General features: G+C 41.9%; 68 protein-coding genes, 4 tRNA genes and 1 rRNA gene (1 of these 73 only partly in view). 53 read left to right on the top strand and 20 right to left on the bottom strand.

Features of this window, described 5'->3' with window-relative positions; all coding sequences use genetic code 11:
- From rplC to FTU05_RS06470, 29 genes are all read left to right on the top strand, one after another.
- A protein-coding gene (rplC, locus tag FTU05_RS06610) for a 50S ribosomal protein L3 (RefSeq protein WP_078189280.1) crosses the window boundary here: on the top strand, positions 1 to 368 show its 3' portion. The gene continues 271 nt to the left of window position 1, outside the view; 368 of the gene's 639 nt are visible here — the last part of the coding sequence; the start codon falls outside the window, past its left edge; its stop codon occupies positions 366 to 368.
- An 11-nt stretch (positions 369 to 379) separates the two neighbouring features.
- The gene (gene rplD / locus FTU05_RS06605) at positions 380 to 982 is read left to right on the top strand and encodes a 50S ribosomal protein L4 (protein WP_078189279.1); all 603 of its coding nucleotides are present in this window, start codon (positions 380 to 382) and stop codon (positions 980 to 982) included.
- Entirely contained in the window at positions 979 to 1,299 is a 321-nt protein-coding gene (gene rplW, locus FTU05_RS06600) for a 50S ribosomal protein L23 (RefSeq protein WP_005012992.1), read from the top strand. The genes rplD and rplW overlap by 4 nt, the downstream gene beginning before the upstream one ends.
- 11 nt (positions 1,300 to 1,310) lie before the next feature.
- Entirely contained in the window at positions 1,311 to 2,135 is an 825-nt protein-coding gene (gene rplB / locus FTU05_RS06595; RefSeq protein ID WP_078189278.1) for a 50S ribosomal protein L2, read from the top strand.
- 19 nt (positions 2,136 to 2,154) lie between these two features.
- Positions 2,155 to 2,430 (top strand): 30S ribosomal protein S19, encoded by a 276-nt coding sequence (gene rpsS / locus FTU05_RS06590; protein ID WP_004281508.1) that lies wholly within the window; start codon positions 2,155 to 2,157, stop codon positions 2,428 to 2,430.
- An 11-nt stretch (positions 2,431 to 2,441) separates the two neighbouring features.
- Positions 2,442 to 2,771 (top strand): 50S ribosomal protein L22, encoded by a 330-nt coding sequence (rplV, locus tag FTU05_RS06585; protein WP_035265103.1) that lies wholly within the window; start codon positions 2,442 to 2,444, stop codon positions 2,769 to 2,771.
- A gap of 1 nt (position 2,772) precedes the next feature.
- Positions 2,773 to 3,525 (top strand): 30S ribosomal protein S3, encoded by a 753-nt coding sequence (rpsC, locus tag FTU05_RS06580; protein WP_078189277.1) that lies wholly within the window; start codon positions 2,773 to 2,775, stop codon positions 3,523 to 3,525.
- A gap of 3 nt (positions 3,526 to 3,528) precedes the next feature.
- The gene (rplP, locus tag FTU05_RS06575) at positions 3,529 to 3,942 is read left to right on the top strand and encodes a 50S ribosomal protein L16 (protein ID WP_078189276.1); all 414 of its coding nucleotides are present in this window, start codon (positions 3,529 to 3,531) and stop codon (positions 3,940 to 3,942) included.
- Positions 3,942 to 4,139, top strand: coding sequence for a 50S ribosomal protein L29 (gene rpmC / locus FTU05_RS06570; RefSeq protein WP_005012982.1), 198 nt, complete (start codon positions 3,942 to 3,944; stop codon positions 4,137 to 4,139). Before rplP ends, rpmC begins: the two co-directional genes overlap by 1 nt.
- Entirely contained in the window at positions 4,136 to 4,393 is a 258-nt protein-coding gene (gene rpsQ / locus FTU05_RS06565; RefSeq protein WP_078189275.1) for a 30S ribosomal protein S17, read from the top strand. The genes rpmC and rpsQ overlap by 4 nt, the downstream gene beginning before the upstream one ends.
- Before the next feature lie 89 nt (positions 4,394 to 4,482).
- The gene (gene rplN / locus FTU05_RS06560; RefSeq protein WP_005012978.1) at positions 4,483 to 4,851 is read left to right on the top strand and encodes a 50S ribosomal protein L14; all 369 of its coding nucleotides are present in this window, start codon (positions 4,483 to 4,485) and stop codon (positions 4,849 to 4,851) included.
- A gap of 9 nt (positions 4,852 to 4,860) precedes the next feature.
- Positions 4,861 to 5,178 (top strand): 50S ribosomal protein L24, encoded by a 318-nt coding sequence (gene rplX / locus FTU05_RS06555; RefSeq protein WP_078189274.1) that lies wholly within the window; start codon positions 4,861 to 4,863, stop codon positions 5,176 to 5,178.
- A 15-nt stretch (positions 5,179 to 5,193) separates the two neighbouring features.
- Positions 5,194 to 5,730 carry a 50S ribosomal protein L5 gene (rplE, locus tag FTU05_RS06550; protein WP_067762907.1) on the top strand — a complete coding sequence of 179 codons (537 nt, stop codon included), beginning with the start codon at positions 5,194 to 5,196 and terminating at the stop codon, positions 5,728 to 5,730.
- Between the two features lie 9 nt (positions 5,731 to 5,739).
- Entirely contained in the window at positions 5,740 to 6,045 is a 306-nt protein-coding gene (gene rpsN / locus FTU05_RS06545; RefSeq protein ID WP_067762906.1) for a 30S ribosomal protein S14, read from the top strand.
- Positions 6,046 to 6,057: 12 nt separating this feature from the next.
- The gene (gene rpsH, locus FTU05_RS06540; protein ID WP_078189273.1) at positions 6,058 to 6,453 is read left to right on the top strand and encodes a 30S ribosomal protein S8; all 396 of its coding nucleotides are present in this window, start codon (positions 6,058 to 6,060) and stop codon (positions 6,451 to 6,453) included.
- Between the two features lie 13 nt (positions 6,454 to 6,466).
- On the top strand, positions 6,467 to 7,000 hold the full coding sequence (rplF, locus tag FTU05_RS06535; RefSeq protein WP_078189272.1) for a 50S ribosomal protein L6: 534 nt from the start codon (positions 6,467 to 6,469) through the stop codon (positions 6,998 to 7,000).
- A 14-nt stretch (positions 7,001 to 7,014) separates the two neighbouring features.
- Positions 7,015 to 7,365 carry a 50S ribosomal protein L18 gene (gene rplR, locus FTU05_RS06530; protein WP_067762903.1) on the top strand — a complete coding sequence of 117 codons (351 nt, stop codon included), beginning with the start codon at positions 7,015 to 7,017 and terminating at the stop codon, positions 7,363 to 7,365.
- A gap of 2 nt (positions 7,366 to 7,367) precedes the next feature.
- Positions 7,368 to 7,865 carry a 30S ribosomal protein S5 gene (rpsE, locus tag FTU05_RS06525; RefSeq protein ID WP_067762902.1) on the top strand — a complete coding sequence of 166 codons (498 nt, stop codon included), beginning with the start codon at positions 7,368 to 7,370 and terminating at the stop codon, positions 7,863 to 7,865.
- A 6-nt stretch (positions 7,866 to 7,871) separates the two neighbouring features.
- Complete coding sequence (gene rpmD, locus FTU05_RS06520; protein WP_005012961.1) at positions 7,872 to 8,048, top strand: 50S ribosomal protein L30; 177 nt, start codon at positions 7,872 to 7,874, stop codon at positions 8,046 to 8,048.
- 3 nt (positions 8,049 to 8,051) lie between these two features.
- Positions 8,052 to 8,492: a 50S ribosomal protein L15 gene (gene rplO / locus FTU05_RS06515; RefSeq protein WP_078189271.1), complete on the top strand. Its 441-nt coding sequence runs from the start codon at positions 8,052 to 8,054 to the stop codon at positions 8,490 to 8,492.
- Between the two features lie 45 nt (positions 8,493 to 8,537).
- Entirely contained in the window at positions 8,538 to 9,857 is a 1,320-nt protein-coding gene (gene secY / locus FTU05_RS06510) for a preprotein translocase subunit SecY (RefSeq protein ID WP_180164712.1), read from the top strand.
- 20 nt (positions 9,858 to 9,877) lie between these two features.
- Positions 9,878 to 9,994, top strand: a complete 117-nt coding sequence (rpmJ, locus tag FTU05_RS06505) for a 50S ribosomal protein L36 (RefSeq protein ID WP_000867907.1) — start codon at positions 9,878 to 9,880, stop codon at positions 9,992 to 9,994.
- A gap of 107 nt (positions 9,995 to 10,101) precedes the next feature.
- On the top strand, positions 10,102 to 10,458 hold the full coding sequence (gene rpsM / locus FTU05_RS06500) for a 30S ribosomal protein S13 (protein ID WP_078189269.1): 357 nt from the start codon (positions 10,102 to 10,104) through the stop codon (positions 10,456 to 10,458).
- 19 nt (positions 10,459 to 10,477) lie between these two features.
- A complete protein-coding gene (gene rpsK, locus FTU05_RS06495) occupies positions 10,478 to 10,864 on the top strand; it encodes a 30S ribosomal protein S11 (protein ID WP_001040166.1) in 387 nt (128 codons plus the stop codon).
- Positions 10,865 to 10,876: 12 nt separating this feature from the next.
- Complete coding sequence (gene rpsD, locus FTU05_RS06490; protein ID WP_078192454.1) at positions 10,877 to 11,503, top strand: 30S ribosomal protein S4; 627 nt, start codon at positions 10,877 to 10,879, stop codon at positions 11,501 to 11,503.
- Positions 11,504 to 11,520: 17 nt separating this feature from the next.
- A complete protein-coding gene (locus FTU05_RS06485; RefSeq protein WP_004650465.1) occupies positions 11,521 to 12,528 on the top strand; it encodes a DNA-directed RNA polymerase subunit alpha in 1,008 nt (335 codons plus the stop codon).
- A gap of 18 nt (positions 12,529 to 12,546) precedes the next feature.
- Positions 12,547 to 12,912 carry a 50S ribosomal protein L17 gene (gene rplQ, locus FTU05_RS06480; RefSeq protein ID WP_005012953.1) on the top strand — a complete coding sequence of 122 codons (366 nt, stop codon included), beginning with the start codon at positions 12,547 to 12,549 and terminating at the stop codon, positions 12,910 to 12,912.
- Positions 12,913 to 13,128: 216 nt separating this feature from the next.
- Positions 13,129 to 14,619, top strand: a complete 1,491-nt coding sequence (locus FTU05_RS06475; protein WP_180164668.1) for an NAD(P)/FAD-dependent oxidoreductase — start codon at positions 13,129 to 13,131, stop codon at positions 14,617 to 14,619.
- Between the two features lie 133 nt (positions 14,620 to 14,752).
- Positions 14,753 to 15,550, top strand: coding sequence for an alpha/beta fold hydrolase (locus FTU05_RS06470; protein WP_373683914.1), 798 nt, complete (start codon positions 14,753 to 14,755; stop codon positions 15,548 to 15,550).
- A gap of 43 nt (positions 15,551 to 15,593) precedes the next feature.
- Here FTU05_RS06470 and FTU05_RS06465 read toward each other — a convergent pair whose 3' ends face one another.
- Positions 15,594 to 16,766 carry an acyl-CoA dehydrogenase family protein gene (locus FTU05_RS06465; protein WP_180055988.1) on the bottom strand — a complete coding sequence of 391 codons (1,173 nt, stop codon included), beginning with the start codon at positions 16,764 to 16,766 and terminating at the stop codon, positions 15,594 to 15,596.
- A 181-nt stretch (positions 16,767 to 16,947) separates the two neighbouring features.
- Here FTU05_RS06465 and FTU05_RS06460 point away from each other — a divergent pair, with 181 nt between their 5' ends.
- From FTU05_RS06460 to FTU05_RS06440, 5 genes are all read left to right on the top strand, one after another.
- Entirely contained in the window at positions 16,948 to 17,205 is a 258-nt protein-coding gene (locus tag FTU05_RS06460; RefSeq protein WP_078189264.1) for a succinate dehydrogenase assembly factor 2, read from the top strand.
- On the top strand, positions 17,198 to 17,584 hold the full coding sequence (locus FTU05_RS06455) for a hypothetical protein (protein WP_180164666.1): 387 nt from the start codon (positions 17,198 to 17,200) through the stop codon (positions 17,582 to 17,584). Before FTU05_RS06460 ends, FTU05_RS06455 begins: the two co-directional genes overlap by 8 nt.
- A 519-nt stretch (positions 17,585 to 18,103) precedes the next feature.
- The gene (locus FTU05_RS06450; RefSeq protein ID WP_180160143.1) at positions 18,104 to 19,168 is read left to right on the top strand and encodes a hypothetical protein; all 1,065 of its coding nucleotides are present in this window, start codon (positions 18,104 to 18,106) and stop codon (positions 19,166 to 19,168) included.
- 43 nt (positions 19,169 to 19,211) lie between these two features.
- Positions 19,212 to 19,784 (top strand): rhombosortase, encoded by a 573-nt coding sequence (rrtA, locus tag FTU05_RS06445; protein WP_168379122.1) that lies wholly within the window; start codon positions 19,212 to 19,214, stop codon positions 19,782 to 19,784.
- A 190-nt stretch (positions 19,785 to 19,974) separates the two neighbouring features.
- The gene (locus FTU05_RS06440; RefSeq protein ID WP_180164663.1) at positions 19,975 to 22,260 is read left to right on the top strand and encodes a TRAP transporter large permease subunit; all 2,286 of its coding nucleotides are present in this window, start codon (positions 19,975 to 19,977) and stop codon (positions 22,258 to 22,260) included.
- Between the two features lie 87 nt (positions 22,261 to 22,347).
- On the opposite strand, the gene FTU05_RS06435 is transcribed toward FTU05_RS06440, so the two are convergent.
- From FTU05_RS06435 to rnr, 5 genes are all read right to left on the bottom strand, one after another.
- Complete coding sequence (locus FTU05_RS06435; RefSeq protein WP_180164661.1) at positions 22,348 to 23,223, bottom strand: DMT family transporter; 876 nt, start codon at positions 23,221 to 23,223, stop codon at positions 22,348 to 22,350.
- Between the two features lie 66 nt (positions 23,224 to 23,289).
- Entirely contained in the window at positions 23,290 to 23,727 is a 438-nt protein-coding gene (locus FTU05_RS06430; protein WP_180133479.1) for a hypothetical protein, read from the bottom strand.
- 16 nt (positions 23,728 to 23,743) lie between these two features.
- On the bottom strand, positions 23,744 to 23,953 hold the full coding sequence (locus tag FTU05_RS06425) for a YheV family putative zinc ribbon protein (RefSeq protein WP_171256675.1): 210 nt from the start codon (positions 23,951 to 23,953) through the stop codon (positions 23,744 to 23,746).
- A 40-nt stretch (positions 23,954 to 23,993) separates the two neighbouring features.
- The gene (locus FTU05_RS06420) at positions 23,994 to 26,033 is read right to left on the bottom strand and encodes a M3 family metallopeptidase (RefSeq protein ID WP_180164660.1); all 2,040 of its coding nucleotides are present in this window, start codon (positions 26,031 to 26,033) and stop codon (positions 23,994 to 23,996) included.
- 160 nt (positions 26,034 to 26,193) lie between these two features.
- Positions 26,194 to 28,611, bottom strand: a complete 2,418-nt coding sequence (gene rnr / locus FTU05_RS06415) for a ribonuclease R (protein WP_180164658.1) — start codon at positions 28,609 to 28,611, stop codon at positions 26,194 to 26,196.
- Between the two features lie 268 nt (positions 28,612 to 28,879).
- Here rnr and FTU05_RS06410 point away from each other — a divergent pair.
- The 4 genes from FTU05_RS06410 (at position 28,880) to FTU05_RS06395 (ending at position 29,756) form a co-directional block, all read left to right on the top strand.
- Positions 28,880 to 28,969, top strand: a tRNA-Ser gene (locus FTU05_RS06410).
- A 15-nt stretch (positions 28,970 to 28,984) separates the two neighbouring features.
- Positions 28,985 to 29,061, top strand: a tRNA-Arg gene (locus FTU05_RS06405).
- 45 nt (positions 29,062 to 29,106) lie between these two features.
- Positions 29,107 to 29,183: transfer RNA gene (locus tag FTU05_RS06400), tRNA-Arg, on the top strand.
- A gap of 496 nt (positions 29,184 to 29,679) precedes the next feature.
- Positions 29,680 to 29,756: transfer RNA gene (locus FTU05_RS06395), tRNA-Arg, on the top strand.
- Between the two features lie 93 nt (positions 29,757 to 29,849).
- Here FTU05_RS06395 and FTU05_RS06390 read toward each other — a convergent pair.
- Positions 29,850 to 31,154 carry an SRPBCC family protein gene (locus tag FTU05_RS06390; RefSeq protein ID WP_180164656.1) on the bottom strand — a complete coding sequence of 435 codons (1,305 nt, stop codon included), beginning with the start codon at positions 31,152 to 31,154 and terminating at the stop codon, positions 29,850 to 29,852.
- Between the two features lie 163 nt (positions 31,155 to 31,317).
- On the opposite strand from FTU05_RS06390, the gene FTU05_RS06385 reads away from it, so the two are divergent.
- Together FTU05_RS06385 and FTU05_RS06380 are read left to right on the top strand one after the other, a co-directional pair.
- Positions 31,318 to 31,815: a YcxB family protein gene (locus FTU05_RS06385; protein WP_180008423.1), complete on the top strand. Its 498-nt coding sequence runs from the start codon at positions 31,318 to 31,320 to the stop codon at positions 31,813 to 31,815.
- A 32-nt stretch (positions 31,816 to 31,847) separates the two neighbouring features.
- Positions 31,848 to 32,489 carry a fumarylacetoacetate hydrolase family protein gene (locus FTU05_RS06380; RefSeq protein ID WP_180008422.1) on the top strand — a complete coding sequence of 214 codons (642 nt, stop codon included), beginning with the start codon at positions 31,848 to 31,850 and terminating at the stop codon, positions 32,487 to 32,489.
- 51 nt (positions 32,490 to 32,540) lie between these two features.
- Here the strand turns inward: FTU05_RS06380 and FTU05_RS06375 are convergent, their stop codons facing one another.
- Together FTU05_RS06375 and FTU05_RS06370 are read right to left on the bottom strand one after the other, a co-directional pair.
- The gene (locus tag FTU05_RS06375) at positions 32,541 to 33,314 is read right to left on the bottom strand and encodes a tetratricopeptide repeat protein (protein WP_180164653.1); all 774 of its coding nucleotides are present in this window, start codon (positions 33,312 to 33,314) and stop codon (positions 32,541 to 32,543) included.
- Between the two features lie 96 nt (positions 33,315 to 33,410).
- Positions 33,411 to 34,226 (bottom strand): helix-turn-helix domain-containing protein, encoded by an 816-nt coding sequence (locus FTU05_RS06370; protein ID WP_180164651.1) that lies wholly within the window; start codon positions 34,224 to 34,226, stop codon positions 33,411 to 33,413.
- Between the two features lie 103 nt (positions 34,227 to 34,329).
- On the opposite strand from FTU05_RS06370, the gene FTU05_RS06365 reads away from it, so the two are divergent.
- A complete protein-coding gene (locus tag FTU05_RS06365; protein WP_373685274.1) occupies positions 34,330 to 35,259 on the top strand; it encodes a DMT family transporter in 930 nt (309 codons plus the stop codon).
- Positions 35,260 to 35,310: 51 nt separating this feature from the next.
- Here FTU05_RS06365 and FTU05_RS06360 read toward each other — a convergent pair whose 3' ends face one another.
- Positions 35,311 to 36,558 (bottom strand): YihY family inner membrane protein, encoded by a 1,248-nt coding sequence (locus FTU05_RS06360; protein WP_168379130.1) that lies wholly within the window; start codon positions 36,556 to 36,558, stop codon positions 35,311 to 35,313.
- A gap of 112 nt (positions 36,559 to 36,670) precedes the next feature.
- On the opposite strand from FTU05_RS06360, the gene wrbA reads away from it, so the two are divergent.
- Positions 36,671 to 37,264, top strand: a complete 594-nt coding sequence (gene wrbA, locus FTU05_RS06355) for an NAD(P)H:quinone oxidoreductase (RefSeq protein WP_180010538.1) — start codon at positions 36,671 to 36,673, stop codon at positions 37,262 to 37,264.
- 349 nt (positions 37,265 to 37,613) lie between these two features.
- Positions 37,614 to 37,769 carry a hypothetical protein gene (locus FTU05_RS06350; protein WP_180110372.1) on the top strand — a complete coding sequence of 52 codons (156 nt, stop codon included), beginning with the start codon at positions 37,614 to 37,616 and terminating at the stop codon, positions 37,767 to 37,769.
- A gap of 109 nt (positions 37,770 to 37,878) precedes the next feature.
- Here the strand turns inward: FTU05_RS06350 and FTU05_RS06345 are convergent, their stop codons facing one another.
- The 4 genes from FTU05_RS06345 to FTU05_RS06330 all read right to left on the bottom strand — a co-directional run bounded on the left by FTU05_RS06345 (position 37,879) and on the right by FTU05_RS06330 (position 40,768).
- Entirely contained in the window at positions 37,879 to 38,277 is a 399-nt protein-coding gene (locus FTU05_RS06345) for a hypothetical protein (protein ID WP_143221668.1), read from the bottom strand.
- Between the two features lie 268 nt (positions 38,278 to 38,545).
- A complete protein-coding gene (locus FTU05_RS06340; RefSeq protein WP_078189246.1) occupies positions 38,546 to 39,121 on the bottom strand; it encodes a xanthine phosphoribosyltransferase in 576 nt (191 codons plus the stop codon).
- Between the two features lie 91 nt (positions 39,122 to 39,212).
- Positions 39,213 to 39,926, bottom strand: coding sequence for a DUF3108 domain-containing protein (locus FTU05_RS06335; protein WP_180010540.1), 714 nt, complete (start codon positions 39,924 to 39,926; stop codon positions 39,213 to 39,215).
- 158 nt (positions 39,927 to 40,084) lie between these two features.
- On the bottom strand, positions 40,085 to 40,768 hold the full coding sequence (locus FTU05_RS06330; RefSeq protein WP_111885941.1) for a hypothetical protein: 684 nt from the start codon (positions 40,766 to 40,768) through the stop codon (positions 40,085 to 40,087).
- 258 nt (positions 40,769 to 41,026) lie between these two features.
- On the opposite strand from FTU05_RS06330, the gene FTU05_RS06325 reads away from it, so the two are divergent.
- Positions 41,027 to 41,884: an energy transducer TonB gene (locus tag FTU05_RS06325; RefSeq protein ID WP_218953276.1), complete on the top strand. Its 858-nt coding sequence runs from the start codon at positions 41,027 to 41,029 to the stop codon at positions 41,882 to 41,884.
- Here the strand turns inward: FTU05_RS06325 and FTU05_RS06320 are convergent, their stop codons facing one another.
- The 4 genes from FTU05_RS06320 to miaB all read right to left on the bottom strand — a co-directional run bounded on the left by FTU05_RS06320 (position 41,885) and on the right by miaB (position 45,318).
- Positions 41,885 to 42,175 (bottom strand): antibiotic biosynthesis monooxygenase, encoded by a 291-nt coding sequence (locus tag FTU05_RS06320; protein ID WP_111885943.1) that lies wholly within the window; start codon positions 42,173 to 42,175, stop codon positions 41,885 to 41,887. It lies immediately after the preceding gene.
- A 63-nt stretch (positions 42,176 to 42,238) separates the two neighbouring features.
- A complete protein-coding gene (gene ybeY / locus FTU05_RS06315) occupies positions 42,239 to 42,721 on the bottom strand; it encodes an rRNA maturation RNase YbeY (protein WP_078192431.1) in 483 nt (160 codons plus the stop codon).
- Between the two features lie 9 nt (positions 42,722 to 42,730).
- Positions 42,731 to 43,822 (bottom strand): PhoH family protein, encoded by a 1,092-nt coding sequence (locus FTU05_RS06310; RefSeq protein ID WP_180003481.1) that lies wholly within the window; start codon positions 43,820 to 43,822, stop codon positions 42,731 to 42,733.
- 38 nt (positions 43,823 to 43,860) lie between these two features.
- Positions 43,861 to 45,318, bottom strand: coding sequence for a tRNA (N6-isopentenyl adenosine(37)-C2)-methylthiotransferase MiaB (miaB, locus tag FTU05_RS06305; RefSeq protein WP_078192429.1), 1,458 nt, complete (start codon positions 45,316 to 45,318; stop codon positions 43,861 to 43,863).
- A 307-nt stretch (positions 45,319 to 45,625) separates the two neighbouring features.
- Here miaB and FTU05_RS06300 point away from each other — a divergent pair, with 307 nt between their 5' ends.
- The 5 genes from FTU05_RS06300 (at position 45,626) to FTU05_RS06280 (ending at position 50,278) form a co-directional block, all read left to right on the top strand.
- Positions 45,626 to 47,602 carry a lytic transglycosylase domain-containing protein gene (locus FTU05_RS06300; RefSeq protein WP_180105590.1) on the top strand — a complete coding sequence of 659 codons (1,977 nt, stop codon included), beginning with the start codon at positions 45,626 to 45,628 and terminating at the stop codon, positions 47,600 to 47,602.
- Positions 47,603 to 47,653: 51 nt separating this feature from the next.
- Positions 47,654 to 48,310, top strand: coding sequence for a ribonuclease I (locus tag FTU05_RS06295; protein ID WP_180089602.1), 657 nt, complete (start codon positions 47,654 to 47,656; stop codon positions 48,308 to 48,310).
- Positions 48,311 to 48,480: 170 nt separating this feature from the next.
- A complete protein-coding gene (locus FTU05_RS06290) occupies positions 48,481 to 49,467 on the top strand; it encodes a malate dehydrogenase (protein ID WP_111885948.1) in 987 nt (328 codons plus the stop codon).
- A gap of 187 nt (positions 49,468 to 49,654) precedes the next feature.
- Entirely contained in the window at positions 49,655 to 49,915 is a 261-nt protein-coding gene (locus FTU05_RS06285; protein WP_180003486.1) for a DUF2789 family protein, read from the top strand.
- 105 nt (positions 49,916 to 50,020) lie between these two features.
- Positions 50,021 to 50,278, top strand: a complete 258-nt coding sequence (locus FTU05_RS06280) for a DUF2789 family protein (protein ID WP_078189234.1) — start codon at positions 50,021 to 50,023, stop codon at positions 50,276 to 50,278.
- Between the two features lie 51 nt (positions 50,279 to 50,329).
- On the opposite strand, the gene FTU05_RS06275 is transcribed toward FTU05_RS06280, so the two are convergent.
- Together FTU05_RS06275 and FTU05_RS06270 are read right to left on the bottom strand one after the other, a co-directional pair.
- Entirely contained in the window at positions 50,330 to 50,857 is a 528-nt protein-coding gene (locus tag FTU05_RS06275) for a hypothetical protein (RefSeq protein ID WP_078192424.1), read from the bottom strand.
- 71 nt (positions 50,858 to 50,928) lie between these two features.
- Entirely contained in the window at positions 50,929 to 51,531 is a 603-nt protein-coding gene (locus FTU05_RS06270; protein ID WP_180164643.1) for a 2OG-Fe(II) oxygenase, read from the bottom strand.
- A 114-nt stretch (positions 51,532 to 51,645) separates the two neighbouring features.
- On the opposite strand from FTU05_RS06270, the gene FTU05_RS06265 reads away from it, so the two are divergent.
- From FTU05_RS06265 to FTU05_RS06250, 4 genes are all read left to right on the top strand, one after another.
- A complete protein-coding gene (locus FTU05_RS06265) occupies positions 51,646 to 52,503 on the top strand; it encodes a 23S rRNA (adenine(2030)-N(6))-methyltransferase RlmJ (protein ID WP_078189232.1) in 858 nt (285 codons plus the stop codon).
- Positions 52,504 to 52,544: 41 nt separating this feature from the next.
- A complete protein-coding gene (gene pssA / locus FTU05_RS06260; protein WP_078192422.1) occupies positions 52,545 to 53,369 on the top strand; it encodes a CDP-diacylglycerol--serine O-phosphatidyltransferase in 825 nt (274 codons plus the stop codon).
- Positions 53,370 to 53,405: 36 nt separating this feature from the next.
- Positions 53,406 to 54,482, top strand: a complete 1,077-nt coding sequence (locus tag FTU05_RS06255) for a DUF6670 family protein (RefSeq protein ID WP_180164640.1) — start codon at positions 53,406 to 53,408, stop codon at positions 54,480 to 54,482.
- Positions 54,483 to 54,922: 440 nt separating this feature from the next.
- Positions 54,923 to 55,047, top strand: a 16S ribosomal RNA gene (locus FTU05_RS06250); the annotation flags it as partial.

Here is a 55,047-nt window from a genome sequence, read left to right as displayed (position 1 = left end):
AAGGTCGTGAAGTTGGCGGAACTATCGGTGTAGATGTGTTCACAGTGGGTCAAATTGTTGACGTTACTGGTACATCTAAAGGTAAAGGTTTCCAAGGTGGTGTTAAGCGTTGGAACTTCCGTACTCAAGACGCTACACATGGTAACTCTGTATCTCACCGTGTTATCGGTTCTACAGGTCAAAACCAGACTCCTGGTCGCGTGTTCAAAGGCAAAAAAATGCCTGGTCACTTAGGTGCTGAACGTGTAACTACACAGGGTCTTGAAATCGTTGCTATCGACGCAGAACGTTCAGTTCTAGTTGTTAAAGGTGCGGTTCCTGGTGCTACTGGTGGCGACGTTACTGTTCGTCCTACTATCAAGGCCTGAGGGGAAATAACGTGAATTTAAATACTGTTTCCGGCTCTGCTGTTGAGTTATCTGAAGTTGCGTTTGGTCGTGATTTTAACGAAGCTCTTGTACACCAAGTTGTTACAGCTTACTTAGCTGGTGGTCGTCAAGGTTCGAAAGCGCAAAAATCACGTGCTGACGTTTCTGGCGGTGGTAAAAAACCTTTCCGTCAAAAAGGTACTGGCCGCGCTCGTGCTGGTTCTATTCGTAGCCCAATCTGGGTTGGCGGTGGTAAAACTTTTGCTGCTCGTCCACAAGACTGGTCTCAAAAAGTAAACCGTAAAATGTATCGCGGTGCTATGCAATGCATCCTGGCTGAGCTTGTTCGTCAAGATCGCCTTGTTTTAGTTGAAGAGATTGCTGTTGCAGCTCCAAAAACTAAAGAATTGCTTGCAAAACTTAACGACTTGAATGCACCTCGTGCATTAATCGTTACAGATGCTGTTGATGAGAACTTGTATCTTGCTGCTCGCAACATTCCACACGTTGATGTGGTTGATGCTGCTGCAATCGATCCTGTTAGCTTGATCGCGTTCGATAAAGTTGTTATGTCTGTTGCTGCTGCTAAGAAAATTGAGGTAGAACTCGGATGAACAACGAACGTATCTATCAAGTCCTACAAGGACCTGTATTCTCAGAAAAAGCACAAGTTTTAGGTGAAACTGCTGGTGTTCAAGTGTTCAAAGTTGCACTAGATGCAAACAAACTTGAAATCAAAAAAGCTGTTGAGCAACTATTTGGTGTTCAAGTTGTTAAAGTTAACACAACGATCACTAAAGGTAAGACTAAACGCTTTGGTAAAACATTAGGACGTCGTTCTGATGTTAAAAAAGCATACGTCACCCTGAAAGCTGGCCAAGATGTTGAAATGGCTGACTTGGGCGATACCGCTGAAAACGCAGCGGAATAAGGACGAAAATTATGCCGATTCAAAAATGTAAGCCAACGTCTCCAGGACGTCGCTTTGTAGAGAAAGTGGTTCATAACCACCTTCACAAAGGCGCGCCATATGCTCCGTTGGTTGAAGCTAAAAAACGTACTGGCGGTCGTAATAACAACGGTCACATTACAACTCGTCACGTTGGTGGTGGTCATAAACAGCACTACCGTATCGTAGACTTCAAACGTAACAAAGACAGCATCCCTGCTGTAGTTGAGCGTATTGAATACGATCCAAACCGTACAGCTCATATTGCTTTATTGAAATATGCTGACGGTGAACGTCGCTATATTATTGCACCTAAAGGCCTTCGCGCTGGTGATCAAGTTCAATCTGGTAACGATGCTCCAATCCGTCCAGGTAACTGCTTGCCACTTCGCAACATGCCTATCGGTTCTACTCTTCACAACATCGAGCTTAAAATCGGTAAAGGCGCACAATTAGTACGTTCTGCTGGTACATCTGCTCAATTGTTGGGTCGTGACGGTTCTTACGCTATTATTCGTCTTCGTTCAGGCGAAATGCGTAAAGTACACGTTGAATGCCGTGCTGTGTTAGGTGAAGTTTCTAACTCAGAAAGCAACCTTCGTTCACTTGGTAAAGCAGGTGCATCACGCTGGCGTGGCGTTCGTCCTACCGTACGTGGTATGGCGATGAACCCAGTAGACCATCCACATGGTGGTGGTGAAGGACGTAACAAAGGTATTCAACCTGTAAGTCCATGGGGTCAAAAAGCTAAAGGGTACAAAACACGTACCAACAAGCGTACGACTAAGATGATCATTCGCGACCGTCGCGTTAAGTAACAAGTAAAGGAATCTGACAATGCCTCGTTCTCTGAAAAAAGGCCCATTCGTCGATGCGCACTTGTTCGCTAAGGTTGAAGCGGCTATCGCGGCTAATAACCGTAAGCCGATCAAAACTTGGTCGCGTCGTTCGATGATCTTACCGGATTTTGTTGGTCTAACAATTTCTGTACACAATGGCCGTAACCATGTTCCAGTGATCGTATCTGAGCATATGGTTGGTCATAAATTAGGTGAATTCGCGCCAACTCGTACCTATCGTGGTCACGGTGTTGACAAGAAGTCTAAACGTTAATAGGTGCTATGATGGAAGTAACTGCTAAATTACGCGGTGCCGCTATCTCGGCACAAAAAGCACGTTTGGTTGCAGACCTAATTCGCGGCAAATCTGTTGCGCATGCTTTAAATATCTTAAACTTCAGCAACAAAAAAGCTGCAGTTTTAGTTAAAAAAGCATTGGAATCTGCGATTGCAAACGCTGAACACAATAACAGTTTAGATGTAGACGACCTTAAAGTTTCTACGATCTACGTTGATGAAGGCATGAGCCTGAAACGTATTTTGCCACGTGCTAAAGGCCGTGCAGATCGTATTACTAAGCGTACTTGTCACATTACCGTTAAGGTAGGGGTTTGATATGGGTCAGAAGGTTCATCCAATCGGTATCCGCCTAGGTGTTGTGAAACGTCATAACGCTAACTGGTATGCGAATCCGAAACAATATGCTGAATATTTGCTAAAAGATCTTCAAGTTCGTGAGTTTTTAACTAAAAAACTTAAGAATGCGATGGTAAGCAATATTCTTATCGAACGCCCTACAGGCGCAGCTAAAGTAACTATTAGCACTGCACGTCCTGGTATCGTGATCGGTAAAAAAGGCGAAGACATTGAGAAATTACAACGCGAATTAACAGCCATTATGGGTGTTCCTGCGCAAGTAAGTATCAACGAAATCGATCGCCCAGATTTAGACGCTCGTTTAGTTGCTGAAGCAATCGCTTCTCAATTAGAAAAACGTGTAATGTTCCGTCGTGCTATGAAGCGTGCGGTTCAAAACTCTATGCGTGCTGGTGCTAAAGGTATCAAAGTAGAAGTTTCAGGCCGTCTAGGTGGTGCTGAGATTGCTCGTACTGAATGGTATCGTGAAGGTCGTGTACCTCTTCATACTCTTCGTGCTGACATCGACTATGCTACTATGCGTGCTGAGACTACTTACGGTACGATCGGCGTTAAAGTATGGATCTTCCGTGGTGAGATCTTGGGCGGCATGAAACAAGTCATGAACCCAGCTCCAGCTGAAGAACGTCCAGCTAAACGTGGTCGTGGTCGTGGTGAAGGTCAAGAGCGTCGTGGTCGTCGCAATGATCGTTCTGCTGAAAAAGGAGAATAATCCATGTTACAACCTAAACGTACTAAATTCCGTAAAGTGCAAAAAGGCCGTAACACTGGTCTAGCACATCGCGGTAGCTCAGTATCTTTTGGTACTATTGCACTTAAATCAATTGAACGTGGTCAAATGACTGCACGTCAAATTGAAGCAGCGCGTCGTACAATCAGCCGTCGTATTAAACGTGGTGGTAAGATCTTTATCCGTGTTTTCCCAGACAAACCAATTACTGAAAAACCATTAGAAGTTCGTATGGGTAAAGGTAAAGGTTCTGTGGAATACTGGGTTTGCCAAATCAAACCAGGTAAAGTCTTGTACGAAATTGATGGTGTTAACGAAGAACTTGCTCGCGAAGCATTTACGCTTGCTGCTGCAAAACTTCCGTTTAAAACCACTATCGTGACTCGGACGGTAATGTAATGAAAACTAATGATCTACGTGAAAAGTCGGTAGAAGAGTTGACAGCTTTGCTTGATGAGCAACAGCTTAACCAATTCCGTCTTCGTATGGCGAAAGCAACTGGTCAATTGGGTAAATCGCACGAAGTTGCGCTTACTCGTAAAACTATTGCTCGTATTAAGACACTCCTAACCGAAAAACAGGGGAACGGACAATGAGTGAACAAACAGTTCGCACGTTAACCGGTAAAGTAGTTAGCGACAAGATGGACAAGTCTATCGTTGTTCTTATCGAACGCCGCGTTCAACACCCGTTGTATGGCAAATCAATCCGCCGTTCAACTAAATTACACGCTCATGATGAAAACAATGTTGCTAAAGTTGGTGACGTAGTAAGCATCAAAGAAAGCCGCCCAATTTCTAAAACTAAGTCTTGGACTTTAGTTGAAGTTGTTGAAGCTGCTGCTGAGTAATTAAACGTTCTTGCATCATCGGTCAATTTCGAGTACTCTTTGAGCCTTTCGAAATTGCGACCGGTGATGCTCGGTTTTGGAGTAGGGCAATGATTCAAACCGAAAGTATGCTAGACGTAGCAGACAACAGTGGTGCTCGCCGCGTACAATGTATTAAAGTACTTGGTGGTTCACATCGTCGTTATGCTTCTGTTGGCGACATTATTAAAGTTACTGTAAAAGAAGCTATTCCACGCGCACGTGTTAAAAAAGGTGACGTGATGAATGCTGTAGTTGTACGTACAAAATTCGGCATCCGTCGTGCAGATGGTTCAGTTATTCGTTTCGACGATAACGCAGCTGTTATTTTGAACAACAACAAAGCGCCGATTGCAACTCGTATTTTCGGACCAGTGACTCGTGAACTTCGTACTGAACAGTTCATGAAAATTATTTCATTGGCTCCTGAAGTTCTATAAGAGGCACTCATGGCTAAGATTAAAAAGGGCGATCAAGTAATTGTGATCGCAGGTAAAGAAAAAGGCAAACAAGGTACTGTTTTGTCTGTTTCAAATGACCGTGTTAAGGTTGAAGGCCTTAACTTGGTAACGAAGCATCAAAAGCCTAACCGAGCTACTGGCGCTGAAGGCGGCATCGTAACTCAAGAAGCTGAGCTTCATATCTCTAACGTGGCAATTTTTAATGCTACAACCCAAAAGGCTGACCGTGTTGGTTACCAAGTGATTGAAGGCGTGAAAACTCGCGTATTCAAATCTAATGGTGAATCAGTGGCGGTAGCGAAGTAATAGGTTGACTAGGCAATGGCCAGACTTAAAACGCGTTACAACGACGAACTTAAGGCTCAATTAAAAGAAACATTGGGCGTTAAGAATGTGATGGATATTCCTCGCATTACAAAAATCACCATCAACATGGGTGTTGGTGCTGCATCAGCTGACAAGAAATTGTTAGATGGCGCTCTTTCTGATATGCAAGCAATTGCTGGTCAAAAACCAGTACTTACTTTAGCTCGTAAATCTATCGCTGGTTTCAAAATCCGTGATGGTTGGCCGATCGGCTGTAAAGTTACTTTACGCGGCGAACGTATGTACGAATTCTTAGACCGTTTGATCTCTATCGCGATCCCTCGTATCCGTGACTTCCGTGGTTTCTCTGCGAAATCATTCGATGGTCGTGGTAACTACTCAATGGGTCTTAAGGAACAAATCATGTTCCCTGAAATCGATTTTGATAAGATTGATCGTATTCGTGGTATGGACATTACCATCACTACGACTGCTCGCACCGATGACGAAGGCCGTGCGCTTATGCGTGCATTCGGCTTCCCGTTCAAATAAGAGGTCGATATGGCTAAGAAAGGTATGATTAATCGCGAATTGAAACGCGAAGCTACTGTTGCTAAATACGCTGCGAAACGTGCTGAATTAAAAGCAATTATCGCAAACGTTAATGCATCAGACGAAGAACGTTTCGAAGCGATGATGAAATTTCAAGCATTACCACGTAATGCGTCTCCAGTACGTCTACGTAACCGTTGTGGTTTAACTGGTCGTCCTCATGGTTACTTCCGTAAGTTCGGCTTAAGCCGTAACAAATTACGTGAAACAGTAATGCAAGGTGATGTACCGGGCGTTGTTAAGGCAAGCTGGTAAGGAGCACTATAAATGAGTATGCAAGATACCGTTGCCGACATGCTAACACGTGTTCGTAACGCACAAATGGCAAAGAAACAAACTGTTTCTATGCCAAACTCAAAGTTGAAAGTTGCGATTGCTAACGTACTTCAACAAGAAGGTTATATCGCTGATGTAGCTGTTGCTGACAATGAAGGCAAAGCGACTTTAACGATTACTTTAAAATATTTCGAAGGCAAACCAGTTATCGATACTGTGAAACGCGTAAGCCGTCCTGGTCTACGTCAATATCGCGGTAAAGATGCACTTCCTAGCGTTAAGCAAGGTTTAGGTATTGCAATTGTTTCTACAAGCAAAGGCATCATGACTGATCGCGCTGCACGTGCTGCAGGTATCGGTGGTGAAGTTATTGCTTTTGTTTCTTAATAGGTGATTCCTCATGTCTCGTGTGGCTAAAGCCCCAGTAACTGTACCTAACGGTGTTACAGTTACTCAGAACGGCCGGCAGGTCGAAGTGAAAGGCAGCAAAGGTACATTGTCTTTCAACCTGCATGCGCTGGTCGAGCTAAAACAGGAAGACGGTACTCTAGTTATTGCTCCTAAAGCTGAATCTAAAGATGCTTGGATGCAAGCTGGTACTGCTCGCGCTGTGCTTAACAACCTTGTAAAAGGTGTTAACGAAGGTTTCGAACGTAAGTTACAGCTTATCGGTGTTGGTTATAAAGCTGCGGTTAAAGGTAACATTGTTAACCTTAACCTTGGTTTCTCTCACCCGATCGACTACAACCTTCCTGAAGGTGTAACTGCAGAAACTCCTACTGCAACTGAAATTGTACTTAAATCAGCTGATAAAGCTAAATTAGGTCAAGTTGCTGCAGAAATCCGTGGTTACCGTCCGCCAGAGCCTTATAAAGGTAAAGGTGTTCGTTATTCTGACGAAGTTGTACTTCGTAAAGAAGCTAAGAAGAAATAAGGCGCGAGGTTCTTATGAACGAAAAGAAACAATCCCGTTTGCGTCGTGCGAAAAGCACACGCTTGCACATCCGTGCATTGGGTGCGACTCGTTTGTGTGTAAACCGCACTCCGCGTCACATCTATGCTCAAGTTATCTCTGCAGATGGTGGCAAAGTATTAGCGCAAGCTTCTACTTTAGACGCTACTCTACGTGCTGGTACTACTGGTAACGTTGAATCGGCTCAGAAAGTTGGTGCTTTAATTGCAGAACGTGCTAAAGCGGCTGGTGTAACTAAAGTTGCATTTGACCGTTCTGGTTTCAAATATCATGGTCGTATCAAAGCCTTGGCTGATGCTGCTCGTGAAAACGGCTTGGAGTTCTAATCATGGCTAAAGTTGAACAAAACGAAGGTCTTGTTGAAAAGCTGGTTGCCGTTGATCGTGTAGCCAAAGTTGTTAAGGGTGGTCGTATCTTCTCTTTCACAGCATTAACTGTTGTGGGTGATGGTAATGGTCGCGTAGGTTTTGGTCGTGGTAAAGCACGTGAAGTTCCAGCTGCTATTTCTAAAGCACTTGAAGCTGCTCGTCGCAACATGATTACTGTTGACCTTGTTGACGGTACTGTTCAGCACCCTATCAATGCTCGTCACGGTGCAAGCCGCGTTTACATGCAACCTGCTTCTGAAGGTACTGGTGTAATTGCTGGTGGCGCTATGCGTGCAGTTTTAGAAGCTGTAGGTGTACGTAACGTATTAACTAAGTGTTATGGTTCTACTAACGCTGCTAACGTAGTAAACGCAACTTTTAACGGTTTGCGTGATATGACTTCTCCTGAGAAAGTTGCTGCGAAACGTGGTTTATCAGTAGCACAAATTCAAGGGTAATCAATCATGAAAACGATTAAAGTTACCCAGACTAAATCTTCATCGCACCGCTTGAAAAATCACAAGCTTAGCCTTAAAGGTTTAGGTCTGCGTCGTATTGGTCATACAGTTGAAGTGCAAGATACGCCTTCTAACCGTGGTATGATCAACCAAGTTTACTATATGGTTAGTGTAGAGGAATAAGCCATGACTCTGCGTTTAAATACAATTGCACCTGCAGAAGGTGCTAAGCGTGACAACCTTCGTTTAGGCCGTGGTATCGGTTCTGGCGTTGGTAAGACTGGTGGCCGTGGTGTCAAAGGTCAAAACTCACGTAAGAGCGGTGGTACACGTCCTGGTTTCGAAGGTGGTCAAACTGCGTTATACCGTCGTTTACCTAAATTCGGTTTCACTAGCCAAATGGCTTTGAAAACTGCTGAAGTACGTTTATCAGAACTTGCTAAAGTTGAAGGCGACATCGTGTCTCTTGAAACTTTAAAAGCTGCTAACGTTGTACGTAAAGATATGTTGCGTGCACGCATCGTACTTTCTGGTGAAATTACTCGTGCATTCACTGTTCAAGGTGTTGCATTGACTAAAGGCGCTAAAGCTGCTGTTGAAGCTGCTGGCGGTAAAGTCGAGGAGTAATCCCCAGTGTCTATGACTCCTAGTTCGACAGGTCATGTTAACATGATGAAAGGCCAACCTTTTCATGTGAAATATCGTGAAATTATTCGCCGTATGATGTTCCTCATCGGGGCGTTGTTGGTTTTTCGACTGGGAGCACATATTCCAGTACCGGGCATTAACAATGCCGCACTAGAGAATCTGTTTAATGCAAACCAAGGTACGATCCTTGGTTTGTTTAACATGTTCTCAGGTGGTGCATTAGAGCGTATGTCAATTCTTGCTCTTGGGATTATGCCGTATATCTCTGCATCGATTATCGTGCAGTTAATGTCTACGGTTGTTCCTTCGCTGGAAGCTTTAAAGAAAGAAGGCGAACAAGGTAAGCGTAAGATCAATCAATATACGCGACAAGGCACATTGTTTCTTGCACTTGTGCAAGCCGTTGGGATGTGTGCAGGTCTGATTAGTCAAAATATTACTTTGACTAGTGGACTTGCTTTTTACGTTCCTGCTGTAACTTCTTTGGTTGCAGGTACAATGTTCCTGATGTGGTTAGGTGAGCAAATTACTGAGCGTGGAGTAGGGAATGGTATTTCCATGATCATCTTCGCTGGTATCGTTGCTGGTTTGCCGAACTTGATTCTGCAATCTTTAACCTCAGTAGATAATGGCCAATCAAGTTTAATTGGTCTTGCAATCTTTGCATTGCTATCTGTTGCAGTGTTAGCAGCAATTGTGTTTATTGAGAAGGCGCAGCGTCGCATTCCAGTAAACTATGCTCAAAAACAGCAAGGTCGTCGTGTATTTACTGCTCAGCAAACACATTTGCCATTAAAAATTAATATGGCGGGTGTGATTCCTGCAATTTTTGCGAGTTCATTGCTATTGTTCCCAGCGAGCTTAGGGCAATGGGTTGGCAGTGCAGACCCAAATGCTGGCGTGATTAAACGTGGCCTACAAGATTTGGCACTCGTATTGTCGCCGGGTCAACCGATGTATTTGGTGCTATTTGGCGCATTAATTATCTTCTTCTGTTACTTCTATACTGCGCTAGTATTTAGCCCGAAAGAAGTGTCAGAGAATTTAAAACGTAGTGGTGCTTATGTGCCGGGTATTCGTCCTGGTGAGCAAACTGCACGCTATTTAGATCATATTTTGAATCGTTTGACTTTTATTGGCGCGGTTTATATCACAATCATCTGTTTAATGCCGATGATTCTACAAAGCTCATTTGGTATTCCATTTAGCTTAGGTGGTACGTCTTTACTGATCGTAGTGGTGGTGGTGATGGACTTTATGGCTCAGCTCCAAGCTCATCTCACATCGCATCAATATGACAATCAATCGTTAATGCGTAAAACGACTGCTCATCCGAAAGGATAAGCGCACTTAGAGGTTTCATTATGAAAGTTCAAGCTTCTGTAAAGAAAATTTGTGGTAGCTGTAAAGTTATCCGTCGTAATGGGGTTATTCGCGTAATTTGCAGCGCAGAACCTCGTCATAAGCAGCGTCAAGGTTAATCTGATCAAGACCTGTTGATTTCAGTAGGCTAATTAGGTTATTATCCGCCCCTCAAAGATTTTGTCGGGCGGTTGATTATCTTAACTGCCTTTTTGGAGAAAATTGAATGGCTCGTATTGCCGGTGTAAACATTCCGGATAACAAGCATGCTGTTATCTCTCTAACGTACATTTTTGGTATTGGTCGCCACACTGCAAAAGCTATCTTAGCTGCTGCTGGTATTGCACCAACAACTAAAATTCGTGAATTAGATGACGCTCAGCTTGATGCGATTCGTGCAGAAGTTACTAAGGTTCCTACCGAAGGTGATTTACGTCGCGAAATTTCCATGAACATTAAACGTTTAATGGATTTAGGCTGCTACCGCGGTCTTCGTCATCGTCGCAGCTTGCCTGTCCGTGGTCAACGCACCAAAACTAACGCACGTACCCGTAAAGGTCCGCGCAAACCTATTAAGAAATAAGATTTCTGGAAGCTAAAAGATGGCTAAAGATACTCGCACACGCAAGAAGGTCACTCGTACCGTCTCTGAAGGTGTTGCACACATTCACGCTTCTTTTAATAACACCATTGTGACTATTACCGATCGTCAAGGTAATGCACTGGCTTGGGCTACCTCTGGTGGACAAGGCTTCCGTGGATCACGTAAATCAACTCCGTTTGCTGCTCAGGTAGCTGCTGAAGTTGCTGGTAAAGCTGCTTTAGATTACGGTTTGAAAAACTTGGACGTCCTTGTAAAAGGTCCTGGTCCAGGTCGTGAATCTGCGGTTCGTGCTTTAGGTGCAGTGGGTTATAAAATTAACAGCATTACCGATGTGACGCCAATCCCGCACAACGGTTGCCGTCCACCTAAAAAACGTCGCGTGTAAGGAGAAACATTCATGGCTCGTTATATTGGTCCAAAATGCAAACTCTCTCGCCGCGAAGGGACAGACCTGCAATTAAAATCTGGCGTTAAACCATTTGACGTCAAAACAAAAAAAGCTGCTAAAGCACCTGGCCAACATGGTGGCGCTCGTGGCGGCAAACAATCTGAGTACTCACTACAATTACGTGAAAAACAAAAAGTACGTCGTATGTACGGTGTTTTAGAGCGTCAATTTAGTAACTACTACAAAGAAGCTGCTCGTGTTAAAGGCGCAACAGGTGAAAACTTGTTGAAACTTCTTGAAAGCCGTCTAGATAACGTTGTTTATCGCATGGGTTTTGGTTCTACACGTGCAGAAGCTCGTCAGCTTGTATCTCACCGTTCAATCACTTTAAATGGTCGTCGTGTTAATATCGCGTCTATCCAAGTTAAAGCTGGTGACGTTGTTGCAGTTCACGAAGGTGCTAAACAACAATTGCGTATCAAAAACGCAGTTGAGTTAGCGACTCAACGTGGCATTCCATCTTGGATTGAAATTGATCATTCTAAATTGGAAGGTACGTTCAAAGCTGCACCAGATCGCTCTGATTTACCTGCTGAAATCAACGAAAGCTTGATTGTAGAATTGTATTCTAAATAATCCTTGAGGTAGCAATAATGACGCGTACTGCAAATGAGTTTCTAACTCCGCAAGCGATCAAGGTCGAAGCGGCAAGCGGGACCTCGGCAAAAGTTATTCTAGAACCATTAGAGCGTGGCTTTGGTCATACTCTTGGTAATGCTTTACGTCGTATCCTTTTGTCTTCTTTACCTGGCGCAGCCGTGGTTGAAGTAGAGATTGAAGGTGTCGAGCACGAGTACAGTACTTTGGAAGGCTTGCAGCAGGACATCGTCGAGCTCTTGCTGAACCTAAAAGGATTGTCTATTAAGCTGTTCGATCAAAATGAAGCTTATCTGACATTGGAAAAACAAGGTCCTGGCGACGTTACAGCCGCTGACCTTCGTTTACCACACAATGTTGAAGTGGTTAACCCTGAACATTTGATCGGTACTTTAAGTGCTTCTGGCTCATTAAAAATGCGCCTGAAAGTTTCTCAAGGTCGTGGTTATGAGACTTCTGATTCACGCTTCCCTGAAGGCGAAACTCGCCCAGTGGGTCGTTTACAATTAGATGCTTCTTACAGCCCAATCAAACGTGTGTCTTATACAGTGGAAAACGCTCGTGTAGAACAACGTACTGACCTTGATAAACTGATCATTGATCTTGAAACCAACGGTACTGTTGATCCTGAAGAAGCAATCCGCAAAGCGGCAACAATCTTGCAACAACAAATTGCAATTTTTGTTGATCTTCAGAAAGATCAAGCACCAGTTGCTCAAGAGCCTCGTGAAGAAGTTGATCCGATTTTGCTTCGTCCAGTAGATGATCTAGAGCTTACTGTTCGTTCTGCTAACTGTTTGAAAGCAGAAAATATTTACTACATTGGCGATCTTGTTCAACGTACTGAAGTTGAGTTGCTTAAAACTCCTAACTTAGGTAAAAAATCGTTGACTGAGATTAAAGATGTTCTGGCATCGAAAGGCTTGCAATTGGGCATGCGTTTAGAGAACTGGCCACCGGCTAGCCTCCGCATGGACGATCGCTTTGCTTATCGTAGCCGTTAATTAAGTAGGACTATCACCATGCGTCATCGTAATAGTGGTGTGAAATTAGGCCGTACAAGCAGTCATCGTAAAGCGATGTTCCAAAACATGGCTAATTCTTTGTTCGAACACGAGTTAATTAAAACTACTGTTCCTAAAGCAAAAGAATTACGTCGTGTTGCTGAGCCTTTAATCACTTTAGCTAAAGTCGATTCTGTAGCAAACCGTCGTTTAGCGTTTGCTCGTACTCGTTCAGCTGCAACTGTTGGTAAATTATTTACCGTTCTTGGCCCTCGTTACAAAGAACGTAACGGCGGTTATCTACGTGTTCTTAAAGCGGGCTTCCGTGCAGGTGATGCTGCACCGATGGCTTACGTTGAGCTAGTAGATCGCGAAGTTAACTAATTTCGTGAAGAGCAGCGTACGTTGTTCTAAAAAAGGTCGGTTTTTAACCGACCTTTTTTAATGCCTGCAGTTTTGTATTGGCTGTATATTGTTAGACAATAATTCAATTTGTCCTTAAAAGATAAAAATAAATCGCCTTTTGCTTAAACTTGACATTGTGCATTGTCAAAAATGTGATTTAATAAATATAAATCTAAGATAGGTTAAAAGAACAACATGGAAAAACAAGTTGATATTCTCATTGTGGGTGCAGGGATCTCAGGTGTAGGTTTGGCTGCTCATCTTTCAAAAAATTGTCCTAATCGTTCATTTGAAATTATTGAACGTCGTGAAAGTTTTGGTGGTACATGGGATCTTTTTAAATATCCGGGTATTCGTTCTGATTCGGACATGTCAACTTTTGGCTTTAATTTTAAGCCGTGGAAAAAATCTAGTGTGCTTGCTGATGGGTCTTCGATTAAAGGCTACCTTTCTGAAGTGATTGACGAATATAAGATCAAAGAAAAAATTCATTTTCAGCAGCGTGTTATGAGTGCGAACTACGATTCACAAACTCGTAAATGGTCTGTGGTCATAGAAGATTCAAAAAAGAAACAGCAAACTTGGGTCGCAAACTTCGTTTTTGGTTGTACCGGTTATTATAATTATGACCAAGGTTTCCAACCTGAGTTTAAAGGGCAGGAAATCTTTAAAGGTACCTTCATTCATCCACAACATTGGCCTGAAAATTTTAATTATGCAGGCAAAAAAGTGGTGATTATTGGTAGTGGCGCAACAGCAATTACCCTTGTGCCAGCTATGGCAAAAGGCGGTGCAGGGCATGTGACTATGCTACAGCGCTCTCCGACCTATATTGCCTCAGTGCCTTCTATTGACATCATTTACAACAAAATGCGTAAAGTATTACCTGAAGATGTTGCTTATAAACTGACCCGAGCACGAAATATCGGTGTCCAACGGGCTGTTTATGCTATTGCACAAAAGCAACCTAAATTACTCCGTAAATTTTTATTAAAATCAATTGAGTTGCAGTTGAAAGGTAAAGTGGATATGAAGCACTTTACCCCAGATTACAATCCTTGGGATCAGCGCCTTTGTGTGGTGCCAGATGGTGATTTGTTTAAAATTTTACGCGAAGGCCGTGCATCTGTTGAAACCGATCAAATTGAAAGTTTTACTGAAAATGGCATTCAATTGAAATCAGGTAAACATCTTGATGCAGATGTGGTGATTTCAGCTACAGGTCTCAACATTCAAATTTTAGGTGGCATCAGTGCCACAATCGATGGTCAGCCATTAAATACCTCTAAGCATATGCTGTACCGTGGTGTCATGGTCAGTGATGTACCAAATATGGCGATGATTATTGGCTATATTAATGCTTCATGGACATTAAAAGTCGATATTGCTTCTGAATACATCTGTAAATTGATTAACTATATGGATCAAAATGGTTATAACCAAGTGATTCCACAAGGCGATGCGACCGAGTTGTTAGAAGATACAGTAATGGGAAGCTTGACTTCAGGCTATATTGCACGTGCAGCAGATGTGATGCCAAAACAGGGTAAACATGCACCGTGGAAAGTCAGCAATAACTATTTGGCAGATCGTAAAGAATTAAAGCATGCTTCATTTGAAGATGGGGTGCTGAAATTTGAAAAAAAGTCTGATCAACTAGCGGCTAAACCCAGATTAGTTTCTTAAGTCAGTTACATAAAAAAGGAGCATCATGCTCCTTTTTTTTGCTTTAGATATGTGACTTTAGGGTTTTATTTGATGCGCATTATTTGTTGAAAAATATATCATGTTGAAATAAGGAAAAGCACACAGGGTTAATGTGAATATTCAAGAACATTCAGAATTTATAAAATTAAATGCTTATGAGCTATATACCAAAGCTTGGCAGCCTGAAACTACAGATAAAGATGCAACTTTGGCTCCGATTATATTGATGCATGATTCACTAGGCAGTGTTGATTTGTGGCGTGATTTTCCTGCGCAATTGGCTGCTGAGTCTTGCAGAACGGTGATTGCCTATGATCGGTTGGGCTTCGGGAAATCATCAGCGAACCCTGATCCATTAAGTACTGATTTTGTCTATGCCGAAGCACAGCGGAGCTTTAGGGCGCTTCTTCAACATTATTCCATTCAACAGTTTATTGTTATGGGGCATAGTGTCGGCGGGGGAATGGCAGTCGTCATTGCCACTACATACCCTGAACAATGTCGAGCTCTGATCTCCATAGCTGCGCAGTATGAAGTGGAAGAACTGACATTATCGGGTATACGTGAAGCCAAAACAGGTTTTGCGCAGCCGGGACAGCTTGAACGCTTGGCTAAATACCATGGGGATAAAGCCCAATGGGTTTTGGATGCTTGGACTGAAACTTGGCTCTCACCGAGTTTTCGTCAATGGAACCTCGAGCAATATGTTGGAAAAGTACAGTGTCCAAGCTTGATCATCCATGGAGAACTGGATGAATATGGGACGACAGCACAAGCTCAGAAACTTTTTTCGGGTATACAAGGTGATGCTGAGCTAGAGATTTTGGAAGGGCTTCATCACATGCCGCACAAAGAGCAACCCGCATTGGTCGCTGCACTCATCTGTGATTTTGTGAATGATTTAAGTTGATATCGAAAGAATATAAAAGCCCATCCGATGATGGGCTTTGTTGTTATAAAGAGCGGGAAATCAGCTCTTTCATAATTTCATTGGTACCGGCATAGATACGGTTGGCACGGTTGTCGATATAAGCCCGTGCAATTGGATATTCAAGCATATAGCCATAGCCGCCATGCAACTGCAGACATTCATCCACGACTTTGGAGAACATTTCTGAAATTTTGTATTTAGCAGCTGCGGCTGCGTCAATACCGAGCTGTTCCTCAAGTTGTAGTTCCATACAGCGATCTAGATAAGTTCGACAAAAATCGATTTCAGTGCGTAGCTCTGCCAATTTAAAACGGGTGTTTTGGAAACTAGATACGGTCTTGCCAAATGCCTTACGCTCTTTGGTGTATTGAACAGTGTGCGCAAAGGCTGCTTCTGCACCGGCTTGGCAAATAATCGCAACCAACATGCGCTCCCAAGCCAATTCCTTCATCAGCATCATAAAGCCCATACCTTGCATGCCGAGTAAGTTACTTTTAGGGACGCGGACATTATCAAAGAACAGTTCACAGGTATCCTGACCTTTCATGCCAATTTTGTTTAAAGGTTTGCCTTTACTAAAACCGACGCGATCTGCTTCGACGATAATTAGCGATAAATTGGCTGAACCTTTTTCACTATTGCCTGTCTTGCAGACCACAATTGCCATGTCACATAAATAGCCATTGGTGATAAAGATTTTTGACCCATTAATAATATAGTCATCACCATCTTCTGTAGCGGTTGTGCGTACGGCTTGTAGGTCTGAACCTGTGCCCGGTTCGGTCATTGCAATGGCAGTCACGGTTTCGCCAGATGCCATTTTCGGCAGCCAATGCAACTTTTGTTCTTCATTGCCAAAGTTATGAATGTAATTGGCCACGATGTCGGAGTGCAGTGAAAAGCCGGTAGAGGAGTCCATAGCATAGGCCTGCTCTTCAATCAGAATCATGCTATAAAGCCGGTCAACACCATAGCCGCCATAAGCTTCGGGCATGGTCGGGCAAAGCAAGCCCATGGCACCAGCTTTATTCCATAAGTCACGGTCTACATGTTGTTGTTTTTCATACTTTTCGATATTGGGCACAACTTCTTTTTCATAAAATTTTCGTACTGTTTCACGAAATGCATCATGTTCTGCATTAAATAATTGACGTGGCAGCATGTTGTTGAGTGGGCGAATCGCTCCAGATTGCATTTTGAATATCCTATTCATTTTTATGGCTTTGTCTCAACTTATAAGATGCAGCGTGTGACTGCAATGTGCAGAACATTCAAAAGCAGTAAATGCGATGAAGCATTCGGTCAATCTTTGAAAACACTCCACTTCAATGGGGTGGATGAGTTACACTAGACGGGTTCAACGATTGGGGAAGACAATGACTGATGAAATCAGCTTAGAAGAGCGTAAAGTGATCTACCGCGCACGTCGTGGTTTAAAAGAGATTGATGTTTATTTTGATCCCTACGTCAAAAATTACTATTTACAAGCCGATGCAGCTGAAAAAGACATGTTTGCAGAACTCGTTGCTGCAGAAGATCCAGATTTGTTGGATTGGTTTATGGAAGTCAGTGAACCACCACGTCCTGAATTAAAAACGTTTATTCAAAAATTAAAACACTACGTTCATGGATAATCGGCAATTCAAACTGAAACGCAGTTTTTTATCGCATGTGTTTCAGTTTTTTATTTTTGTGGTATTGATGACGCTGCTTTATCAGTTACTAACACCCATGCTTTGGGGGATATTTTTCCTCATCGGGCTAGTGGTTTATGTTCTGTTTTTCCGTAAGCATTTACACGTCATCAGTCTAGATTATTTGGATGGAACTGATTGGTCTTTGCAACGGCTCAACCGTCCAGTGCAACGCGTTCAAATTAGCCATATTTTGGATCATCAAATGTATATCGTGGTGTATTTTATGCATGCGCGTGCAAAACCAGTGATTATTTGGCGCGATCAATTGTCCTTGAAACAGTGGAAATCACTCAAAGTATTGGCCAAAATGATCTAATTGTTAGACAGTCTTTTATTTTTAAAATCTAATAAAATTTAAATATTTCATTACCTTATGGTGTGGGTGGAATAATTTTGTCTAACAGGATTGGATTTTATTGGCAAAATATTTAAATTGTCTGACAATTTTAAGCTGTGCGGTGATTCTCTGCCTATATATTAGCCTTACCAACAGCCGTTAAAGGAAATCATCATGATGATGCCAACTTGGATGTTTCTGGTAATAGCGATTGTGTTAGCAATTGTTATAGGACGACTAGGAACAGTGCTGAAGGAACAGTTAACTCAAAAATAAGCAGTCAACGCTTTCACAGTTAATAAGTAGCATGTGCCGAACCGTCGCTATGCTACTTTTTTTTGCCTAAAATTTAGTCTTTTTAAAAAATCAGTCAATTGCATTCAATGTGATTCATGGCACATTGTGTCGTTCAAATTAGAGCAAATACTCTTTTATTCATTTTTTGCTTCTGATATGTTTGTCGTGATGGACATAAACACAATTATAGAGGACAGGAAAATGTCGAGCGTCCAAAAAATATGCCAGGGTGTGGCAGTTGTAGCAATAACAAGTACATTATTTGCGGGGTGTTCGCAGGTTGTAAAAACCGGTGCCAATGTTGCACTCGGATTTACCGAAAAACATATTGTGCCACCCATTTTAGCGATGGAAGATGCTGAAATGGTGTGTAATTCAGGTAATTCATTAACACCAGCCATTATGGCCACCAAAGATATGGGCGCAGACCCAACACGTGTGGCCGTATTGATGTATTCAGCAGCAGGGATTTGTGCAGAACAAAAAGCCTTGAATGCAGAGTTACGTTATTTACGTGCGTCTAAAGCCAACCAAGTGACCGAAGCGCAGGATGCACGTGTTGAACAAAAGCGTTGGGCGGCACTTGCTGCACAGCGTCAATATACCGGCTATCAATTATTTCAAGATCGTTATGAAAAGAAGTATAAGAAAAGTCTAGGTGAAGGCTGTCCAAAAATGAACAGCGACATTGACCAAACAGTGTATATGTTGGGGATGTTGAGTGGCTTACAGGCCATGACCAATGATATTAACTCGGGTGGGGCGGTAAACGTTCCTAAAGACATTGCTGCGATTGTTGAACGCGGTATGGTGTGTCTGAATAATGAAAAATTTTGGGGTGCACCAAATGCAACCCGCGCTGTGATCTGGACCTTATTGCCAGGCGCTGGAGATGGAAAACCTGATCCATACCAAACATTGAAACAATCTACGCAAATTGGTGAGCAAAAGGGTGTGAGACTGTCACATGCTTTATATGCGGTTGCTGCACAAGCCAGTGGCGATGATGCGAAAATCCGTGATGCCTTACGTACCTTTGCACAAGCGCGTAGCGATGAGAAACCTGTTAATCCACAATTTAAGCTCATCGATAGCATGGCTGAAACCATGGTGAAAGGGATTTCAGATCGTTATTGGACTGAACATACAGGCGTTCGTACGGCTGATGATGGTATGGAACATTTCTGGGATGAAAGTGCCAATAGTTCTGAACTCGATGATTTGTTTAGTGGTGATATTGAAACCAGTGGCACAGCTGCAAATTAATCTTTGCAATAGCGTTTAAAAGTGAGGTACAGGAGGAGCGAAAATGAAACTACAATTTTTAATACCGAAAATTGTCTTTCTTGCCGTATTCGTTTCGATCTGTGCCTCGCTACAGGTATTTAAAGATTATTTTATCTATTGGCAAGATGACTTATTTCATGATTTTTGGCGCTTATGGACCGCACATTGGGTTCACGTCGGTTGGATTCATTTTGTTTTAAATATATTGGCCTTTATTTGCTTACCGTTTATTTTCCCACGAGTTTCGACATGGCATTTTGTTGCCATTTTATTGATTTTATCTCCTTTAATCAGTCTAAGTTTCTATTTTTTCTTACCCGATATTGAAGCCTATGCCGGATTATCTGGTGTCTTACATGGTGCCTATGTCGCGGTCGCTTGTGTGCATTTGATGTATCGACGGGAGCGAAATTTTGCAGCCTTTGTATTGTTGCTGATTTTGGCAAAATTGGTGTGGGAAAATACCGTGGGCAATACGGGAACGGCTGAATTAATTGGAAGCCCCATTTTAGTCGAAGCACATTTATTGGGGGTGATTTGGGGCATTATCATCGCCTTGTTCTATCTTGTTGGCAATTATTTCTGGGATCGTTAGCTCACTTTAGGTGATTGGGTTGACAAAAAAAACCGAAAAGAAAATACATATTGTCATTTTAATGTTTTGAATATTGATGCAAATTTAAACGTAATAATAAAACAGTTAGGTCAGGGAAAGGAACTTCTCGAACCGATAAGGAAGAGGATGCTTAGTCCAGCTAGGCTCCAAAATAAAAATAGGAAGACTCATGCAAAATGATGCACAAAACAGATCCAGCATCGTTGGTCTGTTACGTTATGTCTGGACAGAATGGATTTCGACTCTAGTCGTATTGATCTTGCTTCTGCTTACACTAATTATCGGTACAGGGGAGATGATCCATGGGCAGTTGCTCCGTATGGGAGAGCGACTGTATGGTGACCCTGCAACAGGTATGCAGTACTCTTTTTTAAGGGCTGAGCCTGCCAAGCCTGAATGTGACCGTAACCCGAATGTCGATGCGTTGGTGAAAACTCAAATGCAAGCCAATGCAGCAGATGAGTTTGCTGATTTTTTTGGTACGGCATCTGAGAATGACGTTCGTTCGTCTATTTTAGCGGGTGTGCAGCAGTGTGAAGAAAAGTATCAATTTTATGATAAAGCCATGCAACATATGGAGAAGCATCCGAGTATTCGCGCCTATCGTAATTTTGAAACAAGCTTCTTCGGTATCTTTAAATTTGGTACTGAAAATCGCGCCATTTTGTTGATTTTTATGGTGGTTATAGCTGCGATTAGTGCGACATTGAATATTCATCATATTGGTCTACGCGGTCCTGCAACCAAGAAGGATTATCGTGTTTATAGCCTGATGATGAGCTTCGGTAATGGACTGTTAACCTACTCAAGTATCAGCCAATTCAATTCAGTGAAAAATTCGGGAGTTCCAATGACCACCGAAACTGAACTGATTTATTGGATGTGGATGACGCTGTTCTCAATCCTGACATTGATCAGTGTTTTGCAATTGTTTAGTCCGCCAAAAGATGCCAAAGAGGGCGGTAGTCTTAGTTTCGCGTTCCTAAGCGTGCCTTTATATGCGTATATGGCGTTGATTACAGGTATCGCCTTTATCTTCTTTATGGACTACCCGATGGGGCAAGGCATCTATTTAGGGCAATTGGTCGAGTTTTCAAGTATTTTCCTGAATCTAGCGTTATTCATTTGGGCGGGTATGTTGTTGAAGCAAACCCGTGTCGTAGATTTATTCTTGAATATTTTACGCCCATGGAACTTAGCTCCTGAGACTTTAACATGGCTGATTTTAATCGCAGCAGCATTGCCTACAGCCTATACTGGAGCATCGGGGATCTTTGTCATTGCGGCAGGCGCGATTATTTATAAGGAAGTGTGGAACGCTGGCGGACGCCGTCAATTTGCCTTGGCTGCAACAGCAATGTCCGGTTCGCTTGGGGTGGTTTTACGTCCATGCTTATTGATTGTGGTTGTTGCATCGCTAAATAAAGAAGTGACCACGGATCTGCTTTATCAATATGGTATTTATACGTTCTTGCTGACATCTACGATGTTTTTAATTGTGTCGTTATTTTTTGCAGAACATAAGTTCCGTATTGCTCAAGCCAATGTGGCAGCGCCGCAGTCAGGACGTGCCTTCTTAGCCGTTATTCCTTATATTGTGATTTTCGTGCTGATCTGGATGTTCTATAAATATTTATTGAATACAGATTTAAATGAATTTACTGCACCAGTCATGATGCCTGTTATTCTGCTGATGATCGTTTTAGTGGATAAATTACGTCATCAGCCAGCACCATTGTCAGCAGTTGGGCATTGGGATGAAACACTAACAGCAAATTATAGTGCGAATGCTGAACCTGCTTTAGCCGGCGCACAGGTTGCACATGCAGAATACCGTGAAGGATTACATGGCAATAGCACAGATGATGGGCAGGCTGCGAATCATACAGTGGCTCAATCCAGCTCTATGCAAATTCTACGTCAAGTTGGTTTTTGGAAGTCGATGCATATTTCGACCAGTGAAACCGTTGGACATATCGGTGCTTTGGTTATTTTGATGGCGCTTTCGGTAAGCGTTGGTGGATTGCTAGAGCGTACTGAAGTCATGAGTTTATTCCCAACTGATATCAGCAGTACTTTTTTGGTTATCACATTGATTGTCGGATTGATGGTCTTTGTGGGTATGATTATGGATCCGTTTGGCGCAGTCATTTTAATTTCTGCAACTATTGCTCCTGTAGCCTATCAATACGGTATTCATCCTGTGCATTTTTGGATGATTACACTCATTGGTTTTGAGCTAGGTTATGTTACGCCTCCAGTTGCATTGAACCACCTCTTGGCCCGACAGTCGATAGGGGATGCTGAAGTCAATGAAGCGGATGCTGAAGTTCGTCACTTGTCGTTTTATTACCGTTATGAACGTTGGATTTTGCCGCTGATTGTGCTGTTCCCTGCAATGTTGATTATTGCGTATCTGCCGTATTTCTTTAAGCTGTTTGGTTGGTATCAATAAATTAATTTTGAAGCATTAAAAAAGCACCTTCGGGTGCTTTTTTTATTGAATAGGGGGCTGTGCGTTTGAAGGTAAATGAATGGATATTTATGACTTTTTAAACTTATTTTGTAGGATTGGACTACAGAGCAAAATCGCTAAAAATATAAAAGCAAAGCCGAATAGGCTGTAAATGTCTGGCAGTTCCTGCCAAAGAACAAAGCCCCAAATACCCGCAAAAATAATCGCGATATAGTTCACGGGGCCAATTTGACCTGCGGGTGCAAGCTTATAGGCATTGGACATAAAAATTTGACTGATATTGGCCAAAAGCCCCGCTGTAATCAGAAAAGCAAACTCCTTGAAACTATAAGGACGCCAAAGCCAGAACATCGGGATCATGGAAATGAGTGTGCCAAAAAAGCAGAAATAAAACACGATGCGTTCAGGCGGCTCGGTTGCTGTAAGGGCACGGACAGTGACAAATGCCATGGCTGCCAAGAAGCTTGCGCTCAGTCCGATCAGTGATAACTGATTAAACATTCCTGCATCGGGCTTTGCGACGAAGAGCACGCCAATCAAACCAATGACGGCGGCAATGAGCATACTCAGGGTCATTTTTTCTTTTAAAAATAACCATGCAATTAAGGGGATGAAGATCGGCGAGGAATAGGTGAAGACCATGGCATTGGAGAGTTTTAAGTGTGCGATGGCATAAAAAAAGCCATACATTGCCACCAAGCCTACGATTGAACGCCAGGTATGCATCCACAGTTTTTCAGTTCTAAAAAACGTGCTGCCCTTTTGTAGGATCAAAGGTAGAAAGATCAATAAGCCAACCGCATTGCGAAAAAATACGATGGTGGCATTATCTACTGTGTGGGATGCGTAGCGTATACAAACCCCCATGATGGAAAAAAGCAGTGCTGACAGCATGAGAAAGCCAATTGCTTTGGGGATATTTTGTGGTGTAGTAGTGGACATAACAAAAAGGCTAGAAAATCTGATGATATTCTAGCCTATAAGTACGCATGGTGTAGCAGAAGTCGGTTATTTTGCTTGTTGTGCTAACTGTGCTTCGAGTAATTTAATTTGTTCTTCTTTCAGTTTAATCAGCTCATCTGCATCTGAATGTTGCTGTTTTAAGCTTTGCTCCTGATCATTCAATTGTTGTTGAATGTCATCTAATTTGGCAATTTCCTCTTTGGCTAAAGAGGCATTTTCAGGTACAGCTGCATCTAAAATGTCTTCTTCGACCAATTTAAGGGTTTCAGTCTCTGCGACAGGGACTGATGCTTCAGTTTCAGATTGGACTGGGACTGCAACAGGCGGTTTAGCCGGTGCAGCGACCAGTTCTTCTTGAAGCGCAGATTTATCTGCTGTACTGCTGCTTAACCATTGATATGCAAAAAAGATAGCAATCAATAACGTTAAGCCCCCAATGATTCCAACTAACAATTTTGGATTATGTCTTTGATCTTCTGTCATTGTTTGACCTTAATTTTTATTTAGGCTGACGTGGCTTAAATTGGATCACACCGATATCGTCTGGCACGGCAGGTTGTTCAGGTTGATCGACATGAGTCGGTCGATTTTCACTGTAACCACAATCAATGCATTCGATCCATTCGTCTTCGCCAGAGGTCAGCATGACAACCCGGTCCATCGCTTGGCATTTTGGACATTTTGCACCTGCAATGAAGCGTCGTTTAATGGTCATCATACTTACCTTGAATCTAACTAAGGTCCCTAGTTTAAGCGTTTTTAGATGCGTTCGTCCAACCTTGATGACGCAGCAAAGCATCTATTTTTGGCTCGCGTCCGCGGAAATTGATAAATGCGTCAAGTGCCGTATCTTTTCCGCCAACTGCTAGAATAAATTGTCTAAACGACTTGCCAGTCGAAGTATTAAAAATTCCTTCATTTTCGAATCGGTCGAAGGCATCACTTGCCAAAACCTCTGCCCATTTGTATGAATAATAACCAGCAGCGTAACCACCTGCAAAGATATGACTGAAACCATGTTGGAAACGGTTGTACGAAGTAGTGGGTGCAACTGCATATTTTTGACGAATATCATCTAAGGTTTGTTGGATGCCTGCAGCGTCCAAAGCAGGGTTGGCCTTATGGATATTTAAGTCAAACATGGCAAATTCAATTTGACGTAACGTTTGCATCCCTGACTGGAAGAAACGCGCATCTTGTAGTGCTTTTAACAGATCGGCTGGTAAAGTTTGTTTTGATTCGATATGTTCACTGAGTAAATCTAAACTTTCTTGATCCCAAGTCCAAAATTCCATGAATTGACTTGGCAGCTCTACCGCATCCCACGCCACACCATGTGTACCAGCCACAGCAATGTTATCGACTTCAGTGAGCATGTGATGTAAGCCATGACCAAATTCGTGGAACAGCGTCGTTACCTCATCATGGGTGAGTAAAGCAGCTTGCTCACCGACAGGTGGGGTGAAGTTGCAGACCATGTAGCAAATTGGTTTTTGTAGACCATTTTCAGTTTGCATGCGTGAACGGAAACCGCTCATCCATGCCCCGCCACGTTTACCGCTTCGTGCATACAGGTCAAAGTAAAAACCGCCAATCACGTTGCCTTGATCTTCAAGTTCAAAATAACGTGCATCAGGATGCCAAACTGGCGCTTCACGCTCGATTACATTGATGCCATAGAGACGATTTACAATGCTGAACAAGCCTTGAATAATTTTAGGTGCAGGGAAATAGGGCTTCAGGTCTTCTTGTGACAAATTAAACTGTTGAACTTTGAGTTTTTCTGAATAGAAAGTGGCATCCCACGGTTGTAACTCAGTGATACCGTCTTGCGCTGCAATGGCTTTCAGTTCAGCGATTTCTTTCTCTGCTGGTACACGCGCATGTTCTGCCAGTTCAATCAGGAACTGATCTACAGTTGCCACATCGGGTGCCATTTTGCTTGCCAAGGACAATTCGGCGTAGTTGTTAAAACCAAGCAGGCTAGCCATTTCCTGACGTAGTTTCAAGATTTCTTCCATGACCGCTGTATTATCAAATTCAGCAGAGTCTGCCTGATCAGAAGCACGTGTGGTATAGGCTTTATAGAGTGCTTCACGCACTTCGCGGTCTTCTGCATAGGTCATAATGGCAATATAAGACGGGAAGTCGAGTGTGGCTACAGCCTGTTCGAGTTCGCGTTGCTGACCATATTGTTTCAGAAGTTCAATACTGCCTTGAGGTAGTCCTTTGAGCTGCGCTTCAGTTAATGGTTTGAAGTAGGCTTGGGTGGCATCCAATACGTGGTTGGAAAAGTCGGATGATAACTGTGAAAGGCGTGCAGAGATTTCTGCATAGCGTTTTTTCGCTTCACCTTCTAAGGCTACGCCTGAAAGTTTAAAATCTCGTAACGCAAGTTTAATCGCGCTTTGCTGTGCTGCAGGAAGCGTGTCGAATACACTGTTGTCATGTACATGCTGATACGTTTGATACAACACTGTATGTTGACCTAGCTGCGTATAGTACTCACTCAGGCTGGGTAATAAAGATTGGTAGAGCTCTCGAGTTTCAGCATTATTCATCACGGCGTTCAGATGCGACAGCACGCCCCAAGCTTCACTCATATTATTTTCAAGGTCATCGACCTGTTCTAAAGTATTCAGTTGTTTTTGTACCGAATCTGGAACAACCGTCAGTTCATTTAGAAATTGTTGACCGTGTTGAATCGCATTTTGAATTTTTTCTTTGAGTTGATCTAAAGTGATTTGATCAAATTGAGGAACAGGTAATGTTGCCTTTTCTAAAGTCATATTTTCTACTTCATATAAATCCTGAGTTATTTATAGATGTAGGGTTTGTTGCGGGTTAAATCAAGACTAAATCAGGAATTATTCATCTTCTGCAGAGGTCGAGAAGTCTTCACTGACCTGAAGAATCAAAAAGAGCGCCGAAGCGCTCTTGATTTAAACCTTAATCCGCAGATGATTTTGCATTGGATTTTTTCTTTTTCGGTTTAGATTTTTTCTTCACTTTATCTTTAGCCTTCGCTTCAGATTTGCTTGCAGATTTTTTAGCAGGCTTTTTACCGAATGAACTGGGCTTAGATTTCGATTTTTTGCGTCGTATGGGTTGTTCTCCATCTTCAGCAGCGTTGGTTTTACGCTCTGAAAAGACTTCTTCTTTGGCTGTAGGCTTTGCAGCACGAGGTGCACGCGCTCGAATAGCACGACCTGCATGGCTCAATTGTTGAATCAATTCAAAGTCGATTTTGCGCTCTTCTAGATTTACGCCAGCGACTTTAATTTTCACTTCATCGCCGAGACTGAAAACTTGACCTCGAGATTGACCAATTAAGCTCTGACTCGGTTGGTCATAGACAAAGAAGTCATCACCCAATTGGCTGACGTGGATCATGCCATCAACATATAAGTCTTTGAGCGTTACAAAAAGGCCAAATTCAGCAGTTGCACTGATGGTGCCGACAAACTCTTCACCCAAATGCTGCTGCATATAATGGCACTTCAACCACGTAGTGACAGAACGTGAAGCTTCATCTGCACGGCGCTCTGTCGCAGAGAAGTGTTCACCTGCATCATCCAGCGAAGCGCCAGAAATTGGGTAAGGTTTTTTCTTCAATTGTGCTTTGATGGCACGGTGAAGTAACAAGTCTGGATAACGACGGATTGGAGATGTGAAATGCGTATACGCTTCATAAGCCAAGCCAAAGTGACCTGCATTGTTCGCGCCATAATAAGCTTGCATCATTGAGCGGAGTAAAACCGCATGAATGCTTGGAGCATCAATACGGTCTTTGGTGGCATCAATCACGGCTTGATAGTCAGCTTGAGTCGGCTGTTCAGGGAATGGTAGCCCCAATAACTTCACAAAATCACGAACCTTTTGAATGCGTGAAAACTCAGGTGGCTCATGCACACGGTACAGCATTGGAATTTCATTTTTTAATGCATATTCTGCCGCTGCGACGTTTGCCAGCAACATACATTCTTCAATCAGTTTGTGTGCATCATTACGGCTACGCGGTAGGATTTCGTTAATACCGCCTAGCTCATCAAAGGTCATATAAGTTTCAACGGTTTCAAATTCCATCGCGTGGCGTTCAGCACGTAAGCCTTTCAACACTTGATACAATTGGAATAAGGTATTGACCGATTTACGTACATCACGGTCGTCAGGAATGGCTTGACTATTACCCTCAAAATATTCGGCCACTTGAGTATAGGTCAAACGAGCTTTGGAATGCATCACACCCGGATAGAATTCAAACTTAGTAACACGACCCGCGCGAGATAAGTTTAAATCACAGACCATACATAAACGGTCTACGTGTGGGTTCAAAGAACATAAACCATTCGACAGCGCCTCAGGCAACATCGGCAATACAAAATGAGGGAAGTACACCGATGTACCGCGCTCTTGAGCTTCGTCATCGAGCGGTTTACCCGGACGTACATAATGGCTGACATCGGCAATTGCCACCACAACACGATAACCACCACCCGGACGTTTTTCCGCATACACGGCATCATCGAAGTCGCGGGCATCTTCACCATCAATGGTGACAAGCGCTAAATCACGTAAGTCGACACGATCTTCACGATCTTGTTCTGATGGCTCTTTAAAGCTGTTGGCTTCTTGTTGTACCGCTTCAGGGAATTCGTAAGGTAAACCAAATTCTAAAATGGTTTGCGGAATAATAATTTCAGTGTCTGCTTTATCAGCCATCGACTGAACAATATGACCTGTCGCAAATTCCTCTTTGGTTGGGTAGCTGTCAATCGCAATACGTACAGAGTCACCGAGTTTGACTTTGGCATGCTCGATTAATTCTCTTTCTAACGTAATCGGTTGGTGTGCATTGGGATTTGCCGGCTGAATAAAATATTCACCTTCATACTCAGACACTTTACCGATAATTTCTTTGACACGATGCTGTAGAACTTCAGTAATAAAGCCCCATGCTTTGCCTTTACGGTCTACCGAAGTTTGGCGGACTTTAACACGGTCACCATTAAACACCTGACGTAACTCACGCTCAGGAAGTAAAAGGTCATCTTCACCGCTAATATTGGCTGTGCCTAAACCTTTTGAGTTGATATAAACCGTTGCTTCATGAGTCGGTTGCTCAGCTGCAAGCTGGAACTTAAATCCATCTTTCATCAACTGACCATCTCGAACCATCGCAATCAGACGATGACTCAGTGCATCAATACTTTTTTGATCGGCAATTTCAAAATGTTCTACAAGATCGGCATGCGACATTGCAGTTTTCAGTTGTTCAATCGTCTCTTGAATCAGAGTACGGCTTGGAATTGGATTGTCATAACGTTCGGCTTCAGCTTTTGCTTCAGGGTCGACCCAGTTTTTCATATGTATTTGGCTTCAAATCAGAAGATTAGGATTAGCATAAGTCATGCAAGCAGATACTGCACGCAATTGATTGCAATAAAGTGTTTTATGCCGATATTTTATAATGTTTAAAGCTGAAAAGTAGGGGATAGCAGCGCGTGCTGAACTAATTTTGCACTAATTTTTTGAAAATCGTTTAAAAAATATCTAATTGAGTAAAAAAATGAAAAAAATATAACGACTGTGCTTGCAGTCGTATCATGATCTTTGTATTATGGCGGCACGTTACGGTGAGATGGGTGAGTGGCTGAAACCACATCCCTGCTAAGGATGCATACGGGCAACTGTATCGAGGGTTCGAATCCCTCTCTCACCGCCACGATTTACTTATGTCGCGCTCATAGCTCAGCTGGATAGAGCACTTGGCTACGAACTAAGGGGTCGGGAGTTCGAATCTCTCTGAGCGCACCAATAAGTAAATCTGAAAACGTAGTCTTTTAAGACGACACAAGTTACGCGCTCATAGCTCAGCTGGATAGAGCACTTGGCTACGAACTAAGGGGTCGGGAGTTCGAATCTCTCTGAGCGCACCAACTTGAACAAATTACCGCACATGTTGCGGTTTTTTTGTGCTTGTGATTTATCGCTTTGATATAGCTGTCTTTTGTCTTTTGTCTTTTGTCTTTTGTCTTTTGTCTTTTGTCTTTTGCTTGGATTGTATAAAGCGTTCTTTTTCATAAGACGACCCATCAGTAAATTTGATTTTGTTTTCTTCCATAGATAACCTTTTTTTTCAGATGTTCATGGTGATGCAATTTTTTAAATCTAAGGCAAGGAAAAGTTGACTCATTTAAAGCCGTGATTCAATGATGGCGATATACTTGTTATCTATCTTGAGCATTTATAAGTGAGTACAGCTACCTGTAGATTCCAAACTTGTGATGAAAAAGCCATTAAAAAAGTAAATCTGGCTGATTTTTAGCGTGTTTAAAGGGCAATTGTTTATTTGCTGTGCGTTTGGTTAAATTTATATGAAAAAGCTCTTAACAAAAAATAAAAATCACGTATAATGAGCCTCATCAAGACGTCGCGCTCATAGCTCAGCTGGATAGAGCACTTGGCTACGAACTAAGGGGTCGGGAGTTCGAATCTCTCTGAGCGCACCAACTTGATCAAGATTGAAAAAACCGCACATGTTGCGGTTTTTTTGTGTCTGAAATATAGCTAAAACCAATAAATTCAGCTCATCACTCAAGGTTCTAATTTAACTTCTGTTTAACTTTGAGTGCAAAGACTGTATTGCCGCCTAAAGCCGGCAGCATGTCGTGATACGGCATACTGCGCATAGCACGAAGTAAAAAAGGCGCTTTGTCATCAATCTTCATCGCACTGGTCAATTGTAATAACGAACCTTGTTGTAAGGGGCGAATATGCATTGCACCTCGGACAAACTTTAAGTCCCCACCGGTTGCGGTATATTGATTTTGCAATAAATCGGGATAGTTAAAACGCATTTTAAAATCGAAGGGAATATTGATCACACCTAAACCCACCAAAATTTTATAGTCGGCATCCATGAGGTGCGGATTAATTTTCTGCACTTGCATATGTTTGACTTGTCTTGGAAATAAGTGCTTGAACGAAGACACATTAATCCAGCGCTGTAAGCTCGAAGGCTCTTGTGCATAATATTGAAAACTGGTACTAAAGCGCATCAATTCATAATTTTGCCCAAAGGGAACGCGCTGCGCTGTCAAAATAAAGGACACAGGTTCTTTCGAGCTTTGACTTAATTGGGTGATTTTGTCGAGTTGAGAGGCATTTAATTTGAGTTCAGGCAATTGATTTGCAGCGAGAGTTTCACTACTAAAGGCTTTAAATCGGCGCTGTAATGATTCGAGTAAAAAACCATTGGTTCCCGCAGGAATCCCTAATTTGGCATCGGGTAAGGCATTTAATATTTTGCTAAACAAAAAACCTTTGGGCTGATTTAAATCGCCCCATTGGGTCACACTAATCAAGGTGTGTTGTGCATCAATCTCAAACCATTCAATTTTCCCTGCACCAAAGGGCACTGGTGCTTCTAGAACCAAACTATTAATGCTGTTGTGCTGAATTTGGTGCTGCATCACCACAGTTTCTTTAAAGTTTAAAACCGGAATCGGCGTCGGGATGTGGATGCGATATTCAACTTGGCTGGTTGAACCTTGCTGTTGCAAAACCTCAGCAGATTTTAGCGTGGGAAATAAGCCGGCGTAGTTTGGATAATTACTGAGTAATCTGGCGACATTTTTACTGTTGGTTGGGACAACCACCGCGGCACTTTGAAATTTACCAACGACTTTTTGTCCTGCTTTCATCGTGGGTAGACTAATTTGCTGTGAAGGATGTGCAAAAATCACGATGTGATCACCGGCAAGATTTGCCAAGGCTTTGGCATTGCCATTAAATAAGTCCAAACTACTAGGGATCTGGGGTTGCCATTGAACGAATTTGGCCCAACTGGTCGAGATACTCAGTCCACTCAGAAACACCAGCACCATGATTATTTTTGTTATCTGCATGTCACATCCTGCGTATGCAATCTTTTATTTGTTGCTGTTTTTAACGTATTTCTAGAGGGAAGGGAAGTAGTGATGTGTTACAACCGACCATTAAAAAGCATGAAGCAAGTTTGAATTGTGGTGTAGTATTTAGCGCAATTCATTTTTAAATATTCATACGCTTATGTCTGAAAATCTACCTGCATTATCGCTGCGCTATTTTTTAAATCTAGAAGAATCACAGGATGGTTTTGCACTAGCTACTTTTGGCAAAAAGCAATTTACGCGTTTTTTAACGCCAGCCATTAGCCTTGGGATTATCATCTGGGGTTTTTACTTAGGTGTAAATGGTGTCGGTGCCTACTATGTTGGGCTGGGTGCTTTCTTTTTACTTCTTCAAGGTATCATGCGTTATTGGTTTTTACCGATGATGTTTAAACGTCAGTTTGTAAAATACCAATTAGGAAAAAGTGAACAAGGTATTGATTTATTTCAAGACTATGCAGAAATTCATGCCAATGGTCGTAAGAATATCTTCCATTATGCTGAAGTGGCCAATTTTGCTGAAGGCAAATTGACCTATATGCTTGAGCTGAAAAATAAAACCGTGATTATTGTGCCGAAAAGTGCATTTAAAGATACTGCGGACCAAGCGATTTTTAGCAATACTTTTCAGCACTAAGACAATCTATTCATAACAAAAGAGGGAGTAGTATGCAGTCACGTCCATCTAAAATTGTTTGCGTCGGTCGTAGTTATGCAGATCATGCCAAAGAATTAGGCAATGCAATTCCTGACCGTCCTGTGCTTTTTATGAAGCCGCCAAGTGCATTAACCGCATTAGAGCAAGGCATCACATGGAATCCTGCATGGGGCAGTTGCCACTATGAATGCGAATTAAGTTTACGTATTGATCGTCCTTTATCGGCTGAAACTGATCCTCTCAAAGCCTTAGAAGCAGTTGGAGCTGTGACTTTGGGCCTAGATCTGACTTTGCGTGATCTACAAGATGACTTAAAGAAAAAAGGTCAGCCTTGGGAGCGTGCCAAAGCTTATGATGGTTCTTGCATCCTTGCGGATTGGGTCGATGTCCAAGAGGTGGTTCAAGATTGGAAAGATGTGCATTATACCTTGCATGTCAATGATGAATTGCGTCAGAACGGTGATACTGCATTGCTGATTTTTGATGTGGGTACTTTGTTGGCCGATATTAGCCAAGTGTTTAGTCTTGAGGCGGGTGATGTGGTCATGACGGGTACGCCTGCAGGTGTCGCGGCACTACAGTCAGGTGAGCAGTTGAAAATGACCCTAAAAGGCAAAAATCAGGACTATGTCTGGACAACCTTTGTCAAATAATCTGTGAACGACATACAAAAAGGCTGCTTAATGCAGCCTTTTTTGATTGATCTATTCAGTACTGCTTGATGGTGGTGGCTCATTGGGTTGTAAAGGACCAGTGTCTTTCCATGTTTCATAGGTGTCGGCCATATGCTGTGAGTCGGTGTCTCCCAATGCACCAGCTTTGGCATACCATTGTCGCGCTTTTTCACCATCTCGAATGTCATAATGATAATAATGTGCCATTTTCATCGCGGCGTCAGCGTCTTGTCCTTGTTCTGCAGCATAGCTTAAATATTCGGCAGCTTTGTCGGGTGTAGACGAAGGATGTTCAGAAAAATAGTGTTGATTTCCCAAGACTTTGATTGCTTCGACATTCTTTTGTTTGGCGGCTTTTTCATACCAAATTTGCGCTTGGTGCTTATCTTGAATTAAGCCTTTTCCCGTGTCGTACATCCAACCAACAGTATATTCAGCAGCAGGATCATGGGTGTTTTTTGCAAGGTCTAGCACCCAGTGTGCAAGGAAAATATTGCCATCTTGCTGCATCTTTCGAATCACTTGATCTGCATGCGGGTTTCCTTGGTAGGCTTGAGTCATCAACCATGCGAATGCGTCCGTAGTGCCTTGATCCGCAGCAGCTTTGTACCAATGTACACTTTGTTCGATATTTTGTTTTGTGCCCGTTCCACTGAGGTATAAATCACCCACTTTCATTTGTGCAGTCGCATCGCCCGTTTGAGCGGTTTTGAGTGCAGAATTAAATTCACGCTGTTCTTTGGAACTACAAGCCGTTAAAAATACGGCAGATAAACACAGCGCTAAAATGGTTTTTTTATTCATTCGAAAGGGAGTCATTATCATTCTTTGTGGATTTTTTGATCTTAGCGGATTGTTGAATCACTTTATAGAGACCCTTATAGCTAAATTTAAACACATTTAGGGCTTTAAGGCAGATTTTCTAAACTGATCTGGGGTGCAAAGCATCCATTTTTTAAACATATTTATAAACGCCGAGGCATTGGCATAACCAAGTTCTAAAGCAATATTTTCGACGGTTTGACCTGCGTTGAGCATCGACATGGCTTTCATGACTTTGAGGCGTTGTCGCCATTCATGCAGCGACATCCCAAGTTCTTTTTGACAATAACGTACCAGAGTACGTTCCGTCATGTTTATCCGCTGTGCCAATTGCTCAAGCGCGCTCTGATCCGCAGGATGTTGATGTAAATAATCAAGCAGTTGTTTGAGGGCAGGGTGTTCCGAATGCGGTAAATAACTACTGACCAGTTTGGCTTGATGCAGTTGATCTAAGATCACATGGAGTAAGCGTTGATATTCGGCCGTATTTTCCAGGAGATCGGCTTGTTGATGCAACAGACGCAAATGGCTGAATATCGCTGTAACTAAAGGTGAGCTGAGTAAAATCCCCGGTTGTTTCGGCAAGTGGGTGCATAGAGATTCATGTACATATAAGGTGCCATGTGAAACTGCAGTACGATTTAAACCACTGTGTTCTAAGTGTGGGGGAAGCCAGATGCCATAAGGTGGTGGGGTAATATAGTCTATCTGATTGATGTTCACTTCCATTACGCCATTAAAGGCATAGACAAACTCGCCCCAAGCATGCCCATGGACGGGATAAACAGACAGTGCAGGATCGTCACGAAAACTGATCCACAGCGCTGCTTGAATTTCATCGTTAGTGGGAAGTTGTTGCAACTGCGTATGATCTGCACGAGCTTTATGACACATGAGAAATTTTGCCTGAATAAGAAGATCACTTGTCTATTTTGAAGTATATATTTTATTTCTGACAGTTCTATAGTGTTGCTTGTCGTATTGTCGAGTAAAAAGTGTGGAACAGCGTAAGGCGCTAGATGCAAAAGCTTCTGGTCTGATGATTATTTTGTGCATGATTTTAGGGATTCAGCAGGTCATTTTGAAATTGGCCGCGGTTGATATTGCGCCGATCATGCAAATTGCCATTCGATCGGGTTTGGCTGCGCTGTTGGTCTTTCCACTGATGCGTCTCAAGCCGGGTACACATTTATATACACGCGAATACTTGCTACCGGGTATCTGGTTGGCGTTTTTATTTTCAGCCGAATTTATATTAGTGGCAGAATCCCTGCGCTATACCTCTGCATCACATACCGTTGTCTTGCTCTATACCGCACCGATATTCGTGGCACTAGGTTTACATTGGAAGTTGCCTGAAGAAAAACTCACAGCGATCCAATGGGTCGGTATTTTTATTGCCTTTTCAGGTATTGTCCTGTCGTTTATGGGACGTGAAAGTAGCACTACAGTCAACACTCAAGCCCTGTTGGGTGATGCGATGGCATTACTTGCAGGGGTGATGTGGGCCTTGACCACCATTTCATTAAGACTCACCAAACTCTCTGATGCACCTCCGACTCAGACGCTGTTTTATCAGTTAGTCGGTGGTTGCGTGTTTTTATTACCCGTAGCATGGCTGACAGGACAAATGACTGTACATTGGACGGTGCTGTCCATCAGCAGCATGATTTTTCATGTGCTCATTATTTCATTTTTCAGCCTCATGTTGTGGTTTTGGCTGTTAAGTAAATATCTGGCCAATGGTCTGGGCGTTTTTTCATTCCTTACTCCAATCTTTGGTCTAGTCTTTGGCGTATTGATCTTAAACGAAACGATTGAGCTGAATTTTATCTTGGGGACAGCCTTAGTAATGGTCGGGGTGATGACGGTAACCTTGCATCGATGGTTAGCTAAATTGATGGGACGTCAACGTACAGCGATCTAAGATCATGTATAAATAAAAAAGGAGAGCTACGGCTCTCCATTTTATGTACGGTTATTTTTCTTCAAAAATAGTCGCAAGCGGAATCGAGAGTTTGGCCGCAAGATAATCATCCGATTCGACCAGTTGCGGTCCAATTTTTTCCATCCAGACATCATCTGGATCGACGCGACCTAAATCTTGGCGTTTAGGGAGGGGATAGGGAAGTTTACTGTAAAAACTCCAGAAATCCACTTGGGTCAAATTACGGACCAATACATAATGATCATCGTCAGTACGTTTAATCAGGTGCTGCTTTTCAAATAATAAAATATAGCTCGGCAGGCGACCAATTTCATCACGCCCTAAAACCTCAAGCGCTTCTTTTTCTGTCACGCTCTGACCAAGTTTTTGCTTTTTATAAAATAATTCCAGCAAATCCATCAACATAATCACAGGATGACGTTTTTGATCTTTGCCTGAATTAAAGGCGGTCAGTGCATAACTAATTTCTACCCCAATCAGCACAATATTCCATGAAAGGAATATCCAAAGTAGGAAAATTGGCACCGCAGCAAAAGCACCGTAAACGATTTGATAACTGGTGAAATTTGACATGACAAAACCAAAAAGGTTTTTGAGTAATTCAAATACCACGGCACTAAAGACACCCGCGATCAGCGCCGCCTTGATCGGCACACTACGGTTGGGAATCGTCCAATACAGAATGAAAAAACCTAAAATGGTCAATGAAAAAGACAGGATCCACAGCAGAAAAGCCCCATCCAGTTCATAGCCTGCAAAATTATTGCTGAGGACATTCATAGAGGCCAAGGTAGATGACACAACAAATGCGCTACCCAGTAAGATTGGGCCTAATGAGATAATAGTCCAATAGCGCATAAAGCCAATAATGCCGCCACGTGTCTCACGCACCCGCCAAATTCGGTTAAATACTGTCTCAATGCTGGTCAGCATCATAACTGTGGTAATGAATAAAAACAGTACACCAATAACAGTCAGGTTACTGGATTTATCGGTGAATGCATTCAGTGCTTTATCAAAAGCAATTGTCGTTTTCGGTAGGAAATTACTATAAATCAATTGTTGAAGCTGTTGACGAGCAGGTTCTAAAGCTTTAATTGAGGAGATGATGACCAAGAATACGGTCAACATGGGTACCACTGCAAACAAGGTGGTATAGGTTAATGATCCAGCTTGTTCACGGCAGCGATCGGCTTCAAAACGTCGAATGACAAATAAAACAAACTGAAACCATTTCTTGTCGTAAAAGGGAAGTTTTTTTAAAAATGCTTCGATCATTCGTTCAAGTCTCGAGTTATTTTAGTCATGTTTATGCAATTTTCATCACTTAGCTTAACCAAAAAATAGGAAAAATACCGTATAGTTTTCTTTTTTCATTGAATTTATAAAAATGACGCAAGCTTATGTACTAGTGCTGTATTACAGCAAATATGGTTCAACACGTGAGATGGCACATTTGATTGCCAATGGAATTGAAGCGTCTGGAATGGCGGTAAAAATACGAACCGTTCCAAATTTATCTACTGTGGTGACTGACGTGCAGCCCAGTATTCCTGCCGAAGGCGATATTTACTGTAGCTTAGATGACTTAGCGCATTGCTCAGGTTTAGCCCTTGGTTCGCCAACACGTTTTGGTAATATGGCGTCGGAAATGAAATATTTCTGGGATCAAACCACAGCGCTTTGGCTCAATGGCGCATTACATGGCAAACCTGCCTGTGTGTTTACCAGTTCAGGTTCAATGCATGGGGGACAGGAAAGTACTTTGCTGACCATGCTGCCGCCTTTGTTTCATCACGGAATGATGGTTATGGGTTTAAGTAATGCCCATCCGGCATTATCGAATACCAAAACGGGTGGTACACCTTATGGTGCAAGCCATGTCAGTGGTCCACGCCATGATCAGTCATTGAGTCAAGATGAGCGTAATTTGTGTGAAGAGCTGGGTAAACGCCTAGGCGAAGTCGTCAAAAAGTTGATTTGATACTTACTTGCTCTAGGAAGTTGCGCTAACTTTGTAGCGAACGGGCAAGAAAAGGCTTAAATATTGCACTTTTCTTGCTTTATTTACGTGTGACGTCTTTTTATTTATGACGTTGTATACCGCCCAAAATATAAAAATAAATCTGTCGAACTATTCTTGAAATATTAAAAATAAATGATATCAACAATATATTGAAAGTTTTTAAATACAGCCTGCTCAGTGATGGTTTCGAGTCGAATATTGCTCTGTCTTTGGGCGCGTTATTTTTATTTTTTGATTACATGATTTGTATTTAAATTTCTTCTTTAGGGTGTGTGATGTCTATTGTTAATTTTCTAATGACTTTCCTGTGTTCCGTATTGGCTGCATCTTCCTTGTGTACGGCAATGCCAGTTTATACAGTATGGATTTCCCGCAAGAGAAAAAAGCTGAAGAAAAAGAATTTTTAGCGAAACAAGATCAAGTTAAAGTGGACTCAAAATCTTTAACTGATGTTTCAAAATAATTGATTCGCCATGGTTTTCGAATAGCATTTCAATAGACTAGAAATACATATTAGAAAAACAATAACCTATTAAAAAAGAGCGCTGAAGCGCTCTTTTTTTATATCCAAATTAGTCTTGATCCGAAGTCTTTGCAGCGTCTTCAGGCTGTTGCTCAACTTCAAAGCGCTGTTTGCAATCTAAACATTGGTAGTCGAGAAAAATATTTTGATCGACGATCACGCCGGCTTTTTTACCAAAACGGTGTCCGAGAAAACCGCCTGTAATACCGACGCTAATTGCACCAACAAAAGTCCCGATGGTTCCGCCCATAATCACGCCAAGTGGGCCAGCAGTCACGCCACCAATCGCAGCACCAATAGATGCGCCAGATGCCGCACCACCGACAGTCCCTGCAGCAGTTCCTGCACCACTGAGTAAGACACCACCAATTTTTTGTAAGTTTTGTTCATGGTTACGCTTTTCAATATGGGTTGATCCACATTTTGGACATTTAACTGTCGATTCCATGTTTTGATCTTCTGTATTCATAACTTTCCATAGCCTTAAAAAATAAAGTGGCCGAATTTATGGTGCAGCATAATGTAATTTGACAGATGAGTAGTTGACCCATTCGATCAAATGCAACGATTTTCCTGAATTTTATCGATTTTTGCACACAAATGTTTTGTCTGCTTGTAACTAAGGCGTTAAAAAGTGCGCTTTATGTCACCTTAATGGCAAATTTTTAGCAAAAAAAAGAACACCTGATGTGTTCTTTTTTCTTTTGAACGCAAACTTAGTCACGAACAAATTCAACTGTACCATTCGCCAGTGATTTCACACGTGCCAATGATTCAACGCGATAGCCTTTTTCAAGCAAAATATCACGACCAGGTTGGAATGATTTTTCAATCACGATACCGATACCCAATACTTCAGCACTTGCTTGATGAATAAGATCTGCAAGACCTAAAGCCGCTTGACCATTGGCCAAAAAGTCATCAATCACTAAAACTTTATCTTCAGCATTGATGTGCTTTTTAGAAATCGCGATCGTGCTTTCAGTTTGTTTGGTGAAAGAAAACACTTTTGAGCGATACAAATCATCTTTTAAGGTTAAAGATTGATATTTACGTGCAAAAATCACAGGAACACCAAGTTCAAGACCAGCCATTACTGCAGGTGCAATACCTGATGCTTCAATCGTAATGATTTTTGTGATGCCAGCATCTTTAAAAAGACGGGCAAATTCTTGACCAATTTGTTGCATCATCACAGGGTCAATTTGGTGGTTCAGGAAAGAATCGACTTTCAGAACTTCTTCAGAGAGAACGATACCTTCAGCTAAGATTTTCTGTTCCAGAGCGTGCACGGGAGAATCCTCGAGGGGGCAGGTGCTTTTTAAAGCAAAAGCGTATTTTAAAAAGCACCGTGAAAAATGCAAGCGAAATTGATCAAATCAATTAATTTGTTGCACCTTTATAGCCCGTTAACAATAAACCGTAAGAGGTTTTATTGTCTTGGTGGGAAACTTTGACAGGTAGATAATCTAGTTTTGGTGCTAACCAGAAAGTCGTTTGACGGCCTGGTTTGTCATGACGCATCACGACTTTAACGGTGTCAAAAGTTCCATAAGTGGTTTTCACTTTTTCAGTGCCTTGTTTCACGAACTTACGAGCTTCAACCTCTTTGGCATCGGCAATGTAGTAATTCGATTTCAAACCACCATTTTTTAAATCTTCACGAATTTGCAATTCAGCATTGAGTTCATCTAACACACCTGATTTCCACGCAAATGAACGCGCTTTATCATCTTTTTTGGTATTAATGGTTTTTGCGCCAGCATTAAAATTAATATTCATGGTGTTGTTGTGCACCAAAATTTTGCTGCTGCGGCTAAAGCTGTTCGAGTGAATTTGGCTGCCATTTAAACTAAAACGACTGGTTTCAGTTGCAGAGGCCATCGCACCAGCTTTTGCTGCGAAAACATACGTCCAGTTATTCCCAGATTGTTTTAGGGTACGTGTTGCAGAACCCAAGTTTTTGCCGTTGTAGTTAAACTGGTAGCTTGCTTGGAATGGACTCATGGCAAATGACTGACTTGAGAAACCAGTCAAAAGCAGTGTAGTCGATACCCCAGCAACAAGACCTAAATTTTTCAAAACTGAATGTGCCATAAGTATGGTTTTCCTATTCAATAGAAGTGTGGTGGGCTAAACCACCTGATATATTTATTATGCGGCTGGATTGTGGAGAATCACGTCACAAATCCGTGCCTAATGTATATATTGTGTAGCGTTTTTATAGGTTCAAGATGCCTAAGTACAGGATAAGTCTAGCTTTCCTTTTGCTTTATAGGCGTGACTTCATCGTCTTTTAAATTTGAATCATCCCAGTCTTCCATCCGTTCTTGCGACATTTTGGTGAACAATGCGGTTAAATTAACATTACCAATCACCACCAATTCGGCCTCACGTAAAACAGCATGGTTGACATGGACTTTGCCCAGTGTGTCGATAATCGATCGACTTTTACCGAGCCAGCGATTCAGGTCTAAATACAGTAAATCATCTTTAACTTTGATCACATTGAGCTTTTCCAAAATCATACCCAATGGATCTTGGTTGAGTACTTTTTGATAGAACCATAACGCCATGCGCACGCCCATCTTATACAGAACATTTGGATACTTTGCTTCAATCACTTGTGTATCACTAATTTGTTCAAATACGATCAATTGGGTTTGTTTGTTGAGTTCCATCTGTACCAGTTTTAAATCAACAGAGAGTGTTATGATCAGCCCGTTATAATCCAATGTGGCATACAGTCGAAGCCAGTCATCATGCAGGTCAGCATGCAAGTCTTTGAGCATTTTCACATTATCGGTCACAAAGCGCTGAAATGTCGCATTTAAAAACACTTGAGACATTGGGAATTCACGCTCATCTTCAATAAATCCTTCAGCTTTTTGGTACACTTGGCGTATACGTTTAGCGATATTGGAAACTAGCGTTTGCATAAGAAGTGCATCCTGACAAATTATGTTTTTTGACGATGTTTATCTTGTCGATTTCTATAAAAACACAAGGTTTTGATCTTGCAGTTTAGCAAAATAAATTGCACCATTTTCATGATTTTAATTGTGCATTATCTATGTGTTGATGGATTTCTCGTTTTCATCAAAAAATGAATACGAGTTTTATTTTATACTGTTTTAAGCAGTTTGGGGAATGCGGCAAATAGTCGGTTTAATGTGATGCTGAAAAAAATAACGTTCATGCCCTTGATGAAAGAGTGGTGGAAAGATCCCATATTTGCAACTGCATTGGCGTTTGCTGCTGTGTTGCATTTGGCTTTTTTAACCACGCAATTTTCCATGCCCCAAGAGGCGGATTATAACACCAAAGAAATTGCAGTTTCTTTACGTTCTACCACGGAAAAAATTGAACATGCAGACTTTTTAGCACAAGCCGATCAGCAGGGCTCAGGGACATTCCGTGAGTCACATCGGATGTCGAGTGACATGCCTGCACCGATGATCGAACAAAAAGCCGGTGAGCAAAAAAGTGAAGCTTTAGAACAACTGCAACAAAAGAAAGAACTCAGCTTTGAAGATAAAGTGTTGATGACAACCTTGAGTTGGCAAAAACAAGCGGAAGAAAACAGTCGCAAAAAAGCCGTTGAGGAGTTGAATAGTCAGTTTCAGGCCAAGGCTGCGATGGTGGCGAGTATCGAAGCTCAATATTTACAACGCCAACAAAACTTTAGCCGTCAGCAAAAAATTAAAACCATTGATGGTATTCAAGCCAAGCAAGATGTTTCTGCGGCCTATATGGAAAAATTCCGCGAAAAAGTCGAGTTTTATGGCAACCGTTATTATCCTGAAGCGGCAAAACAGCAGCAGCTCCGCGGTGAAGTACGCTTAATGGTTATTTTGAACAGTAATGGCGGGATTCGTGCCATTCGTTTGATCGAAAGTTCAGGTTCAAGCTTATTGGATGAAGCAGCAAAAACCTCTGTGCGTAAGGCGGCACCTTTTGGTTTGTTTGATGCCAAAATGAAAGACATCTCAGAACTTCGTATTGTACGTACTTGGCGCTTCGATCCTGCAGAAGCAGAGTTTGAGGTGCGTTAATCAGTTGTGATTGCGTCGCAAAACTTCGCAGATTTCGACGCTAAAACTCGCATACCATTGGTTTTTCCCCAATTGCTGCGCGACCAGATGTTGTGCATCTTGTTGCCAAGCTCGAATGTCTTCTAATGTATTCCAGTAGGAAAGGGCGATTTCATGCTCACCCTCTGTCAGCGCTTCAAAATGTTGACAGTTAAAGTGTGTCAAGGCTTTGTCTCTAAGCTGCTGTGCAGTCGAAAAATACAGCTCATCAAGCGTACGAATGCGTGCTTTAAAAATCACGACATATTGCATATCTTTCCTTCCTTGGTTTTTATGACGATAAAAAAAGCGAGCCGTAGCTCGCTTTTTTTGTTCTTAATCTCTTTCCAGATAAGGGTTATCAAACCCTAATTTGGCTAAAATCTCGATTTCCAACGCTTCCATTTCTTCAGCATCTTCATCAGAGGTTTCATGGTCATAGCCCATGAGGTGCAAGGTACCGTGTACCAGCATATGCGTAAAGTGGGTCAGGGGTGCTTTGCTTTGTTCTTGTGCTTCTCGAAGAACTACAGGAATACAAATCACCAAGTCGCCAATCGGAAATGAGTCTAAAACTGCTGCCATTTCATCGGGGAGATCGCTCGGAAAAGACAACACATTAGTCGGTTTGTCTTTACCACGATATTCCAAGTTCAATTTGTGGCTTTCGTCATTGTCCACACATGCAATACCGATCTCACAATCACTTTGTGTATCGATATGACGTAAAGCCGTTTCCACGACTTTTTTGATATGCGCACGTTTCACCACCAATTCAGGTGACTGAAAATTTTGCTGCAAGGAGAGATTAAGTTTCAAAATGAATCCTTAAATGTTTTCGTCTTGATGCTGCCCATCAGCTTTAGCATCATTGTCCGCCACCAAGGCTTCCTGACGTGCTTTACGTTCTGCACGTTGTTCAGCCGTGAGGCGATGTTGTTCGCTGTCCCATCCCTCATAGGCTTCAACAATTTTTTGAACCAATTGATGACGTACCACGTCACGAGAGTGGAAGCGAGTAATATGAATTTCTTTGATTTTTTCAATCACACGTAAGGCATGTGCCAAACCAGATTGTTGACCACGAGGTAAATCGACCTGTGTAATGTCGCCCGTGATCACCGCTCGAGAACCAAAGCCTAAACGGGTGAGGAACATTTTCATCTGTTCAGGGGTAGTGTTCTGTGCTTCATCTAAAATCACAAAAGAATGATTTAAGGTACGTCCACGCATGTAGGCGAGTGGTGCAACTTCAATCACTTGACGTTCAATCAGTTTTGCGACTTTTTCAAAACCCAGCATTTCATACAAAGCGTCGTAGAGAGGACGTAAGTAAGGGTCAATTTTTTGGCTCAAATCACCGGGTAAAAAACCCAGTTTTTCACCTGCTTCAACCGCAGGGCGAACCAATAAAATACGCTGAATTTCATTACGTTCTAGCATATCTACAGCAGCGGCGACCGCGAGATAAGTTTTACCTGTACCCGCTGGGCCGATACCAAATGAAATATCGCTTTGTAAAATACGCTGTACATAGCGTTTTTGATTGGCACCACGTGGATTGATTCGACCTTTACGGGTTTGTAGATAAACATTGTCTAAACCGGTATGCTCATTTTCAGAAAAATCTTCCTGAATTTCGCGGTCAGTCTGACTGCCTTGAATCATCATGTGTAAAATGTCCGCACTAATCTGTGGATTGGTTTCGGACTCTTCATAAAGACGGTGAAGGAGACTTTCGGCTCTCTCTACCGCATCGATTTCCCCATCGATAAAAAAAGCATCTGCACGATGAGAAATTTTGACATCTAAACGTTGTTCAATTTGTTTGAGATGACCGTTATAGGCACCAAGCATGCTTTGTAAACGGTCAAGTGGAATACCAGCAAAAGTTACAGTACGTCGAATCGCTGCAGTCAAGAGAATTCCTTTAAATTGGTCTGACGATTAAGCTTACATTACGCCACGTCAGGCTCAAGATTCAAGAGTTCACCGTAAACAAACTTCAAAGTTTTAATATCGGTCACTTCAATCTCTGCAAAACGCCCAACCCATGCAGGATCACCGATAAAGCTAACCAAACGTGTATTGTCTGCAGTACCAATCAGCAAGTTCGGATCTTTGTCTGAAACAGACTCAATCAAGACACGTTGAATGGTCCCAAGCATTGCATCAGTTTTATCGATACTGGATTGTTTAATCCATTGTTGAACTTTTGCAAGACGTTCTTTTTTCACATCTTCAGGGGTTGTGTCTTCAAGTTCTGAAGCAGGAGTACCCGGACGTTTTGAGTAGATGAAACTGTATGAATGATCGAAGTCCATATCTTGGATAAATTGATAAGTTTCTTCGAAGTTTTCGTCAGTCTCACCCGGAAAGCCAATAATAAAGTCGCTAGATAAATGCATATCAGGGCGAACTTGACGTAATTTAGCAATTTTATCGATATATACATCAATCGTGTGGTTACGTTTCATGGCTTGTAGAACGTCATTCGAACCACTTTGAACCGGTAGATGCAAGTGAGAAACCATTTGCGGTAAGTCACGGTAGCATTGAATCAAGTCATCGTTAAATTCAAGCGGGTGCGATGTGGTGTAACGAATACGACCAATCCCTGGAATCTCAGCAACTAAACGTAATAAGTCTGCAAAGGTACAGATTTCCCCTTCAAAAGTTTCACCACGGTAGCCATTCACGTTTTGGCCGAGTAATGAAATTTCACGTACGCCTTTTTCAGCTAAAGTGGCAATTTCAGCCAATACATCATCCAGTGGACGTGATACTTCTTCTCCACGTGTGTAAGGAACCACACAGAAAGAACAGTATTTAGAACAGCCTTCCATGATAGAAACAAAGGCTTTAAACCCTTCTACACGCGGTTCAGGTAAAAAGTCGAATTTTTCAATATCAGGGAATGAAATATCCACCAACTGAATTTTTTCTTTTTTGGGTTTGACCACTTGCTCAGTATGCTGATCAAGCATTTGTGGTAAACGGTGTAAGGTTTGCGGACCAAACACCATATCTACATACGGTGCGCGTTTTTGAATGTTGTCACCTTCCTGAGAAGCAACACAACCACCAACACCAATCACCAAGTCTGGATTTTTTTCTTTCAGTTTGCGCCAGCGACCTAACTCTGAAAATACTTTTTCTTGTGCTTTTTCACGAATAGAACAGGTATTCATCAGCAGAATATCGGCTTCTTTAGGATCGTTTGTCAGCACATAACCGTGAGAGTCACCTAAAAGGTCGCCCATACGTTGACTGTCATACTCATTCATCTGACACCCTTGCGTTTCGATGTACAGTTTTTTCACTGCTCCATCTTGAGCTGGGGTGTGCTGTGGCTGGGTAACAGTGTTATCTGGGGCAGCTTGGGCACTATTGGGGATGAAGGTTTGAACCGTCATGTAGGCTCCTAAAGGAATTTTATGAAAATCAATAACCATACGTGGCTGACAGACAATTCACTCAATTGAATTGTGCAGCTGCGGAGGTCAAAAAGGGGATTTTAAGAATGGGCAATATTTTAGCAGTAATTTACTAGAAACTTACAGCCTAAAATTACAACTCTGCCATATTGATTTATGAAGCAAAAATGTTTGAAAATTAATATTGGCTAATCATGAGGTTACATAACAGAACACAATGCAGAGTTTAGAATTATTAAACTAATTCCTAAACAAAGTTCGATGTGCTGTAACTGAGCAGAATGACATGAAAGAAGGCAAGTGGATGTTAAAACATAATTTTAAACAGAAAAATTACGCTAAATTACTTGCTTTGAGTGTCGGGCTCTCTGGAATTTCTGCGTTTGTCCAAGCCGCAGATGAGCAGTTTAACGATGCTTTACGTGCTGCGAATGCAGGCAATATTAGTTTATTACAACAATACCAATCATCTATGCAAAATGATGTTTTGGGCTATTATCCAGAATATTGGTTACTGAATAACAATTTGGCTTCACAACCTGCAAGTGCCATTATTAATTTTGCACAGCGCTATCCAAACTCGGCAATGGCAGAAAAATTAGCCGCAGATTATGTTGAAGAAAAAGTCAAACAAGCTGATTTCGCTACAGCACAGCCTGTTTTGCAATATGTGACTAATGCTGACCGTGCTGAAACATGTGCCATGGCTCAAGTCCGCGCAAAGTCGGGCGACCCTCTGGTTTACGCAGAATTTAAAGATGTATGGTTGACCACAAACTCACAACCTGACTCGTGTACGGGCTTGGGCCGTATGATGCTGTCGAGTCCTTTAATGACTCAAGATGACCGCCATCAACGGATGTGGGGACAGTTAAGAGCGGGTCAGTCAGGACAAGCGATTGCGACTGCGCAAACCATTGGCGTGAATATTAATTTATCGCAACTCAACACCATTCAAGCCAATCCACTGAATTATTTATGGTCTGCACCCAAAGCCACAGCTGAAGATCATGCATACCTGATTTATGCGATGGGTCGCTTGGCCGATAGCGACTTAAATGGCGCGATTTCTTCGGTGAAACGTGCAGCAGAAGGCACACCAGCCGATGTACAAAAAGCCCTATACCGTAGTGTCGGGTATATCGGTGGTACAACGGTAATGAAAAACAATTTCAACCGTGAAGTTCTAAATTATCTTGATTTGAGTTATGGACTGCCTTTTAGTGCAGAAGAGGCCGAGATTTATGCGCGACAAGCCATTCGTTTTGGCGCATGGGAAAGTGTCATTCGTGCAATTGATGCGATGGGCGTTTCGCAAAAGCAAGAAGACCGTTGGCAATATTGGTTAGCACGAGCATCTGAACAACGTGGAGATGCCTCATCTAAACGTGCGGCAAAAGAAATTTATCGCAAGCTTGCCGTTGGCGATGATTACCATAATTTGTTAGCACGTGACAAAATTGGTCAGTCTTATAACAATATTCCGTCAAATGTGCAGCCTTCGTCACAAGATGCGCAGCGTCTCAGTCAGGATATTCACTTCCGTCGTGCCTTTGCATTGCGCAATATTAATGCATCTGACAGCTATATTAACCGTGAATGGAACTGGGCGGTGCGTCAAGCCTATTTAAAGCATGATGATGGCATGATTCTTGCCGCAGCTAAACGTGCAACCGATATGGGGTGGTATGATCGGGCGATTTATGCGGCAGATCGAACCACTAAACAGCACAATTATGCTTTACGTTATGCCATGCCACATCAAAATTATGTGGTGAGTCATAGTCGTAATGCTGGCATTGACCCTGCATGGGCTTATGGTTTGATGCGTCAAGAAAGTCGGTTTGTCACTAGCGCACGTTCACATGTCGGTGCCGGTGGTTTAATGCAAATCATGCCAGACACCGCAAAATTGGTGGCTCGTCAGATGGGGGAGAGTTATAACCCCGCTGCATTAACGGATATGAATACCAATATTCGTTATGGCACTTTCTATTTATCGACGATTCAACGTCAATTGAGTAATAGTCCAGTCTTAGCGACTGCAGGTTACAATGCCGGTCCAAATCGTGCTCGACGCTGGCAGCCTGAATATCAAGCCATTGCAGCGGATCAATATACGGAATCGATTCCATTAACGGAAACTCGAGACTATGTAAAACATGTGATGACCAATGCAACCCATTACGGCCTTTTATTAGGTCAGGGGCCACAATCGATTGAAAAAAGAATGCAAATGATTCCATTACGGAATGCGCAATAAATTTTAAAGCAAGATGCGCCTGTTTTTAGGCGCAATATGGGTAAATGATGAATGCCGAAAATGGACATTAGACTTGCTTATCGAATACTGACATCACTGCTCATCGGCAGTGGTGTAGGCTTTGGTATGTCTATGCTTTCGGCAGCACCAGTTGTAAAAGGGTACGTGATGGATGTGCAAATGGTGCCTGCTGTTTGCGCTTATGACCCATTAAAAAGTAAAAAACGTAAATGTCTGGAAGGGTATTCACTCAATATCACGGGTCTATATCCAGAAACTTCTACCCGTGATTGCACCACCAATAGTTCCGCTAAACTTTCTCCGCTGCAAGCCAAAGTGGTTGCACGGATTATGCCTGATGAAAATGCTCGCGTGGCGCTTTGGCACAATACCGGCGGCTGTGTGCCAATGAATGCCAGCCAGTATTTCAGAACCATTATTAATCATGCAGATAAGCTAAAAATTCCAGATGAATTGACCAGTCAAGAAACCCAATCCATTCAAGCCAATGTCTTGCGTAATAAAATGTTGCGTATGAACAGCGGATTGGTATCACAAAGTATTGAATTTAACTGTATGCAAACCCGTGGTGGTAGCCTGCTGACTGAGATTAAAATTTGCTATAAAAACAATGGTCAGTACAAAAGTTGCCCTACGACTATCGTCGGAAATTGTCCTGCAACTTTCATAATTAAAGGTTCTTTCTAAGCTTTTTTCAGCATTTTATTTATATTTCCTATCATACTTTTGTTGAAAAGCATTCTCTTTTACATGCAAGCGTCAAAAGATTGGAGTACAATCTTTGCCGTTTATGATTATTAAGATTAGATAGAACAGCTATTTAATCATTATGACCTTCCTCAATTGGAGATAATTACATGAAGCAAGCAGTTCGTGTTGCCGTTACTGGCGCAGCTGGTCAAATCGGTTATAGCTTATTATTCCGTATCGCAAGCGGTGAAATGTTGGGTAAAGACCAACCAGTTATCCTTCAATTATTAGAAATTCCAGTTGAGAAAGCTCAACAAGCGCTTAAAGGCGTAATGATGGAACTTGATGACTGCGCATTCCCTCTTTTAGAAGGTATGATCGGTACTGATGATCCTAAAGTTGCATTCAAAGATGCTGACTACGCTCTTCTTGTAGGTTCACGTCCACGTGGTCCTGGTATGGAACGTGCTGACCTTCTTAAAGTAAACGGTGAAATCTTCATCGGTCAAGGCCAAGCACTTAACGAAGTTGCTAGCCGTGACGTTAAAGTTCTTGTTGTAGGTAACCCTGCAAACACTAACGCTTACATCGCAATGAAATCTGCTCCAGATCTTCCAGCGAAAAACTTCACAGCAATGTTACGTCTTGACCACAACCGTGCGTTAACTCAACTTGCTCAAAAAGCGGGTGTTGCAGTTTCTGACATCAAAAACATGACTGTTTGGGGTAACCACTCTCCAACAATGTATGCGGACTACCGTTTTGCAAATGTAAACGGCGAAAGCTTAAAAGACAAAATCAACGATGCTGCTTGGAACAAAGACGTGTTCCTTCCAACTGTTGGTAAACGTGGTGCTGCGATCATCGAAGCACGTGGTCTTTCTTCTGCTGCTTCTGCTGCAAACGCTGCAATCGACCATATGCGTGATTGGGCGCTTGGCACAAACGGCGAATGGGTAACTATGGGTATTCCTTCTGACGGTTCTTACGGTATTCCTGAAGGTGTAATGTTCGGTTTCCCTGTAACTTGTGAAAATGGCGAGTACAAAATCGTTCAAGGTCTTGAAATCGACGAATTCAGCCGTGAGCGTATCAACTTCACTCTAAACGAGCTTGAAGAAGAACGTGCAGCAGTTGCTGACATGGTTAAATAATTTAATTTTTTAAATTAAATTATAAAAAGGCACTCCATTTGGGGTGCTTTTTTATGGCCTGCGAAAAATATCACGCTTAAGTTTTGAACAAAAAATAACACGTTGAGATGCTGTTGCAACTGACAAAGTCAAATAAACAGATAACTATAAAGATGGGAGAAATGTTATTGGCTTGAGGAGAACGGCAATGTTTGATCAACAACCGACGTTGGAACTATTTTTTGAACAATTGGGGTTGGATGCAACTCCGGAAGGCATCGATCAATTTATCGAAACGCATCAAATCACCATGGATGTTCCATTGCATGAAGCGCCATTTTGGACGAAGTCACAGCGTGACTTTATTATCAGTCATTGGAAAAAAGATGATGACTGGGCCATAGTGGTCGATATTTTAAATGAACAATTGCATACAGAACATAAGCTTTCCGGATCATGCAAAATCTAAATACAATTTGAAACAACAAACCTAGTTTTAACGCTAGGTTTTTTTATCGGCATCATATAAGTTAATTAAATAATAAATGACAGATTAGTTGATAAGGAGGGCGAGATGCTCAATCAAAATAAACCATCCTTAGCTTTATTGTTTTCTCAATTGGGGTTAGCCAGCAGTCCAGCTGCGATCGAGTTATACGTGCGTACGCATCAGCTTGCTGCAAGTGAAAATTTACATGATGCGCCGTTTTGGAATAAAGCGCAGCGTGATTTTCTAATCAGTCATTTAGTACAAGATGATGATTGGGCGATTTGGATTGATGAGCTGAATCAACAGTTGCATATGGATGCATATAAGCTGCAGCCAGCATAGATTTCATTTCTCCACAAATAAAAAAGCACCTCCTCGGAGGTGTTTTTTTATTTAGTGCAATTTGCTTTGGCGTAATTCTGAAAACCAGTCTTCTTGGCGATATGGATTAAATGCAGGATGTTCAAGTAATGTGGTCAGTTTGAATTCTTGAGATTTGCAGTATTTATTTAACCAGTGGCGGGTTAACGCAGGTTCCTGTTTTACCGCAGAGGCATAGGCCAAGTAGAAGTAAATGTCGCCATGTTCAGCTTTGGACATCGGTTTCATAATCTGCTGGGTAATCAGGGCATAGCGCTGCTCTTGGGTAATTTCAAAAAATATCATATAAGCTTTGGCTAAATGTACAGACAAATTGATGTATAGCTCAATCGGCATTTCTTCAAATTCAATCCGGCTTTGCTCAAGTAGAACAATGGCTTCTTGCAGAAAATACACTTGTTCTTGATGGTTCTTACTTAAATTAACCAATTGCAGGCGTAAGTCTGCACGCTCAAGGGCAAGTTCAGGGCTGTTGCCTTGTAGAAATAATTGATCGGTTTCGCCAATACGCTGAATAATTTTATGACTGTTTTGACGCATCGGGTACATCCTCATCTATGAATGACTCATATATGAGGATAGTTTAAGGGATTTAAAGGAGGAATCTCGAATTACCACATCGAGTTGTCATTACGTAGCCAAGCCGTAATCGATAAACGTTGATGTTTAGCTTCGAGTACCTCGTGTAACAGGTCACTTTGGAATAAAGCAATGCGATTCGGTTTAGGTTCTAAAATATGCCAAACATCATTCTTATCTTGTAAGCGCAATTCACCGCCCCAATCGGCTTGCCATTGTTCATGTAAATAATAAACCGCTGAAATGACACGTCCATTTTTGCCTTGAGGATTATCTTTGTGCAGGGCATAAAATTCACCTGCGTTATAACAGGCAAAATGTGCTTCGACTTCGTGAATGCCAGAAAAAAATGCGCGATTAAATTGTTCTGATAAATGTTCTAAGGCTTGAACGTGTTCTTGTGCGACATCTAATGTGTCGTTAATCCATAAAATATGATCACTTCTAATTTTACTGATGACCCCATTTTGTACGGCTGCATCTCGAAATTTATTTAAATTTGACATACATTCTTCAACAAGTGCATGTATATATTCAGCAGGATAAGCGTCATCAATAATGCTAAACCCGTGTTGATCTAAATCATCGAGGATTTGATCAACCGGCCAAGACTTTGGGAGAAAGGCTGTTTCCATATACGATCCATAAAGTTGTGGAAAAAAAGGTGACGTATTCTAGAGCAAGAATAGCATCGGAATGAAACTATTTTTCATGCTAAAATGTCCGTTGATATCAGGAATTAAAGAAACATGAATTACCGTCACCATTTCCATGCAGGCAACTTTGCCGACGTGATGAAGCACGTTTTGCTGCTTCAGTTATTAAGTCGACTGAATGCAAAAGATAAACCTTATCGCTATGTAGATACACATGGTGGTGCGGGTAAATATGATCTTTCGACCTCTGAAGCACAGAAATCAGGTGAGTTTTTAAATGGTATTCATCGTTTAGTTAAGCTCGATGATTCGATTAAGCGTAATGCGCCTGAAGGTGTTCAACAATATTTAAAAGTTGTTGAAAAAATGCGTGAAAACTTTGGTAAAGGTGCTTATCCAGGCTCTCCATGGTTTGCGCTCGAAGGCATGCGTGAAACTGATAAAGCCACGATTTTTGAAATGCAGCGTGATGTATTCCAACAATTGCGCCACAATATTTTTGATAAACGTGCAGGCTTGCATGAGCGTGATGCTTACGAAGGTTTACTGGGTGTAATTCCACCAAAAGAAAAACGTGGTTTGGTGATGATTGACCCGCCTTACGAATTAGAACGTAAAGATTTTCCACAGCTTGTAGAATTGTTGGTGGCTGCTTATAAAAAATGGCCGACAGGTGTTTTTGCGGTATGGTATCCAATTAAAGACCGCGCGATGATTGAACGTTTTGAAAAGAAAATGTACAAAACCGGCATTCGTCGTCAGTTGGTTTGCGAAATTTGCGTATGGCCAGATGATACTCCAGTTGGTCTAAATGGTTGTGGTTTATTGGTGATTAATCCACCTTGGAAATTCTCTGAAGATGCGGACGAAGCATTACAATGGTTGTTCCCACATCTTCGTATGAATGAAAATGGTGGTCATGCAGCCGTACGTTGGTTAGTTGGCGAATAATTTTAAACTTGAAAAAGAAAGGTCACAGTTAGGATCGAACAATGACAAATACAAATAAACCTGAGCGGGAAATTTCTTCAAAGGATGAAAATGCATTTGATGGCATTACATTTGAAGTTGAAGAAGAGGAGCATACCCATGAAGGGCATAAAGTGAAACGTCGTGGGATCTATCTGTGGCCAAACTTGATTACAACTGCAGCGTTGTTATCCGGCTTTTATTCAATAATTGCCAGTATGAATGGTGAGTTTCAACAAGCCATTTATGCCATTTTCCTTGCAGCATTATTTGATGGTTTGGATGGACGTGTCGCACGTGCTATCGGCGCACAAAGTCCTTTTGGTGAACAGTTTGACTCGTTGTCGGACTTGCTAGCATTTGGTGTTGCACCTGCCATTTTAATGTATAGCTGGAGTCTAAATGATTTAGGCCGTATTGGCCTGGCAGCATGTTTTGTTTACACCGCATGTGCAGCCTTCCGTTTGGCACGTTTTAACGTACAAATTGGGGTTGTCGATAAACGTTATTTTATTGGTGTTGCAAGTCCACTCGCAGCCGTTATGATTATTTCATTGGTATGGGTAGGTATGGATATCCCTGCGGTCTTCGACTTACGCGAAACAGGTATTCAGATTTTTAATGCGGTAGTGATTATTGCAGTGGGTCTATTGATGATCTCAAATGTAAAATACTATTCATTTAAAACTGTGGATCGTCGCCGTGTTCCATTTGCGGTGTTGCCAATCATAGTCTTCATTTTAGCTGCTGTAACGTATAATATTCCAATGGGTATTTTAATTATTTCAGTAATTTATGCATTGTCTGGCTTTGTCACAACCTTAATGGCAAAAAAGGCTGAAGCATGAGTTAAAACATGAAATAAAAATGAAAAGGAGCTTGATATGCAGATATTTCAAGATTTCTTGGATCAATCAAGACGACTGAATCAAGCTCCAGATATGCAACATAAAAAAATAAATCTACATGCGCCGAATACGCCATATCCTTCAGTCCATTATGGACTTTGTCTACCGAATCTTCCTGCGCCCTTACATTATCTTAACTTTATGAGTTGGCTCGGGCAGCCTCAGATTCCTGCTTTTCAAAATCCTGCGTCCATTCAACAAGATGAACTCAATACAGCCACAGTAATGACCAGTGTGAGCGGTCATATGGTTGGTCAATTACAATCATATTCCATTAAAGATGACTGTAGTCTGAGTGATACCGTCTTTAAATTTAGAGATAAAGAACTGATTGGTTGGGATGGAGCGGTATTTCAAATCCATCGAGAAGATACTGAACTCAGTTTAGATTTGTCTGTGCAAACAACCGATATTTCTTCTTGTTTAATAAAATTAAGATTAGGTCTTGCTGAATATTGGTCGGTGATGTGCCAATGTGAAGGGCAAATCAAATTTCAGGGCCAGATGTATGATGTAAATCAGTTGGCGGTTTTGTCTTATGCACAAATACGCAAGTTTCCATATTTACCTTTGGCGTTTTATACCCATCAGGTGATCAACCTGAGCCGAAAGCGTCAAATCATCTTTATGCAAACGCGAGACCGCTATAACAATATTTTGAGTTCACGTTTATATCTAAGAGATTTAAATCAGCAGCAAGTGTTCATGGCAGACCAAGGTGTGTTCTTTAAAGTCATGCGCGTTTATCCCGTTGTTAAAACCCCCAATTTGCAAAAAATGTATTTGCCACGTGAATTTGAATGGATTTACCAAAATGACAAACTAAAAATACATATACAAGCGCAGAGCCGTGGGGATTTTAAATTTGGACTCGGCGCTGGCTATGCAGGAAGCTTTAACTATCAAATTAAAATTAACGACGAAATCGAGTGTGGGGAGGGTGGCTACTGTGAATATGTAGATTGTCGAGCTTTAAAATGGCAAGAAAAGAATGAAAAAGATAAATTAACGGATAAATATGGAAATATTGTCCCTATTATGCTCAAAAAATAGTAAAAAAACTCAATTTAGTAGAATAAATAAACAAACGTAATGAAAAAACTAAAAATAAATGGAAAAGGGTGTTGCGTTGGATCAGAAATGCTGTAGAATGCACATCCATCGGCGGTGATGAAGATTAAAACTTCTGATAAAACAATGACTTGGTTGAATTGATTAAGTTGGGTTTTATTTGATAAGTTTAAAATAATTTGAATTACCAGTTGACTCTTTAGAAATAAAGAGTAATATAGCCGACCTAGCTTGCTGGTGACGAACCAACAAGAAGATCATTAAGAGATTATGAAGAACAACTTGTGTGGATTTTTACTGATTGATTGATCGAAATTATTTTCATTGATTGATGGTAGAAATTACTCGAAGTTTATTTGAGCAAATTTTTGTCAGTAATTGATGAGCCAAGATTGGTACCCTTTAAGGTGCTACAAAGTATTAAACTGAAGAGTTTGATCATGGCTCAGATTGAACGCTGGCGGCAGGCTTAACACATGCAAGTCGAGCGGGGGAAGGTAGCTTGCTACTGGACCTAGCGGCGGACGGGTGAGTAATGCTTAGGAAT

This window comes from Acinetobacter sp. YH12049 (assembly GCF_013419875.1).
GTDB lineage: Bacteria > Pseudomonadota > Gammaproteobacteria > Pseudomonadales > Moraxellaceae > Acinetobacter > Acinetobacter amyesii.
The sequence above is the reverse complement of the archived record's forward strand: the minus strand, read 5'-3'. Positions and strand labels throughout refer to the sequence as shown.

Bases quoted from the DNA above. Each gene is read 5' to 3' on its own strand.
- rplW (WP_005012992.1), top strand. From the start codon at position 979: ATGAACAACGAACGTATCTATCAAGTCCTACAAGGACCTGTATTCTCA.
- rplB (WP_078189278.1), top strand. From the start codon at position 1,311: ATGCCGATTCAAAAATGTAAGCCAACGTCTCCAGGACGTCGCTTTGTA.
- rpsS (WP_004281508.1), top strand. From the start codon at position 2,155: ATGCCTCGTTCTCTGAAAAAAGGCCCATTCGTCGATGCGCACTTGTTC.
- rplV (WP_035265103.1), top strand. From the start codon at position 2,442: ATGGAAGTAACTGCTAAATTACGCGGTGCCGCTATCTCGGCACAAAAA.
- rpsC (WP_078189277.1), top strand. From the start codon at position 2,773: ATGGGTCAGAAGGTTCATCCAATCGGTATCCGCCTAGGTGTTGTGAAA.
- rplP (WP_078189276.1), top strand. From the start codon at position 3,529: ATGTTACAACCTAAACGTACTAAATTCCGTAAAGTGCAAAAAGGCCGT.
- rpmC (WP_005012982.1), top strand. From the start codon at position 3,942: ATGAAAACTAATGATCTACGTGAAAAGTCGGTAGAAGAGTTGACAGCT.
- rpsQ (WP_078189275.1), top strand. From the start codon at position 4,136: ATGAGTGAACAAACAGTTCGCACGTTAACCGGTAAAGTAGTTAGCGAC.
- rplN (WP_005012978.1), top strand. From the start codon at position 4,483: ATGATTCAAACCGAAAGTATGCTAGACGTAGCAGACAACAGTGGTGCT.
- rplX (WP_078189274.1), top strand. From the start codon at position 4,861: ATGGCTAAGATTAAAAAGGGCGATCAAGTAATTGTGATCGCAGGTAAA.
- rplE (WP_067762907.1), top strand. From the start codon at position 5,194: ATGGCCAGACTTAAAACGCGTTACAACGACGAACTTAAGGCTCAATTA.
- rpsN (WP_067762906.1), top strand. From the start codon at position 5,740: ATGGCTAAGAAAGGTATGATTAATCGCGAATTGAAACGCGAAGCTACT.
- rpsH (WP_078189273.1), top strand. From the start codon at position 6,058: ATGAGTATGCAAGATACCGTTGCCGACATGCTAACACGTGTTCGTAAC.
- rplF (WP_078189272.1), top strand. From the start codon at position 6,467: ATGTCTCGTGTGGCTAAAGCCCCAGTAACTGTACCTAACGGTGTTACA.
- rplR (WP_067762903.1), top strand. From the start codon at position 7,015: ATGAACGAAAAGAAACAATCCCGTTTGCGTCGTGCGAAAAGCACACGC.
- rpsE (WP_067762902.1), top strand. From the start codon at position 7,368: ATGGCTAAAGTTGAACAAAACGAAGGTCTTGTTGAAAAGCTGGTTGCC.
- rpmD (WP_005012961.1), top strand. From the start codon at position 7,872: ATGAAAACGATTAAAGTTACCCAGACTAAATCTTCATCGCACCGCTTG.
- rplO (WP_078189271.1), top strand. From the start codon at position 8,052: ATGACTCTGCGTTTAAATACAATTGCACCTGCAGAAGGTGCTAAGCGT.
- secY (WP_180164712.1), top strand. From the start codon at position 8,538: ATGAAAGGCCAACCTTTTCATGTGAAATATCGTGAAATTATTCGCCGT.
- rpmJ (WP_000867907.1), top strand. From the start codon at position 9,878: ATGAAAGTTCAAGCTTCTGTAAAGAAAATTTGTGGTAGCTGTAAAGTT.
- rpsM (WP_078189269.1), top strand. From the start codon at position 10,102: ATGGCTCGTATTGCCGGTGTAAACATTCCGGATAACAAGCATGCTGTT.
- rpsK (WP_001040166.1), top strand. From the start codon at position 10,478: ATGGCTAAAGATACTCGCACACGCAAGAAGGTCACTCGTACCGTCTCT.
- rpsD (WP_078192454.1), top strand. From the start codon at position 10,877: ATGGCTCGTTATATTGGTCCAAAATGCAAACTCTCTCGCCGCGAAGGG.
- FTU05_RS06485 (WP_004650465.1), top strand. From the start codon at position 11,521: ATGACGCGTACTGCAAATGAGTTTCTAACTCCGCAAGCGATCAAGGTC.
- rplQ (WP_005012953.1), top strand. From the start codon at position 12,547: ATGCGTCATCGTAATAGTGGTGTGAAATTAGGCCGTACAAGCAGTCAT.
- FTU05_RS06475 (WP_180164668.1), top strand. From the start codon at position 13,129: ATGGAAAAACAAGTTGATATTCTCATTGTGGGTGCAGGGATCTCAGGT.
- FTU05_RS06465 (WP_180055988.1), bottom strand. From the start codon at position 16,766: ATGCAATCTGGAGCGATTCGCCCACTCAACAACATGCTGCCACGTCAA.
- FTU05_RS06460 (WP_078189264.1), top strand. From the start codon at position 16,948: ATGACTGATGAAATCAGCTTAGAAGAGCGTAAAGTGATCTACCGCGCA.
- FTU05_RS06455 (WP_180164666.1), top strand. From the start codon at position 17,198: ATGGATAATCGGCAATTCAAACTGAAACGCAGTTTTTTATCGCATGTG.
- FTU05_RS06450 (WP_180160143.1), top strand. From the start codon at position 18,104: ATGTCGAGCGTCCAAAAAATATGCCAGGGTGTGGCAGTTGTAGCAATA.
- rrtA (WP_168379122.1), top strand. From the start codon at position 19,212: ATGAAACTACAATTTTTAATACCGAAAATTGTCTTTCTTGCCGTATTC.
- FTU05_RS06440 (WP_180164663.1), top strand. From the start codon at position 19,975: ATGCAAAATGATGCACAAAACAGATCCAGCATCGTTGGTCTGTTACGT.
- FTU05_RS06435 (WP_180164661.1), bottom strand. From the start codon at position 23,223: ATGTCCACTACTACACCACAAAATATCCCCAAAGCAATTGGCTTTCTC.
- FTU05_RS06430 (WP_180133479.1), bottom strand. From the start codon at position 23,727: ATGACAGAAGATCAAAGACATAATCCAAAATTGTTAGTTGGAATCATT.
- FTU05_RS06420 (WP_180164660.1), bottom strand. From the start codon at position 26,033: ATGACTTTAGAAAAGGCAACATTACCTGTTCCTCAATTTGATCAAATC.
- rnr (WP_180164658.1), bottom strand. From the start codon at position 28,611: ATGAAAAACTGGGTCGACCCTGAAGCAAAAGCTGAAGCCGAACGTTAT.
- FTU05_RS06390 (WP_180164656.1), bottom strand. From the start codon at position 31,154: ATGCAGATAACAAAAATAATCATGGTGCTGGTGTTTCTGAGTGGACTG.
- FTU05_RS06385 (WP_180008423.1), top strand. From the start codon at position 31,318: ATGTCTGAAAATCTACCTGCATTATCGCTGCGCTATTTTTTAAATCTA.
- FTU05_RS06380 (WP_180008422.1), top strand. From the start codon at position 31,848: ATGCAGTCACGTCCATCTAAAATTGTTTGCGTCGGTCGTAGTTATGCA.
- FTU05_RS06375 (WP_180164653.1), bottom strand. From the start codon at position 33,314: ATGAATAAAAAAACCATTTTAGCGCTGTGTTTATCTGCCGTATTTTTA.
- FTU05_RS06370 (WP_180164651.1), bottom strand. From the start codon at position 34,226: ATGTGTCATAAAGCTCGTGCAGATCATACGCAGTTGCAACAACTTCCC.
- FTU05_RS06360 (WP_168379130.1), bottom strand. From the start codon at position 36,558: ATGATCGAAGCATTTTTAAAAAAACTTCCCTTTTACGACAAGAAATGG.
- wrbA (WP_180010538.1), top strand. From the start codon at position 36,671: ATGACGCAAGCTTATGTACTAGTGCTGTATTACAGCAAATATGGTTCA.
- FTU05_RS06345 (WP_143221668.1), bottom strand. From the start codon at position 38,277: ATGGAATCGACAGTTAAATGTCCAAAATGTGGATCAACCCATATTGAA.
- FTU05_RS06335 (WP_180010540.1), bottom strand. From the start codon at position 39,926: ATGGCACATTCAGTTTTGAAAAATTTAGGTCTTGTTGCTGGGGTATCG.
- FTU05_RS06330 (WP_111885941.1), bottom strand. From the start codon at position 40,768: ATGCAAACGCTAGTTTCCAATATCGCTAAACGTATACGCCAAGTGTAC.
- FTU05_RS06325 (WP_218953276.1), top strand. From the start codon at position 41,027: ATGCCCTTGATGAAAGAGTGGTGGAAAGATCCCATATTTGCAACTGCA.
- FTU05_RS06320 (WP_111885943.1), bottom strand. From the start codon at position 42,175: ATGCAATATGTCGTGATTTTTAAAGCACGCATTCGTACGCTTGATGAG.
- miaB (WP_078192429.1), bottom strand. From the start codon at position 45,318: ATGACGGTTCAAACCTTCATCCCCAATAGTGCCCAAGCTGCCCCAGAT.
- FTU05_RS06300 (WP_180105590.1), top strand. From the start codon at position 45,626: ATGAAAGAAGGCAAGTGGATGTTAAAACATAATTTTAAACAGAAAAAT.
- FTU05_RS06295 (WP_180089602.1), top strand. From the start codon at position 47,654: ATGCCGAAAATGGACATTAGACTTGCTTATCGAATACTGACATCACTG.
- FTU05_RS06290 (WP_111885948.1), top strand. From the start codon at position 48,481: ATGAAGCAAGCAGTTCGTGTTGCCGTTACTGGCGCAGCTGGTCAAATC.
- FTU05_RS06285 (WP_180003486.1), top strand. From the start codon at position 49,655: ATGTTTGATCAACAACCGACGTTGGAACTATTTTTTGAACAATTGGGG.
- FTU05_RS06280 (WP_078189234.1), top strand. From the start codon at position 50,021: ATGCTCAATCAAAATAAACCATCCTTAGCTTTATTGTTTTCTCAATTG.
- FTU05_RS06275 (WP_078192424.1), bottom strand. From the start codon at position 50,857: ATGCGTCAAAACAGTCATAAAATTATTCAGCGTATTGGCGAAACCGAT.
- FTU05_RS06270 (WP_180164643.1), bottom strand. From the start codon at position 51,531: ATGGAAACAGCCTTTCTCCCAAAGTCTTGGCCGGTTGATCAAATCCTC.
- FTU05_RS06265 (WP_078189232.1), top strand. From the start codon at position 51,646: ATGAATTACCGTCACCATTTCCATGCAGGCAACTTTGCCGACGTGATG.
- pssA (WP_078192422.1), top strand. From the start codon at position 52,545: ATGACAAATACAAATAAACCTGAGCGGGAAATTTCTTCAAAGGATGAA.
- FTU05_RS06255 (WP_180164640.1), top strand. From the start codon at position 53,406: ATGCAGATATTTCAAGATTTCTTGGATCAATCAAGACGACTGAATCAA.